The organism is Bradyrhizobium sp. LTSP849, from assembly GCF_000938255.1.
Taxonomy (GTDB): Bacteria; Pseudomonadota; Alphaproteobacteria; order Rhizobiales; family Xanthobacteraceae; genus Bradyrhizobium.
Map to the genome: position 1 here is coordinate 1 of NZ_JYMR01000049.1, position 57,671 is coordinate 57,671.

General features: G+C 60.7%; 47 protein-coding genes (1 of these 47 running past the window's edge). 34 read left to right on the forward strand and 13 right to left on the reverse strand.

What is annotated here, in order from left to right; all coding sequences use genetic code 11:
* On the reverse strand, window positions 1–742 hold a 742-nt coding region (locus UB31_RS26780), incomplete at its 3' end, for an SDR family NAD(P)-dependent oxidoreductase (RefSeq protein ID WP_045012425.1).
* Between the two features lie 96 nt (window positions 743–838).
* Between UB31_RS26780 and UB31_RS26785 the strand changes: the two genes are divergently transcribed.
* Both UB31_RS26785 and UB31_RS26790 read left to right on the forward strand, forming a co-directional pair.
* A complete protein-coding gene (locus tag UB31_RS26785; RefSeq protein ID WP_045010573.1) occupies window positions 839–1,330 on the forward strand; it encodes a MarR family winged helix-turn-helix transcriptional regulator in 492 nt (163 codons plus the stop codon).
* A 35-nt stretch (window positions 1,331–1,365) separates the two neighbouring features.
* Window positions 1,366–1,965 carry a class I SAM-dependent methyltransferase gene (locus UB31_RS26790; protein WP_045013036.1) on the forward strand — a complete coding sequence of 200 codons (600 nt, stop codon included), beginning with the start codon at window positions 1,366–1,368 and terminating at the stop codon, window positions 1,963–1,965.
* 345 nt (window positions 1,966–2,310) lie between these two features.
* Here UB31_RS26790 and UB31_RS26795 read toward each other — a convergent pair whose 3' ends face one another.
* The 3 genes from UB31_RS26795 to UB31_RS26805 all read right to left on the reverse strand — a co-directional run bounded on the left by UB31_RS26795 (window position 2,311) and on the right by UB31_RS26805 (window position 5,906).
* Window positions 2,311–3,804 (reverse strand): CoA transferase, encoded by a 1,494-nt coding sequence (locus UB31_RS26795; RefSeq protein WP_045013037.1) that lies wholly within the window; start codon window positions 3,802–3,804, stop codon window positions 2,311–2,313.
* Window positions 3,805–3,943: 139 nt separating this feature from the next.
* The gene (locus UB31_RS26800; RefSeq protein WP_197090860.1) at window positions 3,944–5,137 is read right to left on the reverse strand and encodes a CaiB/BaiF CoA transferase family protein; all 1,194 of its coding nucleotides are present in this window, start codon (window positions 5,135–5,137) and stop codon (window positions 3,944–3,946) included.
* On the reverse strand, window positions 5,130–5,906 hold the full coding sequence (locus UB31_RS26805; protein ID WP_045013038.1) for an enoyl-CoA hydratase/isomerase family protein: 777 nt from the start codon (window positions 5,904–5,906) through the stop codon (window positions 5,130–5,132). Before UB31_RS26805 ends, UB31_RS26800 begins: the two co-directional genes overlap by 8 nt.
* 62 nt (window positions 5,907–5,968) lie before the next feature.
* Here UB31_RS26805 and UB31_RS26810 point away from each other — a divergent pair, with 62 nt between their 5' ends.
* The 12 genes from UB31_RS26810 to UB31_RS26870 all read left to right on the forward strand — a co-directional run bounded on the left by UB31_RS26810 (window position 5,969) and on the right by UB31_RS26870 (window position 19,065).
* The gene (locus UB31_RS26810) at window positions 5,969–6,649 is read left to right on the forward strand and encodes a GntR family transcriptional regulator (protein ID WP_045013039.1); all 681 of its coding nucleotides are present in this window, start codon (window positions 5,969–5,971) and stop codon (window positions 6,647–6,649) included.
* A 29-nt stretch (window positions 6,650–6,678) separates the two neighbouring features.
* Window positions 6,679–7,935, forward strand: coding sequence for an OpgC domain-containing protein (locus UB31_RS26815; RefSeq protein ID WP_045013138.1), 1,257 nt, complete (start codon window positions 6,679–6,681; stop codon window positions 7,933–7,935).
* Window positions 7,936–8,102: 167 nt separating this feature from the next.
* Window positions 8,103–9,278, forward strand: a complete 1,176-nt coding sequence (locus UB31_RS26820) for an OpgC domain-containing protein (RefSeq protein WP_045013040.1) — start codon at window positions 8,103–8,105, stop codon at window positions 9,276–9,278.
* A 479-nt stretch (window positions 9,279–9,757) separates the two neighbouring features.
* Window positions 9,758–10,417 (forward strand): TetR/AcrR family transcriptional regulator, encoded by a 660-nt coding sequence (locus UB31_RS26825; protein ID WP_050044838.1) that lies wholly within the window; start codon window positions 9,758–9,760, stop codon window positions 10,415–10,417.
* Between the two features lie 288 nt (window positions 10,418–10,705).
* A complete protein-coding gene (locus tag UB31_RS26830; RefSeq protein WP_045013140.1) occupies window positions 10,706–10,993 on the forward strand; it encodes a DUF1330 domain-containing protein in 288 nt (95 codons plus the stop codon).
* 75 nt (window positions 10,994–11,068) lie between these two features.
* Window positions 11,069–12,052 (forward strand): aldo/keto reductase, encoded by a 984-nt coding sequence (locus UB31_RS40725; RefSeq protein WP_082078634.1) that lies wholly within the window; start codon window positions 11,069–11,071, stop codon window positions 12,050–12,052.
* 254 nt (window positions 12,053–12,306) lie between these two features.
* The gene (locus UB31_RS26845; RefSeq protein WP_045008294.1) at window positions 12,307–12,753 is read left to right on the forward strand and encodes an Rrf2 family transcriptional regulator; all 447 of its coding nucleotides are present in this window, start codon (window positions 12,307–12,309) and stop codon (window positions 12,751–12,753) included.
* 142 nt (window positions 12,754–12,895) lie between these two features.
* Entirely contained in the window at window positions 12,896–13,540 is a 645-nt protein-coding gene (locus tag UB31_RS26850) for an NADPH-dependent F420 reductase (RefSeq protein WP_045013043.1), read from the forward strand.
* A 431-nt stretch (window positions 13,541–13,971) separates the two neighbouring features.
* Entirely contained in the window at window positions 13,972–15,717 is a 1,746-nt protein-coding gene (locus UB31_RS26855; RefSeq protein WP_045013044.1) for a CocE/NonD family hydrolase, read from the forward strand.
* A 28-nt stretch (window positions 15,718–15,745) separates the two neighbouring features.
* The gene (locus UB31_RS26860) at window positions 15,746–16,534 is read left to right on the forward strand and encodes an enoyl-CoA hydratase/isomerase family protein (RefSeq protein ID WP_045013045.1); all 789 of its coding nucleotides are present in this window, start codon (window positions 15,746–15,748) and stop codon (window positions 16,532–16,534) included.
* A gap of 60 nt (window positions 16,535–16,594) precedes the next feature.
* The gene (locus UB31_RS26865) at window positions 16,595–18,274 is read left to right on the forward strand and encodes an AMP-binding protein (RefSeq protein WP_197090862.1); all 1,680 of its coding nucleotides are present in this window, start codon (window positions 16,595–16,597) and stop codon (window positions 18,272–18,274) included.
* Window positions 18,275–18,372: 98 nt separating this feature from the next.
* Window positions 18,373–19,065, forward strand: coding sequence for a TetR/AcrR family transcriptional regulator (locus UB31_RS26870; protein WP_045013046.1), 693 nt, complete (start codon window positions 18,373–18,375; stop codon window positions 19,063–19,065).
* 78 nt (window positions 19,066–19,143) lie between these two features.
* Here the strand turns inward: UB31_RS26870 and UB31_RS26875 are convergent, their stop codons facing one another.
* From UB31_RS26875 to UB31_RS26885, 3 genes are read right to left on the reverse strand one after another with little or no spacing between them, the layout of a single operon-like run.
* On the reverse strand, window positions 19,144–20,115 hold the full coding sequence (locus UB31_RS26875; protein WP_045013047.1) for an HlyD family secretion protein: 972 nt from the start codon (window positions 20,113–20,115) through the stop codon (window positions 19,144–19,146).
* Complete coding sequence (locus UB31_RS26880; protein ID WP_045013048.1) at window positions 20,102–22,429, reverse strand: ABC transporter permease; 2,328 nt, start codon at window positions 22,427–22,429, stop codon at window positions 20,102–20,104. The genes UB31_RS26875 and UB31_RS26880 overlap by 14 nt, the downstream gene beginning before the upstream one ends.
* Window positions 22,426–23,487: an HlyD family secretion protein gene (locus tag UB31_RS26885; protein ID WP_050044840.1), complete on the reverse strand. Its 1,062-nt coding sequence runs from the start codon at window positions 23,485–23,487 to the stop codon at window positions 22,426–22,428. The genes UB31_RS26880 and UB31_RS26885 overlap by 4 nt, the downstream gene beginning before the upstream one ends.
* Window positions 23,488–23,812: 325 nt before the next feature.
* On the opposite strand from UB31_RS26885, the gene UB31_RS26890 reads away from it, so the two are divergent.
* The 7 genes from UB31_RS26890 to UB31_RS26920 all read left to right on the forward strand — a co-directional run bounded on the left by UB31_RS26890 (window position 23,813) and on the right by UB31_RS26920 (window position 30,613).
* A complete protein-coding gene (locus UB31_RS26890; protein WP_045013049.1) occupies window positions 23,813–24,712 on the forward strand; it encodes a DUF5050 domain-containing protein in 900 nt (299 codons plus the stop codon).
* Window positions 24,713–24,733: 21 nt separating this feature from the next.
* Entirely contained in the window at window positions 24,734–25,684 is a 951-nt protein-coding gene (locus tag UB31_RS26895) for a 3-hydroxyacyl-CoA dehydrogenase NAD-binding domain-containing protein (RefSeq protein WP_045013050.1), read from the forward strand.
* An 89-nt stretch (window positions 25,685–25,773) separates the two neighbouring features.
* Window positions 25,774–26,994 carry an acyl-CoA dehydrogenase family protein gene (locus UB31_RS26900; protein WP_045013051.1) on the forward strand — a complete coding sequence of 407 codons (1,221 nt, stop codon included), beginning with the start codon at window positions 25,774–25,776 and terminating at the stop codon, window positions 26,992–26,994.
* 159 nt (window positions 26,995–27,153) lie between these two features.
* Window positions 27,154–27,900, forward strand: a complete 747-nt coding sequence (locus tag UB31_RS26905) for an enoyl-CoA hydratase-related protein (RefSeq protein WP_045013052.1) — start codon at window positions 27,154–27,156, stop codon at window positions 27,898–27,900.
* A gap of 39 nt (window positions 27,901–27,939) precedes the next feature.
* Window positions 27,940–29,166, forward strand: coding sequence for a CaiB/BaiF CoA transferase family protein (locus UB31_RS26910; protein WP_045013053.1), 1,227 nt, complete (start codon window positions 27,940–27,942; stop codon window positions 29,164–29,166).
* Window positions 29,167–29,249: 83 nt separating this feature from the next.
* Entirely contained in the window at window positions 29,250–30,035 is a 786-nt protein-coding gene (locus tag UB31_RS26915; RefSeq protein ID WP_045013054.1) for an enoyl-CoA hydratase-related protein, read from the forward strand.
* 2 nt (window positions 30,036–30,037) lie between these two features.
* Complete coding sequence (locus UB31_RS26920) at window positions 30,038–30,613, forward strand: NADPH-dependent FMN reductase (RefSeq protein ID WP_045013055.1); 576 nt, start codon at window positions 30,038–30,040, stop codon at window positions 30,611–30,613.
* Window positions 30,614–30,653: 40 nt separating this feature from the next.
* Here the strand turns inward: UB31_RS26920 and UB31_RS26925 are convergent, their stop codons facing one another.
* From UB31_RS26925 to UB31_RS40735, 3 genes are all read right to left on the reverse strand, one after another.
* Window positions 30,654–31,103 carry a hypothetical protein gene (locus UB31_RS26925; RefSeq protein WP_045013056.1) on the reverse strand — a complete coding sequence of 150 codons (450 nt, stop codon included), beginning with the start codon at window positions 31,101–31,103 and terminating at the stop codon, window positions 30,654–30,656.
* A 60-nt stretch (window positions 31,104–31,163) separates the two neighbouring features.
* Window positions 31,164–32,498, reverse strand: a complete 1,335-nt coding sequence (locus UB31_RS26930; protein ID WP_082078636.1) for an NAD(P)/FAD-dependent oxidoreductase — start codon at window positions 32,496–32,498, stop codon at window positions 31,164–31,166.
* 120 nt (window positions 32,499–32,618) lie between these two features.
* On the reverse strand, window positions 32,619–32,978 hold the full coding sequence (locus UB31_RS40735) for a hypothetical protein (protein ID WP_082078637.1): 360 nt from the start codon (window positions 32,976–32,978) through the stop codon (window positions 32,619–32,621).
* Window positions 32,979–33,263: 285 nt separating this feature from the next.
* On the opposite strand from UB31_RS40735, the gene UB31_RS26935 reads away from it, so the two are divergent.
* The 5 genes from UB31_RS26935 to cyoD are packed head-to-tail and all read left to right on the forward strand — an operon-like array spanning window position 33,264 to window position 38,154.
* A complete protein-coding gene (locus UB31_RS26935; RefSeq protein ID WP_082078638.1) occupies window positions 33,264–34,268 on the forward strand; it encodes a heme o synthase in 1,005 nt (334 codons plus the stop codon).
* Between the two features lies 1 nt (window position 34,269).
* Window positions 34,270–35,148, forward strand: a complete 879-nt coding sequence (gene cyoA / locus UB31_RS26940) for a ubiquinol oxidase subunit II (protein WP_050044841.1) — start codon at window positions 34,270–34,272, stop codon at window positions 35,146–35,148.
* Window positions 35,145–37,133 (forward strand): cytochrome o ubiquinol oxidase subunit I, encoded by a 1,989-nt coding sequence (gene cyoB, locus UB31_RS26945; protein WP_045013057.1) that lies wholly within the window; start codon window positions 35,145–35,147, stop codon window positions 37,131–37,133. Before cyoA ends, cyoB begins: the two co-directional genes overlap by 4 nt.
* Window positions 37,130–37,762 (forward strand): cytochrome o ubiquinol oxidase subunit III, encoded by a 633-nt coding sequence (gene cyoC / locus UB31_RS26950; protein ID WP_045013058.1) that lies wholly within the window; start codon window positions 37,130–37,132, stop codon window positions 37,760–37,762. The genes cyoB and cyoC overlap by 4 nt, the downstream gene beginning before the upstream one ends.
* A complete protein-coding gene (gene cyoD / locus UB31_RS26955; protein ID WP_045013059.1) occupies window positions 37,759–38,154 on the forward strand; it encodes a cytochrome o ubiquinol oxidase subunit IV in 396 nt (131 codons plus the stop codon). Before cyoC ends, cyoD begins: the two co-directional genes overlap by 4 nt.
* Window positions 38,155–38,307: 153 nt before the next feature.
* Here cyoD and UB31_RS26960 read toward each other — a convergent pair whose 3' ends face one another.
* Window positions 38,308–38,595, reverse strand: coding sequence for a hypothetical protein (locus UB31_RS26960; protein WP_156175575.1), 288 nt, complete (start codon window positions 38,593–38,595; stop codon window positions 38,308–38,310).
* A 663-nt stretch (window positions 38,596–39,258) separates the two neighbouring features.
* On the opposite strand from UB31_RS26960, the gene UB31_RS26965 reads away from it, so the two are divergent.
* From UB31_RS26965 to UB31_RS26985, 5 genes are all read left to right on the forward strand, one after another.
* The gene (locus UB31_RS26965) at window positions 39,259–40,059 is read left to right on the forward strand and encodes an acetoacetate decarboxylase family protein (RefSeq protein ID WP_045013146.1); all 801 of its coding nucleotides are present in this window, start codon (window positions 39,259–39,261) and stop codon (window positions 40,057–40,059) included.
* Window positions 40,060–40,165: 106 nt separating this feature from the next.
* Window positions 40,166–40,966, forward strand: a complete 801-nt coding sequence (locus UB31_RS26970) for an acetoacetate decarboxylase family protein (protein WP_045013147.1) — start codon at window positions 40,166–40,168, stop codon at window positions 40,964–40,966.
* Between the two features lie 165 nt (window positions 40,967–41,131).
* A complete protein-coding gene (locus UB31_RS26975) occupies window positions 41,132–41,719 on the forward strand; it encodes a helix-turn-helix domain-containing protein (RefSeq protein ID WP_050044842.1) in 588 nt (195 codons plus the stop codon).
* The gene (locus UB31_RS26980; RefSeq protein WP_045013061.1) at window positions 41,716–44,568 is read left to right on the forward strand and encodes an ATP-binding protein; all 2,853 of its coding nucleotides are present in this window, start codon (window positions 41,716–41,718) and stop codon (window positions 44,566–44,568) included. Before UB31_RS26975 ends, UB31_RS26980 begins: the two co-directional genes overlap by 4 nt.
* Before the next feature lie 118 nt (window positions 44,569–44,686).
* Window positions 44,687–47,566 carry an ATP-binding protein gene (locus UB31_RS26985; protein WP_045013062.1) on the forward strand — a complete coding sequence of 960 codons (2,880 nt, stop codon included), beginning with the start codon at window positions 44,687–44,689 and terminating at the stop codon, window positions 47,564–47,566.
* Window positions 47,567–47,579: 13 nt separating this feature from the next.
* Here the strand turns inward: UB31_RS26985 and UB31_RS26990 are convergent, their stop codons facing one another.
* Window positions 47,580–50,330: a winged helix-turn-helix domain-containing protein gene (locus UB31_RS26990; protein ID WP_197090861.1), complete on the reverse strand. Its 2,751-nt coding sequence runs from the start codon at window positions 50,328–50,330 to the stop codon at window positions 47,580–47,582.
* 256 nt (window positions 50,331–50,586) lie between these two features.
* Here UB31_RS26990 and UB31_RS26995 point away from each other — a divergent pair, with 256 nt between their 5' ends.
* The 3 genes from UB31_RS26995 (at window position 50,587) to UB31_RS27005 (ending at window position 56,843) form a co-directional block, all read left to right on the forward strand.
* Window positions 50,587–53,454 carry an ATP-binding protein gene (locus UB31_RS26995; RefSeq protein WP_050044843.1) on the forward strand — a complete coding sequence of 956 codons (2,868 nt, stop codon included), beginning with the start codon at window positions 50,587–50,589 and terminating at the stop codon, window positions 53,452–53,454.
* Between the two features lie 131 nt (window positions 53,455–53,585).
* The gene (locus UB31_RS27000; protein WP_045013064.1) at window positions 53,586–55,298 is read left to right on the forward strand and encodes a thiamine pyrophosphate-dependent enzyme; all 1,713 of its coding nucleotides are present in this window, start codon (window positions 53,586–53,588) and stop codon (window positions 55,296–55,298) included.
* Between the two features lie 393 nt (window positions 55,299–55,691).
* Window positions 55,692–56,843 carry an OpgC domain-containing protein gene (locus UB31_RS27005; RefSeq protein WP_045013065.1) on the forward strand — a complete coding sequence of 384 codons (1,152 nt, stop codon included), beginning with the start codon at window positions 55,692–55,694 and terminating at the stop codon, window positions 56,841–56,843.
* Between the two features lie 51 nt (window positions 56,844–56,894).
* On the opposite strand, the gene UB31_RS27010 is transcribed toward UB31_RS27005, so the two are convergent.
* Window positions 56,895–57,671, reverse strand: partial view of an AraC family transcriptional regulator gene (locus UB31_RS27010; protein ID WP_045013066.1) — the 3' portion only. 183 nt of this gene lie beyond the right edge of the window; 777 of the gene's 960 nt are visible here — the last part of the coding sequence; its start codon lies off the right edge, out of view; the stop codon is at window positions 56,895–56,897.

Below are 57,671 nucleotides of genomic sequence, written 5' to 3' on the forward strand. Positions count from 1 at the left end.
CGGCGAAGGCGGGATCGCTGGCGAGGCTGACGATGATGCCCGCGCCGCGTTCGGGATTGCCGACCTTCAGCCAGGTCAATAAACGCTCGAGGGGTGCTGCGAACCAAAGTTCGCGCCCGAGACCCGTCACGTTGAATCCGGGACAGAGGCAGTTTACCGCCACTCCGGTCCCCGTCAGCCTGTGCGCCAGTTCCATCGAGAACATGATATTCAACAACTTGGTCTGACCGTAGATCACCGAGGAGCCTTGAGCGGAGAACTGGCGTTTGTCGACGAGGGCGGCGAGTGGGTCAAAGCCGGCGCCTTGCCGGGAGGCTTCCGATGCGACTGTCACGATGCGTGAGGGCGCTGACCTGACAACTGTCTCAAGCAGGATATTCGTGAAAAGCCAGGGCCCCAGATAATTGACCGCGACCATCTCCGGATAGCCGTCCTTGGTGACGCGGGATTTGAACGCATGAATCCCGGCATTGTTGATCAGGGCGTCGATCCGGGGATGGCGTGAGGCGATCTCGCGTCCGAGTGCGGCAACCGAGGCCAGATCGCGGAAATCACCGTAGTGTATATCGACCTTTGTTCCGGGGGCGGCGCGTTCGATGATCTCTATTGTGGAGTCGGCCCTGGTTTTGCTGCGGGCAGTGAGAACCAGATCTGCACCTTTCTGCGCAAGCGCAACCGCGGTGCGTTGGCCGATGCCGCTGGTTCCGCCGGTCAGCACGGCGGTGAGACGAGGCGGCGACATGGGCGTTCCTTATTTTAGTGGATATATATCTACTATATAAGATAGTGGCTATTTGTCAACTAATCTGGCAGAGAACCCATAGGCAGGCGTGGAATCATGATTTCGCATTCGAGCAAAGCTCCGCGAGATGGAGGCAGGCGAGAAGCGCGCATTCGGGGGCTGGGTGCCGTACTGAACGCGCTGGTAAGCCAGTCCCGTGCTCTGACGGCACAGGCGTCGGAAACATTTTCCGCCGGGCTGCAACCGGCCGCGTTCCATATCGCGCTCTGGCTCAAGTCGTACGGCCCCGCCAAGCCGAGTGCCGTAGCGGAGGCAATGGGCATGGACCGCAGCGCGGCAAGCCGCCTCACTCGCGAGTTGGTGCGCTTGGGGTTGGTTGCGACGTTGACCGCCCCCTCCGATCGTAGAAGCATCGTCCTGTCGTTGACCGCCGATGGCCGTCGGCGGATGGAACTCGCGACGCAGGCCAAGGGCGCTGCGTTCCGGACGAGGGTAGAATCCTGGAGCGAGGAGGACCTGCTGCTGTGTACTGATCTACTGCGAAGGTTGCTTGATGTGCCGGCAAACGCCGGTGGCGAGTCGAGGTGAGGTTCGACGGCCGGCGACGAAGGAGACCGCCAAAAATGGACGACACGACACTGAGCGCCTATAATCGGGATGCCAAGGCTTTCGCCGACGATTGGGCCGCCCAGCCGGCACCGATCGATATGCACAACGTGGTGGATCGGTTTTTCATCCCCGGTCCTACTGCGGATGTCGGTTGCGGCAGCGGTCGTGACGCCGCCTGGCTCGGAGCTCGAGGCTATCCGACCGTGGGCTTCGATGCGTCTGAAGGACTTCTGGCCGAAGCGCGAAGCCGCCATCCGCAGATCGAGTTCAAACGGGCAGTCCTTCCGGCTCTTGATGGGATTCCGGAGGCAAGCTTCACCAACGTTCTCTGCGAGACCGTCATCATGCATCTCGAGCCCGAAGCCATTGCGCCAGCGGTCGCGAGGCTTCTGGCCATCCTTGTCCCAGGTGGCGTGCTCTATCTAAGCTGGCGAGTGACCGCGGGGGCCGACAGGCGGGACGAGCGCGGGCGCCTTTACGCCGCTTTTGATCCGGAGCGCGTGCTTCGTGCGTTGGAGACGACGCGGATATTGCTGGACGAAGAAGTGGGCAGCGTCTCGTCGGGGAAGTTGATCAGGCGCATCGTGGCAGCAAAGAGCAGCGCGCATTCTTGAGCGGCTTCAACGGTTCGAGATCCGTTTCCGCCGCCATTCTGACAAAGAGAAAATCTGTAACGATCTCAATGGGCTAAAAACGTCAAAAATGTCGGACCGACCTTTGAAAACGCTGCAAGATTTCCCGACTTCCAAGCTGAATACGAGGGTTCGATTCCCTTCACCCGCTCCAAACAGTTTCAATAGCTTAGCCCGCAATTGTGGTTTAATCGCAAGTGGTTTCGGTTCTGGACATCATGCGCAAAGCGCTTGCCAAAGAACTGTCCTGCGCGTTCATGGAGGGGGCCTCGGCATACGTCCAATGATACCGCGGACGGAAACAGCTCAATACTTACGCTCGGGAGCTTACTGCCACTCGGGACTACATGAGCCTCTCGACACCAAAAGCGGTTCGCGCCACGATGAGCGGGTGGTCGCATAAGCGACTGCCGGGGCGAGGCGCCTCACCCTGCCCACGGGAGTGTCGCGTATGAGTACATCCGGCTGAAGGAGATGCTGTTTCAGCATACCCAGCTCGCGCATTAACTCCGGTAACTCATGAGGGCTGAGATCGCCACACAATCTCATTAAGGGGTTTTTGCCTCGATCAGCTTCAGGGATAAGCCCCAACGTCGGATACCACATTGCGTTGCGCGTCAGACTCACCGTGACTTGATAGCTTCCTCCCTCCCGAGCGCGCCTCAATAGCGCTGCTGCCGCGCCGGCAGCTCCGATATAGCCCGTAATGTAATCGTTCAACATTGCGGTCGGAGGCAAAGCTGGCGTGCCGCTCTTCCCTTCGAGTATTGCGAGTCCCGACACCGCGGAGCCCAGCATGTCAAAGCCACCCCGGTCGGACCACGGGCCATCCCAGCCATAGCAGCGAACGTTTACAACGATGATTCCAGGACGGATCGACGCAAGCTCTTCCGGAGAGAATCCGAACTCCGACATCTTTCGCGCACGGAAGCTGTCGACAAAGACGTCCGCTGTTCGTGCCAGATCACGACAGATCTCATTTTGCTTCGGGTCATGCAGATTAAGAAATGTCGATCTCTGCCCGACATTTGCATCATAGTAGACCCAATCATGCTCGAAATCGTCATAGTGATTGACGCATAGGACATCTGCTCCTTGCTCCGCCAAGGTTCGCCCGACCACTGGACCTGCGATGGCGTGAGTCAGGCTCAGCACCTTTATTCCCTCGAGCGGGCGATTTGCAGGTGAGAACGGTTCGGGAGCGCTTTCTGCGATCTTTCGTATGGCTATGACAGGCTCGTTCGACAGATACATTCCCTGAGGGTGCTGAAGCCACTCCTCTGTTGTCCTGACCATGCAGAGCGTGAGGCCTTTTTCGTTGGCTGCATCCTCCAGCTCCTCAGCATCCCACTTTGCGATTGCAGCGCGAATGTGCTCGAAATCAGTGCCGCAATTGAAGAAGTTCCCCCATTTTGTCTGTTGATGAGGATAGACGCCGGACGGATAAACCCACCGGCCATCTTTGGTTTTGTACGGATATGCACCGAACGGGTGCCGGTTGCCAACCCAATCGGGGTACGGATGCCCATTGATGGTCGGATGGAACGTCATGTCCGGGTTGATACCGTGGGCGGCCTTGCGCACATCAATGCTCAGATGTTGGCCCTGGCCGGTTCTTTCCTTCCATATGGCAGCAGGGCCGATCGCGGCGGCCATCGCCGCAATTGAAAATGCCTCTCCCATTCGAACAGCACTTGGAAACAGCGGATCAGCCCCATAGATGCTGACGCTGCCGCCGACATCCTCGAGGTTCAGCCCTGCGGGTCTGATGAGTTCGTCAAGAGCCTTGATTGCATCGAGATTGAGCTGATCCTCCTTCATCGTACTCTCCTATCTTGGGCGGGATTTCCTATCGAGCACGCATTGTGCGTCGATCGATGGCGGCAGATGCATGGTCTCTCCTTCACGTATCGTCTATGCCCAGCTCAGGGTCCCGCGAGTCCACCGAACGTCAGGGCATTCAGGCTTGATTCAGGCCTAGTTCTCTGAGCAGAGCATCCCGGTGCTGATCGAGCCGGGGCGCTGGTTCCACAATGGCAAGAGCATCGCCGTGGAATTTGATGGGGGAGCCCGCGATGATAAGCGACCGCGTTGACGACACGGGCAGGTCCACCAGCATCTGGCGATGATGAAGCTGGGGATCCTTCGCGACGGCAGCTACGTCGTTCACTGGACCGCAAGGTACTCCGGCCTGGGTGAGGATCGTTAGCCACTCGTCGGCGGGCAGGGTGTCCAAAGCTTCCTCGAGAGCCGCCTTGAGTTCGGCGTGATGCGAGCATCGGGCGTCGTTATCGGCAAAGCGAGTATCGCCAAGCAAGTGACTCAGTCCAAGGACCTCGAGCGTCCGCGCGAACAACCGGTCATTGCCTGCTGCCAGCGCGATATGGCCTTCGCCCGCTCGAAATACGCCGAAGGGCGTGATTGACGGATGTCGTGAGCCGATGGGGCCTGGAACGGTACCGTCCACTTGGTAGCGTACAAGAGCATTTTCCAGCAGGGCGACCTGAGAATCGAGCATTGCGACGTCCACGTGCTTCCCCTCACGCGTCCGGGCTCTCTCAAGCAGCGCTGCTTGAATTCCGATCGCGCCAAACATCCCGGCGGCGATGTCACCTATGGAAATTCCTACGCGCGTGGGGCGCTCCGCGCTTTCTCCCGTGAGACTGAGTACCCCGCCCATGGCTTGCACCACGATGTCGTAGGCAGGCAGAGTCCGATAGGGTCCGGTCTGGCCGAACCCCGAGATCGACGCAAGAATCAGCGACGGCCTGCGCGCGTGAAGCTGCTCCCAGCCATAGCCGAGGCGCTCCATGGTTCCGGGAGAGAAATTCTCCACCAAGACGTCCGCGCTATCCAACAACTTTTCGAAGATTGCTCGATCGCCTTCGATCTTGAGATCGAGCGCAATCGACTCCTTGTTGCGGTTGATCGAGAAGAAGTATCCAGACACTTTCTTCCCGTCGTCTCCATCGACAAACGGTCCAATTTGGCGAGCGTCGTCACCCACAGTTGGCATCTCGACCTTCACAACGCGAGCGCCGAGATCGCCGAGAGTCATCGTGCAATAAGGGCCGGCCAATATACGGGTGAGGTCGATCACTACCAGACCGGCAAGGGGGCCCTGCGTTTTAGGATGCAACATCATGTCAACCATTGTGTCGAGCCGCCTGGCTGGCGGCGATGTTCTGAAGAATGAGTTGGGGTTGGAATGCTGCCGTCAGAATGTCTCGCTGACGCTGCGTCGTGCCATTTCCAAGGGCAGATGCGTTCAGCACGGCCTTCAGCGCTCCCATGTTCTTTGTGGGCATGGCCCTCAAATGGGACGCTTTTGTCATCGCTGTCATGAGAACGTCTCCCGCCGCGGCCAGCTCCGTCAGAAAGCCTGCCTGGAGCATCTCTTCGGCGCTCATGCGTTCAGCCATCAGCACGAGCGCTTTTGCGGCGTTCAGTCCCATACGGCTGACGTAGCGCTGTAGGGCACCTGCATAGAGCGGCAAGCCGAAGCGGGCGGCCGGCATCTGCATGAACCCGTCCAGCGAGCCGATCCGGAAATCACAGGCGAGAGCCAAATCCGTTGCCCCGCCCAGAACGGGCCCGTTGATCGCCGCGATCGCAATCAGGCGGGTGTTCTCGAACCTGTTCGCCACCGCCTCGAAGGCGTTGTCGCCTGCGTTAGACCGTGCACCGGATTTCAGATCATCGGTCAATGCGCGAAGGTCAAAACCCGCGCTGAAGTACTTCCCGCGGCCTGTCAGTATGAGGACGCGGATGTCCTGCGACGACTCGCATTCGTCAAGATGCCGTTGCAACGCGTCCAAATCCTGAGGCTCCAGGCGATTTGCGTTGGCGGGTCTATTTAGTTCGATCAGGGCCACATGTTCTGCCGGCTGGCTCAGCACCGGTACGGAAGCCGACTCGCTCATTTTTCCTCTCGTATCCCAATTATGCCTTGTGGTATACCAATTCTCTATTGTAAAGTACCACCATGAGCAAGCCTTTAGTCTCAGAGAGTCTGTCGGATACGGTTCGCTCCAAGATGGAGAGTGAACTTGTTGCGGGGCACCTGGCGCCCGGTACCGTTCTGGATGAGCGTTCACTGGCCGAGCGATTTGGCGTATCGCGCACGCCTGTTCGTGAAGCTGTGCTTCATTTGGCGGCGCAGGGATTGCTGAATGTCATTCCTCGTGTGGGCGTCGTCGTTCCCAAGTTGGGGATTCGGGAGCTGCTGGAACTCCTGGAGATGCTGGCGGAAATGGAAGGCGTGTGTGCCAGCTTTGCCGCGAAGCGGATGACCATCGTTCAGCGTGCGGAGTTCAGGGCGGCACTTAAGGCCTGCCGCCAGGCCGCCAGGAACGGCGACTCAAAACGGTATGCGGGCGCGAACAAGAAATTCCACGAGATTATCTACGCGGCCGCCCATAACGAGTGGGCCGTGCGTCAGGTAAGGGCACTGCGGATGCGCTGTGCTGCCTATCAACGATCGCGCTTCGACTTGGCGGGCCGATTGGACAAGTCGCTGGGTGAGCACGAAAGGATCGTGGCGGCGATCGAGGCGGGCGAGGTGGCGCGGTCGCGTCTCGCAATGCAGGAGCATATCTCGATTGGCGGACAGGATTTTGCCGATCTGGTGAGGGGCCTCGATCCAAACCTGCTTGCGTCCGGATAGGCGTGCCCGTGCTACGAGTCGAGAAGAAAATGAGTGGATGTTACCTTCGTGGCATCCGATTTCCTCTGGGCGCGGATTGGATTTCCCAGGGCGCTCCCGAAAGCGAGAGCATCGCGGTTGCGGCATCTACGCCGATGCCGACTTTTGCTCTCGGTCGTCGGGAGTTGCGGCTCGATCTTTTTCGTGGCCTGGCGCTTTGGCTCATCTATATCGATCACGTCTCGCCGGACCGCCTGACCTGGTTCACGATTCGCAACTACGGCTTTAGCGACGCTGCTGAAATCTTCGTTTTCATCTCGGGCTTCACGGCAGCGCTGGTCTACGGCAGAGCTACCTTCGAGTTCGGCATCTTAATTGGCGCAGCACGCGTGTTGCGACGGGTATGGCAAATCTATGCCGCGCACTTGCTGCTATTTGTCTTCCTGATAGCCGAGATTGCCTTCGTCACCACGATCTCTGATAAGCCGTCATTCTACATTCAGGAAATGGAGGTCGGGGAGTTCTTTAGGCAGCCGGACGTCGAGATGATCCAAGTTCTGCTGATGCGCTTCCGTCCCCTGAATATGGATGTCTTGCCGCTTTACGTCGTGTTGATGGCCTTTCTGCCGCTGATCCTGCAGTGCTCCAGATGGCACCGAGATCTTCCGCTCGTTCTTGCAGCCGGACTCTACATCCTCACACTTCACTACGATTTGCATCTGTCGACCTTTCCGGACGGCTTCTGGTCTTTCAATCCCTACGCATGGCAGCTCCTTTTTGTCTTCGGTGTCTGGTGTGCGCTGGGAGGCGCGCAGCGATTGTCGCCCGTTCTCAAGTTTTCGCCGACCTTTTGGGTCGCAATCGCCTATCTGGGCGCGGCCTTCTCTCTGACGTTGACGTGGCATTTCCCGTTTCTGGAAAGGCTGTTGCCCGGCTGGCTGGTGCGATTGATCTATCCGATCGACAAGACCGACCTCGACATCTTGAGATTTGCGCACTTCCTGGCGTTGGCCGTCGTGGCCTTACGCTTCGTGCCGGGCGGCTGGGCAGGGTTGAAGTCACCTTGGGTTCAGCCTCTCATCCTTTGCGGACAACATTCGCTTCAGATTTTCGCACTTGGCGTCGCCTTGTCGTTCTCGGGCTACGCGCTGCTGACTGAGACCAATGCCGGCGTTGGGCTGCATGTCATCGTCGGTGTCATCGGCATTCTGATTCTGTATGGCGTTGCCGGGACGTGCGCCTGGTACAGGTCGAAGATGTCGAGCTTAGCGCGTGCAGAAGCAATCTCCCCAACACTGACCGCGTGATGTGCAGAGTGGGGAATCACCGATGAATTGTAGGAAGCCATGTCCGCTTCAGATCTATCCGATGCCCGAGGCGCGCTCCGGCCGCGGTGGCATGGATTGCGATCGATCCACTGGGCAACCTCGTAACCAAAGCTTGATCACTAGCCTCATCGATTGGATTGATTGACATGGCACAGCAAGGCACGGCCCCTTTTGTTGTTGAACGAGATTTGCGGCTCGACCTCTTGCGTGGTGTGGGCCTCTGGATGATTTTTCTTGATCATATCCCGGACGATGTCATCTCTTGGCTGACGCTGCGCAACTACGGGTTTTGCGACGCTGCGGAGTTTTTTGTCTTCATCTCCGGCTACCTGCTCGGCTTCATCTACGCTCCGATTGTCGCCGCAGGCCAATTCGTGCCTGCCTCGAAACGGCTGTTGCTGCGGGCCTGGCAGATGTATGTCGCTCATCTTCTCCTTTTCCTCGCCTTCACGGCCCAGATTGCTCGTACGGCGAGGAGGTGGGACAATCCTATGTATAAGGACGAGTTCAACGTCGCCAACTTTCTTGCGCATCCCGACGAGTTGATCAGCAAGGCGCTAACCCTGCAATACAAGCCGGTCGACCTTGACGTATTGCCGCTCTACATCGTCCTTGTTTTGGTTTCGCCGTTCGTGTTGTGGTGTCTCGTGCGTCGTCCCAATCTGACTATGGTCGGTTCGGCCGTGCTCTACGCATTCGCACGCTACTTTGACTGGAACTTGCCATCATACCCGAGTGGTGCGACCTGGTATTTCAATCCCTTTGCCTGGCAACTGCTGTTCTTCTTCGGTGCTTGGTGCGGGTGCGGAGGGCGTGAACGGCTCAAATGGTTGCACGATTCGCGCATCGTTCTCAGTGTTGCGATTGCCTGGATACTCTTCGCGTTCGTCATCGTGATGACCTGGCACAGCGCCTTCCTTGAATCGCTGATTCCGAGCTGGCTGATCAAGGTGATCTATCCGATCGACAAGACCGATCTGGATATGTTCCGATTCTTCCATTTTCTGGCGCTTGTCGTGATCATCACGCGATATCTCCATCGTGACTGGTCCGGGCTGAATTCGCGCTGGTTGCGCCCGCTGATATTATGCGGCCAGCATTCGCTTCCATTGTTCTGCCTCGGGGTATTCCTGTCCTTCGGTGCACACTGGATCCTGGTGCAGTGGAAAAGCGCCTTCATCGAGCAATTCGCGGTCAGCTTTGCCGGGTTTGCGATCATGACAGCCGCCGCCTGGCTCCTGGACCGTGCACAGAGGATTCCAAACCTTTTCGTCGACACTGGATTCGATGCGAAAGCAGGAACACAGCCGAGCGGGGCATGATGTCGTCTCTCTTCCGCAATTGCGTTGGGATGTCGTCGCTATCGATGGAAGGCGCGGCGTTCCGCTCGCGTATTTAAAGGATCGTCCAAGCTGAATACGAGGGTTCGATTCCCTTTCACCCGCTCCAGCCTTTTCACGGACTTGGCGAGACGGTCGGATTTCATTCCGACAGATGGGTGGCGCTCGCGGCGCGAGAGCACCGCTCTCATATTTCCCCCTTGAGTGCCGGTTGCAGGCGGATGCCTGCGCGCTTGCGGTTAGTCAATTGGATGAACTTTGACAATCTCTGCCTATTGCGACAATCGATTTTTCGGCCGGTCCGCTGTTAAGCTGGCATCGTCGACGTTAGCGGTCTTTCGAGAGCGCCCCCAAAAGGACCGGCCCGATCCCATGAAATTCTTGTTTTCTTCGGGTCAGATTATAGACTGTTCGATCAGTCAGCTCTTGCGAGGCCCCAAGCGGCAAGTGTATGTGGTTGCATGGGAACAGCTAAAAAGAGCCTCAAAATTCCCGCGGTCGCTTCGGGGCGAGATGCGATTTTGGACGCTGCCGAACAAACGTTCGGCTCTCATGGCTTCCACGGCGGGAGCATGAGTCAGATCGCCCAGCTTGCGGGAGTAGCGCAGTCACTGCTCCACTATCATTACAAGACCAAGGATCTTCTTTACGAGGCGGTTTTCGAGCGGCGCGCAACTCAAATTCGGGACAAGCGTCAGGCTCGCCTGGACGCGCTTTTCAGCCGCGCTGGCAAGGTGCACCTTGAAGAGGTGCTCGAAATACTTTTCATCTCGCTTGAAGAACTCCTGGAGCTCAAAGAGTTCGAGTTGCGCAATTACGTTCATATGGTCGGCGACGTAACGCTGTCGAGCAATAAGCGATCGATCGAAATAGTAAAACGCCACTACGACCCCTCGGCCGAACTTTTCATCGAGGCAATCCGCAAAGTCTATCCTGAACTTTCAATGGATGAAGCCATTTGGAGCTATCTGTTCGCAATCGGAGGCCGCATGCAGGCCCATGCTTCCGTCGATCGCGCTGTCCGCCTTGGTTCACATAAGGCGAGTAGTCGCAAGCAATATGAGATCCTCGTGACGTACGCTGCTGCCGGAATCAAAGCGATAGCCAAGGCTCGGCGCTAGACAAGGCTCGGCGGTAGCAGCGCGAACTATCTCTGACGATCCTCATTCGACTTTCAAATCCGCCGCAGGAACAGCGACGTCAATTTTTGTATTGACTGATCGATCAGTCAGTAGTTAGAAGGTGGGACGCTGGAAGTTCTTCTCATCGCGTCTCGGGCTGTTGGCGCCGTTATCGGCTCAGCAGCATCCTTGACTCAACAGCGCTCGCGAGGCCGCGGGGCGGGGCCTCGATGCGGCAGATCGACGTCCCGATTCGCTGGCGATGACGCCGTGACACAGGAGGCCAATATGCCTGCGTATTTGATTTCCCAGGGTACCGTGAAGGATCCCGAACGTATGCAGGCATACAGAGCGGCTGTCGTTCCGCTGATAGCTAAGTTCGAAGGGCGATACATCGTACGTCGCGGCAAAGTCGAAGTGTTGGAGGGGCAACATGACGGTCGCAGCGTGACCATCCATGAGTTTCCCTCCATCGAGGCGATACACGCATTCTGGGAGTCTCCGGAATACGCTTCAATCAAGGACCTTCGGCTCGGTGCTGCAGACCTCGATCTGTGGGCAGTCGAGGGCGTTTAAGCCATCAGCATCAAGAATGCCTGCAGAGCGGTCGATCGATCCGATCCAGCCTCGCGTTTCAATCGGAGGAAGTACATGAAAACCCGCAATCTCGGTCCGAGTGGACCCGCCGTTTCAGCCATCGGCCTGGGCTGTATGAGCATGAGTCCGGTCTATGGACAAAAGGAGGATAGAGGCGAAGCGATCGCAACGCTCCATCGCGCGATCGAATTGGGCATAAATTTGGTCGATACGGCTGACAGCTACGGTCCACATCACAACGAGGAGCTGCTGGGTGAAGCGCTGACGGGGCGACGCGACAGAGTTTTCCTTGCCACCAAGTTCGGAGTGGTTCGAGGCAGCGGAGAGCCAACGATCAACGGCAGCCCGGCATATGCCCGCTCGGCAGTCGAAGCCAGTCTGCGACGGCTCCGGACCGATTACATCGATCTCTATTATCTGCACCGTGTGGATCCAACGGTGCCCATCGAAGATTCCGTTGGTGTCTTGGCCGATCTGATCAAACAGGGAAAAGTCCGGTACATCGGACTATCCGAGGTCGCCCCTGCTACTCTTGAACGAGGGCATCGCGTTCATCCCATTACGGCAGTAGAAAGCGAGTACTCCCTCTGGACGCGTGATCCCGAAAAGGAGCTCATGGCGGTCTGCGAGCGCATAGGCGCAGCCTTTGTGCCATTCAGCCCGCTCGGGAGAGGGTTCCTCACTGGCGAGATCCGCAGTCCTGATGACTTTGATCCAGGAGATCGCCGACGCCACTATCCGCGTTTTCAGGGTGCGAACTTCGAAGCGAATCTGAGATTGGCCGACAAAGTCAAAGAGCTCGCAACGAAGAAAGGTGTTACGCCATCCCAACTGGCACTGGCTTGGGTTCTCGCGAAAGGGCCGCACGTCGTGCCCATACCTGGAACGCGCCGTCGCAAGTATCTAGAGGACAATGCGGGAGCAGTGGAAGTGGCTCTCAGCCGAGCTGAGATGGACGAAATCGACGACACGTTCCCGCCCGACGTGGTCTCCGGCGAGCGTTATCCCGCATCGATGCTGAAGGCAACCAACGGCTGATTGTCTCGCCTCGCCATACTTGTCGAGATTCCGCAGGTCGGCGGCGTACGTATGGTGGGCAATCTGCTAGGCGATCCACTACAGAACGTCGCGATTGGAGCCGATGTCGAAGGTGTGTTCGAACATCACGCGGATTCCGATCCGGCGTATTCCCTTCTGGGATTTCCGCAGGGGAGCGCGGCGAACTTCACGAGGGGTGCATTGACAGGTTCGAACATATGTAATAATGACGGTGACACACTTTTGGATACCCCATGCCAACGAGCACGCGTTTCGCCGTCGCAGTTCACACGCTTACCGCCCTCGCGGTGAGCGACGGCAAGCCGATGCGGTCGGAGGATCTGGCCTATTCCGTCAACACCAGCCCGGTCGTGATCCGGGGGCTGCTGTCGCGCCTGAGCGATGCGGGCCTGACCCGGTCCCAGCTCGGCACGGGCGGCGGGTCGCTCCTGGCGCGACCTGCGGCCAAAATCCGACTGCTGGACGTTTACGAGGCCGTCGAGGATGTCGAGCTGTTTTCGCTACACCGGACTCCGCCTTGCGAGAGCTGTGCAGTCGGGGGCAACATCCTGGAAGCGATGCAACCGACATTGACGCGGGCGCGCAAGGCGCTTGAGAACGAACTGGCAAAGGTCACGATCGCCGCTGTTGCAGCCGAGGTCGCGCGTCTCGGAAAGTTCAGCATACCGCTGGTGTGGTGAACCCCTTTTTTGAAGCTAAATGTCATCATGTCAACGACACACAGATATATCGTTCCGCTTCCATGCAGAACGTAACGGGATGGGCAGCATTGGGGCGCTGCCGTTCCATGGCAACTCGGCCCCATCAACAGGAAAAGACACAGTGAGCATTGGCATTATCGGAGCGGGCGCCCTCGGGTCCAACGTGGCCCGACTGCTGGCAAGGAGTCGGATTTCAGCGACGATCGCAAATAGCCGAGGTCCGGAATCGTTAGCGGCGCTCGTCGGGGAGCTTGGCCCTTCGATCAAGGCTGGCACGGCGAGGGAAGCCGCGAGCGCCGATATCGTGCTGGTGGCCCTACGTTGGGTCGATCTCGAAAAAGCGCTGGGCGGTTTGCCCGCCTGGAACGGACGTATCGTCATCGATGGCACCAATCCCGTCGCATTCCTCGAGCCGGACTCCCCCGACGCGCAGGACCCGAACAACCCGCTCGCTGCGTATGGCATCAAGGCGATCGATCTCGGCGGCAGGCATTCCAGCGAGGTATTCCGCGGATTCGTTCCTGACGCGCGCGTGGTCAAGGCATTCAACCATCTCGATGCCAACGTCCTGTCAAAGCCGCCCGAATTAGGCGGGCAGCGCACGCTGTTCTATTCGGGCGATGACACCGACGCGAAGGCTGAGGTTCGCAAGCTCATCGAACAGACAGGCTGTTTTCCGGTCGACCTCGGCGTGCTCGATGTCGGCGGACCTCTGGCCTCGCTGCCATTCGGGTCGCTCGCCGCCATCAATCTTGTCAAGATCTGACCGTCAAGGCTGTCGTGCCAAGCGGCGGGTACGGTCGACTGGCCTGGAGTTAGCGGGCACTCCAGGCCGATGGAGCTCGCTGCGCAAATCTCGCCTGCTGGCTGCCCTGCAAGACACTTAGAATCCGAAAGCGGCTCTAGCCAACGCGTTCGCGCGCGACCGGACGTCGCGTGCGTGAGCTGCCAATGACGCCCGAGCGCGTGGAAGCCGCACGCGCCTAACCACCCCCACGGTTCGAAGACCCCGCCAGCGCCAATTGTCCTACCAGTAGGACAGGCTGTCCTACGAGCGGTTCAGAACGGCAGAAATTTATACTTTACGATCGTAAAGTAAAATGGCATGGTCCGTTCGGTCGGGTGGGTTACGCTCCTCACCTTCCCGATGTCGTCAGACGCCGACCGAAAGCGTCGCAAAAATACCGGGATGAAACGATGATCGAGGAACGGGACATTATTGTCGCCATGCGCGACGGCGTGCGGCTTGCTGTCGATGTCTATCGCCCCGATGCGGCAGGCCGGTACCCGGTGCTGTACGCGTCGGCGCTGCACAACAAGGACATTCAGGGCCCCGACATCGCGGATATATTGCCGCCCCAGCCGGCTCACGCGCCGCTCTGGTTCGGTCCGATCGAGGCGGGCGATACGCGGCGTTTCATCGCCAACGGCTATGTTCATGTGATCGCGCAGCCGAGAGGCTCGGCCAAATCGGAAGGGCACTACGGCCACGAGGACACGGACCACTACGATCTGATCGAATGGATCACGCAGCAGCCCTGGTCAAACGGCAAGGTCGGAATGGTCGGCATCTCCGGCTATGCCGGCGAACAATGGCGCGCCGCCGCGCAGGGACATCCGGCGCTGAAAGCGATCTTTCCCTACGACGCTTGTAGCGCGTATGGCGGCATGTTCGGATTCCGCGACTTCAATCCCGGCGGCGTCCTGCACGCTTTTCCTTATTTGCTCGACGTCTTCAGCACGGTGCATGAGTCGCGCGACCGGCCCGCGGAACTTCCCGCCGCGGAAGAAGACCTCTGGCGCCGGGCCATGCAGAACCCGGACTACAAGCAATATATCAACCTCTTCAACATCCTTACCCAGAAGGGGCAGCGCACGTTCATCATGTATCTCATGATGACGCATCCCTGGGAGATGGACGGAACGGTCGAGCGCTCGGAACAGCTTTTCAAAAAGATCAAGATACCGTTCTACACGGGCTCAGGCGCCTACGCCTACACCTACAAGCTCCATTGGCTCGGTGCGCAGCACTATTTCCAGAACGTCGACGCGCCAAAGAAACTGCTCTTCACCGGCCCCGCCCACCTTGAGCGGCCATTCCATCAATATCACGACGAGATCATCCGCTGGTACGATCACTGGCTGAAGGGGCAGGACACCGGCATCATGGATGAACCGCCGGTGCGCTACTGGCTTATGGGAGCCAACGAGTGGCGAACCGGAACGGATTGGCCGCTGCCGGAGACCCAATGGACGAAGTACTATCTGTCCCACTGGGAGACCCTGTCGACCGAGCCGCCGCGACCTGCCTCGCAACTTGGCGCGGCGGCACGCGAGCCTGACGTCTTTACGCAAATGCCGGTGACGCGGACCACGAAGGTCGAGCGCCTGCGCTACATGACGGATCCCTTGCCGCATGACGTCACCGTCGCAGGCCCGATCACGTTGACGCTGTACGCATCGATCGATCAGGACGACACCAACTGGATCATCGTGCTCAAGGACGTTGGCCCGGACGTCTCGGTTCGGACCGCACGCGAGGGCGAGCGCGATGTTCCCTCAACACTGCCTGAGCGCGAGCTCACGCGCGGCTGGCTGAAGGCGTCCCACCGGGCCCTCGATGAGAAGCGTTCAAAGCCATGGGAGCCGTTCCACAAGCTCACGCAGGATGCGATCGCGCCGGTGACGCCGGGAGAGGTGGTCGAGTACAAGATACAGATCCTCGCGACCGCAAACCAGTTCAAGGCAGGTCACCGCATCTGCCTCGACATCACGTCCATGGATGTCCCGACCGGCACCGGAGCCATGACCAACGTCGAGTACATTCCGTACCACATTTGCAGCAGCAAGACCGTCACCCACAAAGTCTACCGGGACGCGGAGCGGCCTTCTCATCTGCTGCTGCCGATCGTTCCTGAACCCGCCGATGGGCATTCGGCCTGACGCCTGGCACATAGGAGGAATCGCGACCATGAAGACGATCCGATTTGAACGAAACGGCGCCATCGGACATATTGTCCTGGCCAATCCGCCCTTCAATCGCCTCGACTTACGCTTCGCGGAAAACCTGCGAGCGGCGGTGCTTGAAGCGAGTCAAAGCGACATTCGCGTGCTCGCGATCCGTTCGGAGGGGCCGCACTTCAGCTTCGGCGGCGAGGTGCGCGAATGGCCGGGGAAGGACGTCAACTGGTTCAGAACGTTCGTCGCGGACGTAAACGTTTCTTATCGCGCGATTGAAATGCTGAAGGTTCCGACCGTCGCAATCGTGCAGGGAGTAGCCTTCGGAGGCGGCTTTGAGCTTGCCTTGGCGTGCGATTTTCTCGTTGCGGCCGATAATGCGATCTTCCGCTGCGTGGAAGTCACGACGGCGATGCTCCCGATCGCCGGCGCCCTTCAACGAATCGCGGAGCGCGCCGGCCGGGCCCGTGCATCGCGATTTGCGATGCTCGGCGAGCCGATATCGGGTCATGAAGCAGGAACGCTCGGAATCGCGACGCACGTGGTGCCTGAAGACCAACTTTCAGCGACCGCGACTGAGTTGACGCGGCAGCTTGCGACCGGGCCAACCCGATCGTATGCCGCGACGCGAACCTTGCTCAAGGCGTGGTCGAGCGGAGGGGTAGCTGCCGCCGACCTCATGATGCTCGACGTGGCCATGGAGCTCTACGGCGGTGCGGATGCGCAGCGCGGATTTGCAAATACGGCCGCAGCGTTTGACAAGGACATCGAGCCTCCGGCGCTGGTATTCGAAGGGAAGTAAATCGACGGCCCGTAGCGCAGTACATGCAGGCCTGATAATCTGGACAGAGGTTGGTTGGAGGTGGTCGTGCAGCGGGAAAGTTATGTGCATGGCAACAGCGGCGCGCCGTTGATCGGGAAGACGATCGGCGCGCTTCTGGACGAGGTGGCTGCGATTGACGGGTCGCGGGAGGCGCTGGTCGTCGCGCACCAGAAAATCCGCTGGACCTATTCGGAGCTCAAGGCGCGCTCTGACGCATTCGCGTCCGGGCTCCTGGCGCTTGGCCTCGAGCCGGGGGACCGGGTCGGCATTTGGGCCCCGAACTGCGCCGAATGGACCGTCGCGCAGTTTGCGACGGCGAAAGCCGGCCTGATCCTGGTCAACGTCAATCCTGCCTATCGCTTGGGCGAGCTGGAACACGCCCTGCGCGCGGTGGGATGTCGCGCACTGATAACCGCGGCTCGATTCAAGACAAGCGACTATATCGCGATGATTCGCGAGCTCGTCCCGGAACTGAAGGACGGAAGCAGTGAGCTGACGAGTTCGCGGCTGCCGGAGCTGCGCTACGTTATTTCCATCGCGGGCAAACACGATGGTTGCCTCGCGTTCGACTGGATATTGGAGAGAGGCAAGCAGATCGGTAACGGTCGGCTCGACGCGGTATCGTCGAACGTTCAGATGGACGATGCCGTCAATATCCAGTTTACGAGCGGCACCACGGGCTTGCCGAAAGGCGCCACGCTTTCGCACCACAATTTGATCAACAATGCCTTCTTCGTGGGAGAAGCGACCGGGATTGAACCCGGTTCTCGCGTGTGCATCCCGGTGCCGCTGTATCATTGTTTTGGCATGGTGATGGGCAACCTCGGTTGCGTGACCCATTCAGCGACGATGGTTTATCCATCCGAGTCCTTCGATCCGTTGAAGACGCTGGAGGCCGTCGAGGCAGAACGTTGCGACGTGCTCTACGGCGTACCCACGATGTTCATCGCCCAACTCAATCACCCTGAATTCGCACGGTTCGATTTGAGCTCGCTTCGGCGGGGCATCATGGCGGGAGCTCCGTGTCCTATCGAGGTCATGAAGGAAGTTGCTTCGACCATGCATATGAGCGAAATCACGATCGCCTATGGCATGACCGAAACCAGTCCCGTCAGCTTCCAGAGCAGCCGCGAGGATCCGCTCGAGCTGCGCGTCTCCACGGTCGGCAGGATACAGCCGCATCTCGAAGTCAAGATCGTGGATCGACAGGGCCAGGTCGTTCCGCGCGGTGAAGTCGGGGAGCTTTGCACGAGAGGCTACTCAGTCATGCTGGGCTACTGGAACGATGAGGCGCGGACGAAAGATGCCATCGATTCGGCCGGCTGGATGCATACGGGCGACCTGGCGACGATCGATGAAGACGGGTATTGCCGCATCGTCGGAAGGATCAAGGACATGGTCATCCGCGGCGGCGAGAACATCTATCCGCGTGAAGTTGAGGAATATCTATATCAGCACCCGGATATCCAGGACGTCCAGGTGTTCGGCGTGCCGGACACGAAATACGGCGAAGAGATCTGTGCGTGGATCATTGCAAAGGCCGGCGTCGCCCTCGATGAGGAGGCGGTCCGCAAGTTTTGCCAGGATCGCATCTCCCACTACAAGATCCCCCGCCATATCCGGTTCGTCGAGAGCTTTCCGTCCACTGTGACCGGCAAGGTCCAGAAGTTCGCGATGCGTGAAGCGATGGTGCAGGAATTGGCCCGCGACCAAAGCTGACAGGGAATCGATTGCGCGGCCGGCTCGGCCGGGTTGACAAAGAGCGGATCAATGCTTTGCGTGGCGTTCGGTTGGGAACTATGTGAATCGAAGGCAAAATGGCAAAGCAGGCTGTCCGGCGAGAACGCCCGCGCAAGAGGGCCGAACAACAACGCTCGCTCGAGACGCGAACCTCGATTCTGGACGCCGCCATTGCCGAATTTGCGGCACGCGGATTTGAAGGAGCGAGCATTCGCGCGATTGCAGATCGTCTCGGCCTGCAACATCCGCTCATCACCTACCACTATCGCAGCAAGGATATCCTCTGGCGGGCCGCGGCCGAGCATGCCTTCGCGCAAATCAGGGCAGGGTGGGATAGTTCGGCGCCGGAAAACTCCGATCTGCCGCCGCTTGCCCGAGTGCGCGAGGAATACGCCACCCTCTTTCGCTACACGGTCGCATTTCCCGAGTTTCATCGGTTCATGCGCCAGGAATCGCTTTCGAACAACCCACGGCTGAAATGGGTTGCGGAAACGGTGCTCGCTCCGCTTCTCGGGCGATTGATTCCGCAGATCGTTGCAGCCCAGAAGCAGGGGCTCCTTCCCGCGGTCGATCCCGTTCTTTTCCACTATATGATGGTCAGTCTCACGACCACGCTATCGGGCTTTGGCCCTGAAATGCGAGCGACCAGCGGACGATCTGCCGAGGACGCGAAGGTCGTGGAAGCGTATTGGCGCCTGGTGGACGAAACGGTCTTCGGAACGAATCCGGGCGGGCGAAATGTTCGCGGGGGCGAAGCGCGTAAGCGCTGAACACAGGCAGGTCGGGTCTGTAGTAGCCGAAGACACAATTCTGGTCGCGAACACCGCGTTGCAAATGCCGCGCCTTCGCTAGTTCTCGATCCAAACGGTCATGCCAGGTTCAACGCCTGCCAGGTCTCCCTTTGGGTCGAGGCGCAGACGAAGTGTGTTGCGGTCATGATCGCCGATGACCCGCTCGGCCTGCCAGGTGGCAAAGACTCCCAGCGGCCGCAACTCGGTGATGACGGCCTTGTTCGTGCTGTCGCTGCCGTTCCGCATCACGTTCGCCGTTTCTCCGATCGCGAGACCCCTGAGATGGTCCTCGCGCACATTGAAGGAGAGCCATTGCCCGCCCGCCGCCTCGACCATCAGGATCGGCTGACCCGCGCGAACGTTTTCGCCGATCTCGGCGGCGATGACGCTGACCACGCCGTCGGCCGGCGCGCGCAATACCATCTTATCGAGGCGGCGCTCGAGCACGGCGACCGCGGCGGCCGCGGCCTGCACCTGCGCGTCGGCGATCGCGCGCTCCTCCCGGGTCGGTCCCGCCACGGCCGCATCGTAGTTCGCCTGGGCCTCCGCGACGTCGGCACGTGCGCTTGCGACGTCGTTTTCGGCCTGGTCGAGCGACTGCTGCGATTCAAAGCTCTGGCGCGCCAGCGTGCTGGTTCTGGTGAGCTGGGCCTGCACATAGTCGAGGCGGGAGGTGGCCTTGGCGATGGCGGCTTTCAGCGAGTCGACCTGCTCGCGGCGAACGCCGGCATAGACGTTGTTGCGATTGGCGGTCACGGATGCGAGCGCCGCCCGCGCCTGGTCGGCCTGTGCTGTCAACTCCACCGCGGAGAGCCGCGCCAGAATATCGCCCGCGCGCACGTGGGCGCCTTTCTCGACCGCGATCGACTGGAGCTGGCCGGCCACCTCCGGCTCCACCCTGACCTCGGTCGTGCGTACGACACCGACGATTGCGGGCGGCGAAGCAGAACGACGCGCAGAATAGGTCAGGGCGCCGGCAATGAGCACGAGCGGGACCGCCACCACGGCGGCAAGCCTAGCCTTGTGCATGTCGCTGTCCTCTCTTGACGACAAATGCCGAGATCACCGCGAGCGCGAAATAGACCAGCGCCAGACACCAGAGGCCGAGCCAGTCATGCGCAACCTCCCAGATGCCGGCGCCGAGCTGATTGACGCGGACGAGGCCGTCGATTGCGGAATCGGCGGGGAATATCCGACCGAACGCAAGGGCCACGTCGGGGATCGCTTCACGCGGCCATGCAAAGCCGGCCATGAAAAACTGTGGCAGGCTGGTCGCCAGCAGAAGGATGGTCGCGTTCTCCGGCCGCGTGAACCAGGCCCCGACGGCCTGTCCCATAAAACTCGTCGCCAGCAGGAAAATGGTCGCGAGCGCGAAGATCTGTGGCAGATGGCCGAGCGTCGAGAAGCCGTAGATCCGCGGCAGCACGATGAGATACAGCGCGACCGCCGGCAGATAGATGGTCAGATGCGCGACGCCGCGGCCGAGCACCCCGGCGAACGCGCCGCTGCCGCCCGCCAGCGCAGAGCCGGTCAGCATCGCCGCGCCGATCAACAGGGTTTGCTGGAGGATCAGCACGAACGCCGCCGGAACGACATAGCTCGCATAGCCGCCGACCGGGTTGAAGATCGGTTGCAGCAGAACGTCGGCCGGGCTCGAGCTTGCGAGCTTCGCCTTGACCAGGCTCCCGTCCGAGCGTCCGCCGCGCGACACGAGCTCCGACGTCAGGGCTCCGACGGCGGTGGCCACGCCGCTTGCGGTCGACCTGAACATGAACAGGTAGGTAGCGTCGGCGTAGACCGGGATGTGTGCGGTAATACCCTTGAGCACGTCGCGCTCGGTGCCGGCCGGGATCTCGACGGCTGCAAAGGCGTGCCCGCGATTGACGGCGTCGCGAGCCGCCGCGAGCGTGCGCGCGCGAACCACAACGCTCAATGCGCCGCTCGCATCCAGAGTCTCGACGACCCGGCGGCTGAGATCGCTGAGATCATTGTCGACGACCGCGATGGGCAGCTTGCGAAGAATTTGGTTCAGGTAGGGTTGCGGATAGTAGATGCCGTAAACCAGCGGCGCCAGGAACAGCACGCTGAAAGCGCTCCGCGTTCCCAGCACGCGCCGCCACTCTGCGGTGAAGGCGCCGCCGATGCCGGGCGGTGCCGGCCCGGCCACTGGCTGATCGTCGGGCCGCACCGACTCGAACCAGCCCTTGCGCGTGAGGCTCGCCATGCGCAGCAAAGCGAGAGCGGCAAACAGCAGGGCCAGTCCCGCGAGCGCGGCGAAGGGAATGGCCGAGTCCGAGACTGGCAGCCCGCGCGCTGCTTGTCCGAGCAAAACGGCCATGTACCAGCGCAGCGGCAGGATCGCGCCCCAGGCTTGCGCAAACGTGTTCATGCCGATCGTGGGAAAGCCGACGCCCGCATAGCCGAAGGCGGGGGATGCAACGAGGCCGGCAAGCCCGAGTCCGGTCGCGAGGTCGCGAACCAGAAGCTGGAACAGGGCGCCCAGCGATAGATAGGCGATGATCAGGAGGGAGCCGGCGGCGACCATCAACGGCAGGTCTCCCTTGAAGGGAACCTCCAGCACACCCTCAAGGACCAGCGGCTCGGCCAGCATGATCAGCAGGAAGATGCAAAACAGCGGCGCGAGCTTGCCCACAAGCGCTGTGACCGGATCGCCTCCGGCGCTTGCGAGCCAGGCCCGCGCGTTGCGACGGCGGAACTCGGAGCCGACCGAATAGCCCGCGGCGAGCGTGATCACCACATGGATGATGGTCGGCAGCAGCGCGCGCAGCAGGAACTGGGCATAGTTTTTCTGCGGATTGACCAGCGCGATGGTCTCCGTGGAGAACGTTCCGATCGATGCGGCTGCAGCCGGGGCGCGCCTCTCAGGGGCGGCCACGGCCGCCGCGGCGGAAAGCCCGTCGCTTAGACCTGAGGACACGATGCCGGCCGCCGTCAAAAACTGCTGATTATAGAAGCCGACGACCTGCGGGCGGCGTTGCGCCTTCAGGTCGCGCTCGAAGTCCGGCGGAATGTGAATGGCCGAGATCGCCTTGCCCGAGCGTATGTCCTGCACCGCCGTGGACAACGTCCCGGAGCGGTCGACGATTCTGAGGCTCGGCGATGCCGCGACGTATTCCACCAGCGCACGCGAGGCGTCCGATTTGTCCTCGTCGACAACAGTCACACCGAGCCCGCGGATGACCGGATGGCTGAAGACCGTGGTGAGCACCACGAACGCAAACAGCGGCACCCCGAAGATCAGCAGCAGCGCCACGCGATCATGAAGCAGCCAGCGGCACTCGCGCCGTACGACCAGCCAAAATCCGGGCTTTGCCGGCTTCATTGCCGTGACCGCCAATCGAGATAGGCGCTCATTCCCGGTCGCAGCTCGGGCACCGGCTGCACCGGATAAGCGCGGATCGAGAACGTCCGCAGATCGAAATCGCCGGAGGCACGCGTGGCCCGCCAGCTCGCATATTCGCCCTTGGTTGCGATGAGCTTGACCTCGACCGTGACGGAGCGGTCGCCGAGTGCCGGAATGCGGACATCGAAGCGATCGCCGACCTTCAGGCCTTTGACGAGATCCTCGCGAAGATCGAAATGAACCCAGAGGTCGGCCAGATTGATCAAGGTGACGAGTGGGACGCCCGGCGATACGTATTCGCCAGGCTCCACGTTGCGCTGGTAGACCTGCGAGGCGACAGGCGCATAGACCACGAGCTGATCGATGATCGATTGGACGCTCTGGATGTCGGCACTGGCCTTTTCGACGTTGGTCCCGGCAATGGCACGCTCTTCCTTGGTGTAGCCGTTGACCGCCTGCTCATAGGCCGATTTGGCCTGATCGACCGCGCGCTCGCTTTCGTGCAGCGCGTCCGTCGCCTGGTCGAGGCGGGCCTGCGGCGCGTTGCCTTGATCAGTCAGGGTATGCGTGCGGTCGAATGTCTTTTGCGCCAGGACCAAAGCCGCCTGCGCCCGCTCCATTTCCGCCTTGCGTGCGGCGATGACCTCCGCGCGCGTTCCGACCAGCACGTTGGCGAGCTGCGCGTCCGCAACGGCCTTGGCCGCCTTCATCTGCTCGTGCTTGGCCAGCGTTTCGGGATTGTCGATCTGGACGAGCACCGCGCCCGCGGCGACGTTCTGACCGCGTTCGACGGGAATCTTGCCGACTCGTCCATCCACGCGCGCCGCGATATCGAGCCGCGTTGCATCGACCTCGCCCTGGACGAGCAGCGGTTCCGGCCGCAACAGATAGAAGACGGAAAGCCCGACGACGACAGCCGCAACGACACCGACGATAATGGAAGGCGTCCGTGTCGAGTTGTGCGCGACTTTCGCCTGTCCGTCACCCGGCGCGTCGGGCGTGCTTTGAATGTCCTTGTCAGAGCTCGGCACGTCCATGCCTGACTCCCTTTCTCTTGGCCGGATAGTCATTGACTATATTTGGTTGCCAGGCCCTGTCCAATCGCGATGTGCTGATTTTTTCGAGCCGCGACACCGACGATGTGGCCTGTCCATCGCCCGCGCTTGAAGGTTTGCTGCCTGACTTGTTGAAAGCTGCTGCTCTCGCATCGGTCGTTGTCCCGATGCCCGCGGAGGGGGCGCAAGGAAGCAAGCAGCAGACCCATTCCAGCGGTGACATTCCTGTCCAAGATGAATGGCGGCGATCTCGTCATAGTCGCGTCACCTGACCCGGTTCGCGGTCGGGCCAGGATGCAGGTGCGACATGCCAGAAGCCGTCACGAAATCAAATCCCAAAGTTCCTCGTCTGTTCGTCCTCGAACTGAATGCGGGCTGCATTCACGCCATGAACACGGATGGCGCCGAACGCGCGACCATTGTGACCGGCTGCCACCTTCCGGACGGCATCGTCGTGGATGTCGAAGCTGGCCACATCTATTGGACCAACATGGGCATCCCGAGCCTGGATGACGGGTCCATCGAGCGCGCCGACATCGACGGCAAGAACCGCAAGACAATCGTGCCACAGGGACACACCCACACACCGAAACAGATCATCCTCGATAAGAAGGGGAGCAAGCTCTATTGGTGCGATCGAGAAGGTATGCGCCTCATGCGCTGTAACCTCGACGGATCGCGGCTGGAGACGCTGATCGAGGCTGGGCACAGCGAGGCCGACAGCAAGGACCAGACGCGATGGTGCGTCGGACTGGCGATCGACCCGAAATTCGGACGCATCTACTGGACGCAAAAGGGCCCCGACAATGCCGGGCTCGGCCGCATCTTCCGCGCCAATGTCGAAATACCTGCCGGCCAGACCGCAGCCACCAGATCCGACATCGAGATCTTCTATGACGGTCTGCCGGAGCCGATCGATCTGGAGATCGACCACAAGAACCGGATTCTCTACTGGACCGACCGCGGCGATCCACCGCGCGGCAACACGGTGAACCGGGCTTCGATCGACAACAAGCCAGCCGAGTCCGAGATCGTGGTGACCCATCTCATGGAGGGGATCGGCATCGCGCTCGACGTTCCGAACGATCGTATGTTCGTGACCGACTTCGCCGGCTCGATCTACTCCGCGCGGCTCGATGGATCCGGCGAGCGCAACTTCCTCTTCGCCCAGGGCAACCTCACCGGCATCGCCTACGCCGAAGTCTGACAACGCATTGGAGAGAATGACATGACCGACACCAAGCCCATTCGCCGCATCGCCATCATCGGCACCGGCGTGATCGGGGCGAGCTGGAGCTCGCTGTTTCTCGCCAAGGGACTTCAGGTCGTCGCCACCGACATCGCACCGAACGCGGAAGCCGCGCTGAGGAAGTTCGTCGCGACGGCGTGGCCGGCGCTCGAGCGATTGGGCCTATCGCCCGGAGCGTCGCAGTCGAACCTCAAATTCACGCCAGACATTGCGCAGGCACTCACCGGCGCCGACCTCGTCCAGGAGAACGGGCCCGAGCGGATCGAATTCAAGCAGAAGCTCTATGGCCAGCTCGACGAGCTGTTGCCGCCCGACGTGATCATCGCATCGAGCTCGTCGGGGCTTACCATGAGCGAAATCCAGAAGGGCGCTGCGTCCCATCCCGAGCGCTGCGTCATCGCCCATCCGTTCAATCCGCCCCACTTGATTCCGCTGACGGAGATCGTCGGCGGGGCAAAGACCTCGGAAGCCACGATCCGGCGCGCGGCGGAATTCTACACGTCGATCGGGCAACGAACGGTGCGCCTCAACAAGGAAATGCCGGGCCATGTCGCCAACCGTCTCCAGGCCGCGCTGAGCCGCGAGGTTTATTACCTTGTCGCCGAGGGCGTGGTGAGCGCCGCGGACGTCGACACCGCCCTGAGCTGGGGCCCGGGTCTGCGCTGGGGCGTCATGGGCAGCTTGATGCTCAACCATCTCGGTGGCGGTCCGGGCGGCATCGAGCACTTCTTCCAGCAGTTCACCGGCCCGATGACGGCCTGGTGGAAGACCCTCGGCTCGCCGGTGCTGACGCCGGAGGTGCAAAAGAAGCTGATCGACAGCGTCCATGCCGAAGCCGGATCGCGCACCATCGCGGAGTTGGAGGCGGAGCGCGACGAAGTCCTGCTCGGCCTGATCGAGCTGCGCAAGAAAGCGGCCAAGCCGAGCTAGCGAAATCGGCGGCGCCGGCGAAATCAGTCACACGTTCAAACCGTCCTTCAATTTTTAGGCTTCCGAGCCGCAGCGAGGAGAGATCGCAAATGCCCACCGCAACCCCAGCAGGCAAGACCGCCGCGCAGAAGCCGGCGCCCGCACCCAATGGCGACTTCTATCAGCTGGTCGACCTTCTCACTCCCGACGAGAGAGCGCTGGTCAAGAAGGTGCGGACCTACATGGAGACCAAGGTCCAGCCGGTCATCAACAAGTACTGGTCCGATGACGCGTTTCCGTTCGAGCTGCTGCCGTCGTTCAAGGAGCTCGGCCTCGGCGGGCTCGGTTTCGAGGGCTATGGCTGCGCGGGCGGTAGCCAGAAGCTGTTCGGCTTCGTCGCCATGGAGCTGGCGCGCACCGATGCCTCGTTCTGCACGTTCTTCGGCGTGCATAGCGGCCTCGCCATGGGTTCGATCTATCTCGATGGCTCCGAGGAGCAGAAGCAGAAATGGCTGCCGGCGATGGCGCGCTGGGAAAAGATCGGCTGCTTCGGCCTCACCGAGCCGCTGGTCGGTTCCGGAACGAGCGGCGGTCTGACCACGACGGCCAAGCGTGAAGGCGATACCTGGATCCTCAACGGACAGAAGCGGTGGATCGGCAACGCGCCGTGGTGCGACATCTCCATCATCTGGGCGCGCGATCTTGCCGACAATCAGGTCAAGGGGTTCATCGTCGAGAACAAGTCGACGCCCGGCTTCAGCGTCGAGAAGATCGAGCACAAGATCGCACTCAAGGTGGTGCAGAACGGCCAGATCACGCTGAAGGACGTGCGGGTGCCTGAAGCTAACCGCCTCCAGAGTGGCAATTCGTTCCGTGACACCGCGCGCGTGCTGCGGATGACGCGGTACATGGTGGGCTGGGCGTCGACCGGCATCCAGATGGGCGCATACGAGGCCTCCCTCAAATACGCTCAGGAGCGATTACAATTCGGCAAGCCGATCGCTTCGTTCCAGCTGATCCAGGATCTGCTCGCCAAGATGCTTGGCAATCTAACCGCGTGCCAGTGCCTGATGCTCCGCTTGGCGCAGCTCGATGACGAAGGCAAGCTTGGCGACCATCACGCGGCGCTGGCGAAGGCGTTCTGCACCTCGAAATCACGCGAGACGGTGTCATGGGGCCGCGAGGTGCTGGGTGGCAACGGCATCGTCGCCGACTACAACGTCGCGCGTTTCTTCGCCGATGCTGAGGCGCTGTACTCCTACGAAGGCACCTATCAGATGCAGAATCTGATCGTGGGCAAGGCCATCACCGGCCACGGCGCTTTCCTCTGACCTCTTAGCGGCGCCGGCGCTCCAGCGCCGGCTGCCTATCCAGGAGACATGACTATGGTTTCAGGAACTGCACCGTTCACTCCTTCGCCTGCAACGGCACCAAGCTCCGCCCCCAGAGCGGCGCTGGCCCTTGCAAACGTCCAGTACGAGAAAAAGGGCATGATCGCCTACGTCACGGTGAATCGGCCGAAAGTTCTGAACGCGCTCAATACGCCGACATGGACCGACCTGCACGCCGCGTTCGAGGACGCAAAGGCGGACGCGTCCGTGCGCGGCGTGATTCTCACCGGCGCAGGCGACAAGGCGTTCATCGCCGGCGCCGACATCAGTGAACTTGCGCATGTCGACGCCTACGATGCCGAGGAGTCCAGCCGGTTCGGGCAGGGTGTGCTGGACCTCATCGAAAATCTCGGCAAGCCGGTGATCGGGGCGATCAACGGCTTCGCGCTCGGCGGCGGCTGCGAGACCGCGATGGCCTGCACCATCAGGATCGCAGCGGAGCATGCCAAATTCGGTCAACCGGAGGTCAAGCTGGGCCTGTTGCCTGGTGGTGGCGGCACTCAACGCCTGCCGCGCCTGGTGGGAAAGGGTCGTGCGTTGCAGCTGATCCTCACGGGCGAGACGATTTCCGCGCAAGAAGCCTATCGCATCGGCCTCGTCAACGAAGTCGTTGCCGCAGCCAGCCTGATCGATCGTGCCGAGACGATTCTGAAGCAGATCATGGCCAACGCGCCGATCGCCGTGAAGTTCTCACTGGAAGCCGCCAACAAGGGGATGGAGACGAGCCAAAGCGAAGGCCTTGTGCTGGAAGCCTCCTTCTTCGGCATTTGCGCCGCCACCGAAGACAAGAAGGAAGGCACCGCCGCCTTTCTCGAGAAACGTGCGCCGCAGTTTCGCGGACATTGAAACAAGGCCGCTCTCTACGAGGAGTTGGAAAGGACGCCCATGGCAAACGACAATATTTTCTCCGGACTGAAGGTGGTAGACCTCGCGAGCTTCATCGCGGGCCCCAGCGCGGCCGTGATCTTGTCCGATTTCGGCGCCGACGTGATCAAGGTCGAGCCGCCGAGCGGCGAGCTGTGGCGACATGCGAACCATATGCCGCCGCAGCCGGTCGCTGACGATGCCTATCCCTGGCATCTGGCCAATCGCAACAAGCGCGGCATGGCGCTTGATCTGAAAACTCCGGGCGCCCATCAGGTTCTCGAGAAGCTGGTCAAATGGGCCGACGTCCTCATCGTCAACACGCCGCATCCCGCGCGCAAGAAATTGAAGCTCGAATATGAAGATGTGGCGGCCTGGAATCCGCGGCTGATCTACGCGGACCTCACGGGTTTCGGCGACAAGGGTCCGGATGCGAATCTTCCCGGCTTTGACATCACGTCATACTGGGCACGCAGTGGGTTGTTGTCGATGACGCGCGATGCCGGCGCGCCGCCGACCTGGCCGGTGGCCGGCAGCGGCGACAATGCCACCGCCGTCGGGCTCTATTCGGCGATCGTTACCGCCTTGTATCGTCGCGAGCGCACGGGGGAGGGAGCGCATGTCACGACCTCGCTGCTTGCTGAGGGCGTGTGGTCCGCAAGCGTCTCGATCCAGGCCGCGCTGTGCGATGCAAAGTTCTTCGGGCCGCATGATCGTATGCACCCCGCAAATGCGGCCATGAACGTGTATCGTGCCAAGGATGAGACCTGGTTCGTTCTCCTCATCACGCCCGACAAGGTGGAGGCTGTGGCGAAGGCGATCGGCCGGCCCGATCTTCTGACCGATCCGCGGTTCTCCGACCCGGCGAAGCTGATGGCGAACATGACGGAGCTCACGGCGATCCTCGACCAGACCTTCTGTGCGGAGCCGATGGCACATTGGTACGAGGTGTTCAACGGCGTTCACGTGACGTTCGGAGCGGTGCGCGGGCCGCAGGAGGTGATCAACGATCCCCAGCTCCGGGCGAACGACATCATCGTTCCGCTCGAGGGTGCGGGCGGCAAGCTGACATCCACGATCTCCAGCCCGCTCCAGGTGCATGGTGTCGCCAAGGTGTCGGCAAAGCGTGCCCCGAAGATCGGCGAACACAACGACGAAGTTCTCCGGCAACTGGGATATAGCGCGGCCGAAATCGATGGTCTGCGTGCGAGCGGTGCCATTCCGAAGGCAAAGGAACACGCGGCTTAGCGCGACGGCACGGTTGGGGCGGCGCAAGCCGCCTCGAACCTGCGCTTGCAGTGAAATTCACCAGAGGGACCAGGATTTCGACCATGGATGAGATCGTTACCGAACATGCCGCAGGCATCCTGCGCATCCAGCTGAACCGCCCGACAAAGCGGAACGCCATGACGTCAGCCATGTACGTGGCTCTCGCAGGCATCTTCAACGCGGCGGCGAATGACGAGAGCACACGCGTAGTGCTCTGGCACGGCGCGGGAGATTCGTTCTGCGCCGGCAACGATATCGACGACTTTCTCAAGAACCCTCCCGGCCCCGGCGAATCGCCACAGGCCGCCCTCATGAAGGCGTTGGTCGACTTCGACAAGCCATTGGTCGCGGCAGTCCACGGCGCCGCCATCGGCGGCGGCACCACCATGCTGACGCACTGCGACTTCATCTACGCCGGCGAGAGCACGAAATTCCAGATGCCCTTCATCAATCTGGCCGTCGTGCCTGAATTCGGATCGAGCTGCTCCGTGCCGGCGCGGATCGGTCACCTCCGCGCGGCCGAGCTGATCTTGCTGGGAGCTGCCTTTGATGCCAGGCGCGCAGTGGAGCTGGGTCTGGCGACTGAATTCGTCCCCGACAACGATCTCCGGGCGAAAGCAACCGACACGGCCCGGAAGTTGGCAGCGAAGCCCGCGGCTGCGCTACAGGCCAGCAAGCGACTCATGAAGCAGCCATTTCGCGAGCAGATCAAGGCCGCGATGAAGGCCGAGAACGAAGAGTTCAGTACGCAAGTCCGCTCCGAAGACGCAAGAGAGGCGTTCACCGCTTTCGTGGAAAAGCGCAAGCCTGACTTCACGCGAAACATCAAGTCTCAAGCGACTGCATGACTATGGAGAAGCCGATGAATGTGTGCGTGTTGGTTGGAAGCCTGCGGAAGGCTTCGTTCAACGGGATGCTGGCGAACGCACTGATCTCGCTGGCGCCGTCCTCGATGAAGCTCGACATCGTCGAGATCGGACAATTGCCATTCTACAATGAAGATCTCGACACCGCAGCGCCGCCCGCGCCATGGACCGCGTTCCGCCAGCGCATCAAGGCCGCCGATGCAGTTTTGTTCGTCACGCCGGAGTATAACCGGTCGGTGCCTGCCGTGCTCAAGAATGCACTGGACGTCGGCTCCAGGCCGTATGGACGCAGCGTCTGGGACCGCAAGCCCGGTGCGATCGTCAGCGGCTCGCCTGGGGCGATCGGAGGCTTCGGCGCCAATCATCATCTCAGGCAATCGCTCGTGTTCCTGAACGTGCCGACCCTGCAGCAGCCTGAGGCCTACCTCGGCCATGTCGACAAGCTCTTCGATGAACAAGGCAAAATTGCCGGCGACAGCACCCGCAAATTCCTGGAAGGGTTCATGCAGACGTTCGCCAATTGGGTCGAGACGATCCGATCCCAGGGGCAGCGCGTCTGACGTCTTGCGGCAAGAGCGAGCCGATATCGCAGCGTAACGCTCAAAAATTGATTGGCCGCATTTGGTCGAATTCGTCGCGGCACGCATGGCTGAAGTCATGCAACAGATCGATCGTGCCATCGATGGCCATTTCGCGTAGTTCGACGAAGCTCTTGTCCGGCTCCAGATAGGTGTCCAGGATTTTTCGGGTGACGTCTTCGGCATGATGGACCACCGGCTTTGAAGATATCGCCCGCATCGCGCTCATTTTGGCGTAAAGGCTGACGAGGCTCGGAATGTCGGCCTTATCGTGCTGGAGCGCATCGATGTAACTTTTCGCGGCGTCTTCGATGAAGTCCCTGTACAGGGTCTGTCGGCGAGTCTCCTCATGAAGGACCCACTGGGCGCGGACCTGGCTTCGTTGGCTTCGCCAATTCGCTATTCCGCTCGTCAAGCCACCGACGGCTGCTCCCGTGAGCGCGGCGAGCGCGGAGATGATGGAGGCGTCCACAGGTGCTATCTCCGACCGGCTGGAGGAGCCGGCAGTAACGGTTATCGGGCCTGGCCTCGACTACGACGCGGACGATCGTGGCCCTTCGGAAATCAGCCGTGAGCTCCGTTGCCCCGACAGATACGACCAGAGCCACTGCGTCTGGACTCGAAACCGGTTCTGAAGCTGCGGCAGCGCGAGCACGTGCAGCGCGGCCCATATCAGCCAGGTCACAAAGCCGCTGCTGCGTAAATGGCGGGTCTCGAGGATGGCGAAGTTCTTGCCGACCACCGCCATATTGCCCTTGTTGCGGTACCGAAACGGACGACCATCCTTGTGTCCCCTGACACGGTTGGCGATGACATGCCCGACGAATCGTCCCTGCTGAATAGCTGCCTGCGCCACGCCGGGGACGGGGTGGCCATCCTGAGCCATCGTGGCAGCATCTCCAGCTACAAAGACGTTGGGCTCCTCGGGGATGTCCATGAAGGCGCCGACGAATGCGCGCCCGGCGCGGTCCGTCTGCGTTCCGAGCATTTTCACGACCGGCGAGGCGCTGACGCCTGCCGTCCACAGCACGGTGGCGCTGGGAATGCGGACGCCGGCCGCGATCACGCCCTGATCGTCGACCTTCTCGACCTTGACCCCCGTCGACACCTCGACGCCGAGTTTCGCAAGTCGCTTGGCGGCCTTTCGCGACAGCGATTCGGCGAAGGTCGGCAGAATACGCGTGCCGCCATCCACCAAAACAATTCGGCTCTTGGCAGGGTCGATCTTGCGGAAATTGTTGCGCAGGGTCACCGAGACAAGTTGAGCGATCGACGCAGCGAGCTCGACGCCGGTCGGGCCGGCGCCCACCAAAACGAAGGTCATTTGGCGAGTGCGTTCCTTCTCGTCATCGGTTGATTCCGCCAATTCGAACGCGCTGAGGATCCTGGTCCGGATCGTTTCGGCGTCGCTCAGGCTCTTGAGACCCGGTGCGAACCGCGCGAACTCGTCATGACCGAAATAGCTCGGACGCATTCCGGTCGCGATCAAGAGGAAATCGTATTCAAGTTTTCGACTGCCAATTTCCGAGCAATTGGCCTCAATGGTACGCGCTCCCAGGTTGATGCCCTTGACCTCGGCGAGCAGCACGCTGAGATTTTTCTGTTTCGCCTCGAGCTGCCGGATCGGCGCGGCGATCTCGGATGGCGCCAGAACAGCGGTGGCGACCTGGTACAGCAGCGGCTGAAAGATGTGGTGATTGCGTCGGTCGATCAGCGTGATGTTGACGTCGGCGCGCTTTAGGGCCCGCGCCGCCGCGATACCGGCAAAGCCACCGCCGACGATCACGACGCGCTTCTTGCCCGGTGCCGCCGCCTGTATCGATGGCTGCTTTTCCTGCGGGAACGATTTGGTCAGAACTGTCGTCATGGGTGCACCGACTCTGTTGGGCCAGCGCCCTGTCCGGATAGATACCGGGGAGCTGCGGACTATTCTTGGATGGCGCTGCGGTGCATTGAACGACCGTGCGTCATCACGTTTTCAGATTGGTCAATTGCGTTGCGCGGTCCAGTAACCGGAACATTGCTCACTTCCCGTGTGACCGCTCCATCTGCCGCCGCCCGAGGTCGCCGTAAGCCTGCCGGTGCCGGATGCGAATTTCTCGTGAACCGTCACTGAAGCTCGAACCGAACCGGATCTCGCAACGTAACCTCTGAACTTCACGAGATTCGGGTGGGTCACGATGCCGTCGGAAATGTTGACGGTGAAGTTGTAGCTGGGATCGCATGCGCCCCTTTGCGTCACGAAGACGAGGTCCCAGGAACCGTCATAAGTCGAACGCGCGTGTGCCACAGGTGATGACGCGATAAAGCAGGCGGCCGCAATCATCGAGAGCGAGGTCGTCTTCATTGGTGTTCTCCATCAGGTAAAGCGTCTGCTCGAACGATGACCTGCGTTAGGAAAAGCCTGTGCAGAGTGCTTGTCGAATTGTGCTCGAATTATCCCAAATCATGCGATCGCAGCGCGTGTCTCCGGGGTCGAGCTTGTCGACTGACAAGTTTGAGCATGATTGGCCCCAATCGAGCAGCCACGTTCAATCACGGTCGAAAGCGACGATACATATTGAATGCGCATACTGACGGCTGTTCGCGCGGAAAACGTCGGCGACCGCCTTGAATGAACCGGAGCTGCGAGATGAACGTCAAATCCATTGCCGGCTCGTTTCGGGAAAGGCGAGCCCGCTCCGCATTATCATCTCATTCGGATCGATCGCGGGCCAGTCAATGGAGCGTGTCTGACTTCGTCGCGCTCACAAAACCGCGCGTCATGAGTCTTGCCGTCTTCACCGCGCTCGTCGGAATGAGCATCGCTCCGGTTCGACCTGATGTGGCGGCCACGCTTGTCGCGGTCCTTGCCATCGCCGCGGGGGCCGGAGCCGCCGGCGTCCTCAACATGTGGTACGACGCCGATATCGATGCGGTCATGACCCGCACCGCGATGCGGCCAATTCCCCGGGGCAGGGTCTCCCGGTTCGCGGCGCTTGTATTTGGTCTCGTTCTGTGTGCGCTCGCGGTGGCGGGTCTCGCATTGGCGACGAACTTGACGGCAGCCGCACTGTTGGCCGGCGCTATCCTCTTTTACGTTGTCGTGTACACGCTGTGGCTGAAGCGAACGACGCGACAGAACATCGTCATCGGCGGCGCCGCAGGCGCGCTTCCGCCCGTGATCGGGTGGACCGCGGCGACCGGAGCAATCGGGTTCGAGCCGCTTGCGCTGTTTCTCATCATCTTCCTGTGGACGCCGCCGCATTTCTGGGCGCTGGCGCTCAACCGCACCGACGACTACGCACGTGCAGGCGTGCCGATGCTGCCGGTCGTCGCGGGACGCGCTGCGACAACGCGTCAGATCCTGATCTACAGCGGCCTTCTGGCTCTCGCCTCGGAGCTGCCCTGGGCGATCGGGTTTGCGGGCCCGGTATATGGCGCGATCGCCGCCATCTGCGGGGCTCTTTTCCTTCTGCTCGCTGGTCAACTGAACAGGAGCATTGGGGCCGATCGCCCCGCCGCTCAAAGACTGTTTCTATTCTCCATCGCCTATTTGTTCGTGCTGTTCGCGGCCCTCCTGATCGACCATCGCGGTGAATCATCGTCATTCATACGCTCGTCGCAGGATGGCATCGTCAACTTCAGCGAGGTTTAACATGCGATACGGCTTACTGGCTGTCCTCCTGATCGGGGCCATGACGCTCGGTGGCTGCAATGAGGGTGTGCTCGATCCGAAAGGGCCGATTGCGCTGGCCGAACGGCAAATTCTGTTCAACGCACTTGGCATCATGCTGGCGATCGTGATCCCGGTAATCCTTGCGACACTTGGCTTCGCTTTCTGGTTTCGTGCATCGAACGAGCGTGCGCGCTATCGGCCAGATTTCACATATTCCGGACGCCTTGAGTTGCTGGTCTGGTCCATCCCCGGGATGACGGTACTCCTGGTCGGCGGCGTCGCATGGATCGGCGCACACGACCTTGATCCGGGCAAGCCGATTAGCTCAACGGTGAAGCCTGTCAACGTTCAGGTCGTCTCACTCGATTGGAAATGGCTGTTCATCTATCCAGAGCAGGGCATCGCGAGCGTCAACAAGTTGGTCGTACCGGTTGGCACGCCGATCAGCTTCGAGCTGACTTCATCGAGCGTCATGAACAGCTTCTTCGTGCCTCAGCTCGGGAGCCAGATCTACACCATGTCAGGAATGGCGACGCGCCTGCACCTGCAGGCGGACCATCTCGGAACCTATCCAGGGGTATCCGCCATGTTCAGCGGTGACGGCTTTCCAGACATGCACTTCACGGTCGATGCAGTGACAGACGACAGATTTGCGCAATGGTCTCGGCAGGCCGGCGAAACCGGTTCGGTACTCGATAAGCAGGCTTACGCCGACCTGTTCAAGCCGAGCAAGGCGGTCGCGCCGTTCACCTATCGTGGCGTCGTCCCTGGTCTGTTCAGCAGCATCGTAAACGCTGACATGGGTCCGCAAAACTCCTCGCTGTCAATTTGTTCAACGTCGCAGAGGGCAGAGCGATGAATCTCCTTGGCAAGCTCGACTGGAACGCGATTCCCCTCCATGAGCCGATCATCATGGGCGCAACGGGCTTCATGGTCCTGGTCGTACTGGTTGTTCTCGGATTCGTCACGGCGAAGGGAGCCTGGCCCTATCTGTGGCGCGAATGGCTCACCTCGGTCGACCACAAGCGGATAGGCGCCATGTATTGCATACTGGCGCTCATCATGATGTTGCGCGGCTTCAGCGATGCGATCATGATTCGCACGCAGCAGGCGATCGCAGCCGGAGGTGCCCAAGGTTATCTGCCGCCCGAGCATTTCAATCAGATTTTCTCGGCGCACGGCACGATCATGATTTTGTTCATGGCAATGCCGTTCGTGGTAGGGCTCATGAACTTCGCGGTGCCGTTGCAACTTGGTGTGCGCGATGTCGCATTCCCTACGCTCAACTCCGTCAGCTTCTGGCTGACGGCCTCGGGCGCGTTGCTGGTCAACATTTCGCTGGCCGTCGGCGAGTTCTCGAAAGCGACCTGGTGGGGTTATCCCCCCCTGAGCGAGATGCAATATTCGCCCGGCGTCGGCGTCGACTACTATCTTTGGTCGCTGCAAATCTCCGGTATCGGCACCTTGCTGGCGGGCATCAACTTCGTCACGACAATCCTCAAACTGCGGGCGCCAGGGATGAGCTATATGCGCATGCCGGTCTTCTGCTGGACCGCGCTTGCCGCCAACCTGCTCATTGTTGCGGCCTTTCCGGTCCTGACCGCGACTCTCGCGATGCTGGCGCTCGATCGCTATCTCGGCTTTCACTTCTTCACGCTCGAAGGCCAGGGCAATCAGATGCTGTACTCCAATCTGTTCTGGGTATGGGGGCACCCGGAAGTCTACATCCTGATCCTTCCGGCGTTCGGCGTATTCTCGGAAGTGATGGCGACCTTCTCGGGCAAGCCGTTGTTCGGCTATCGCTCGATGGTAGCCGCGACGATGGCCATCTGCGTCCTCTCCTTCCTGGTCTGGCTGCACCACTTTTTCACAATGGGTGCCAGCGCAAACGTCAACGGCTTCTTCGGCGTCATGAGCATGATCATCGCGTTGCCGACGGGCGCGAAAGTCTTCAACTGGCTGTTCACGATGTACGGCGGCCGGGTTCGGTTCTCGGTGCCGGTGCTGTGGTCGATTGGCTTCATCGTGACTTTCGTCATCGGCGGCATGACCGGCGTGCTCATGGCGGTGCCCCCGGCCGACTTCCAGCTGCACAACAGCGTGTTCCTGGTCGCGCACTTCCACAACGTCGCCATCGGTGGCGTCGTGTTCGGTGTGATGGCGGGGTACAATTATTGGTTCCCCAAGGCCTTCGGGTTCAGGCTCGACGAACGTTGGGGGAAAGCCTCGTTCTGGTGCTGGTTCATTGGCTTCTATGTCGCCTTCATGCCGCTCTACGTGCTGGGCCTGATGGGCATGACCCGGCGCATGCAACATTACGACAATTTGTCCTGGCAGCCGTGGTTGATAGCAGCAGCATTCGGCACCGCTATCATCCTGGTCGGCGTCGTTTGCCAAATCGTGCAACTCGTTGTGTCGATCCGCAATCGCGAGGAGCTGCGTGACGTGACCGGTGACCCGTGGAACGGCCGCACGCTCGAATGGGCGACAGCGTCGCCGCCGCCGGCATGGAACTTTGCGTTCCAACCCAAGGTCGCCGGACTGGACGCGTTCTGGAGCAGCAAAAGCCGCGCGCAAGCGACAAAGGACGGGTCGACGCCGACTCGCAACTACGAGCCCGTCGAAATGCCGAAGAATAGCGCCACCGGCTTTGTTACTGCCTTCTTCGCAGTTGTCATCGGCTTTGCGATGATCTGGCACATTTGGTGGCTGGCCAGCGTCGGAGTGTTCGGCGCATTCATGACGTTGCTTGCCTTCACATTCCGCCGGCACAACGAAATCGAGGTGCCAGCCGAGGAGATCGCCCGGTTCGTGCGGGCCCACCAGGCAGGAGTTGCAGCATGAATATCGCCGTCGCAATTGATCAGATTCCGCAAGACGCACTGCCAAGTGCGAGCGAAGCGGGACCTGCTCCAAAGAGGATCGTGGTCGCCTATGGCTTCTGGATCTTTCTGCTGAGTGACATCATCATGTTTGCCGCGCTGTTCGCGAGCTACGCGGTTCTCGTGCGCTCCACGGCCGGCGGCCCGACCGGCGCCCAGCTGTTCAATCAGACTACGGTCGCGATCGAAACTGTTTGCCTTCTCGTTTCGAGCTACAGCTGTGGAATGATGTCCTTGGCCGTCAATTCGCGCCGCTACCTCAGGACCTATTTGGGCGCCCTGATCACCTTCGCGCTCGGAGCCACGTTTCTTAGTCTCGAGATCCGCGAGTTCCTGAGCATGATCGCCATCGGTGCGGCGCCGCAGCGGAGCGCGTTTCTGTCCGCATTCTTCACGCTTGTCGGATGCCACGGGCTACACGTCGCGCTCGGACTGATCTGGCTGGTCGTGATGATGGTGCAGGTGGCGGTATTCGGATTCGCTGCGAGGGTGCAGCATCGACTGCTCTGCTTCTCCTTGTTCTGGCACGCACTCGACATCGTTTGGGTCGGGGTATTCACGGTGGTCTATCTGATGGGAGTGAGTTCATGACCGAAGCTCGACACGAACGTGCACCCGGAGACAGGCCGAGCCGCGAGATGGACGCATCGGCTCCGTCCGAGTTTCTCGTCTACACGATCGGCCTATTTGTGGCGCTTCTTCTCACGGCCACATCGTTCTGGACTGCAAACACGACGCTGCTCTGGTCGGGCGGCGTATTCCTCGGGCTCGCTGTCCTCGCCATCGCCCAGATGGGCATTCACCTGGTGTTTTTCCTGCACATCAGCAGCGGGCCGGAAAGCACAAACAACGTGCTGGCGCTCGCCTTTGGCGTTCTCATCGTAGTCGTCGTGATCGCCGGAACGATGTGGATCGTGGCAGATATGAACGCGAACATGATGATGCCTTCGGGCGCGCCGATGAGCATGAGGATGCAGCATTGAAGGGCGTCGCGGGGATAGCCGCTGCCAATCGAGCATGCCGTCCTTGCGCAGTGCGTGTTGGATAGTTTTGGCGGCCCCGTCGATCGGAAGGGGTTGCGCTTGCCGGCGCGACCGCCGTTTCAGGGCGGAGGCAGATGGAATGCGTCTCAAACGTCAGACGCGATTGTTGCCCCACGCACTGTCGAACAGCGCTGAGGCGACGTCGACGGTCAGCGCCGGCCAGGCGATCGCGAGCTCGAACGGGTTCATTGGAACGATGGATCCGACGAAGCCGCTCACCATCAACCGTCTGGGGTAGCACTCGGTGCCGCAATAGCGCTTTAAGCTGGAAAGATCGTGCAGATAGCCCCGCTCCAGCGGCCGCGAACACGCCGCGCAGGCAGCGGGACTGCGCGGCGCCATGCTGTTCACCACCACAAACTTCATTATGGGAATAGGCATCTGCTCGATCCGTCTATCTTATGGTGCGTTTGCGACTGCTATTGGTATCTCTAGCGCTGGGTATTTGCGTGAGGTCCACCTGGATCGCCTGCCTGCAAGCATCGCTGAGTTGGGGGTTACGCTCTCTGAGACAAATCGTTATGTCATCCGCATTGGGGATGAACGCGCTGCAAAGTCTGAACACGTCCGGCGTGCATGCCTGGCGCTGTTCTGGTGTCCCTTGCGAGAACGAGGGGGCGGGCCAGGCGGCTGCGAACAGCAGGCAGAGGGACGTACATGACCGCGCCAAAAATCTCGACTGCCGCGGTGTCCATCTATTTTGGCTTTTCGTTTTCATCAAAAAGTCTCGCGTAGTTAATCGAAGCCGATACTGGACCTCATCCCGCAGACATCGATACGCTCTTGTTGGAGCGGGGGCTTGTCGCGAAACGTCAACGTTTGTAGCTTCCGACCCTGTCGCTGCCGTCTGCTGCCTGGAATGGACTTGCGGAGGATTGGGCGATGCGGAGGTTGTTCGGTTCAACCGGTTTGTGCCAACGTCGGATACGCACAAACCACCAAGTCATCACGCGTTTGTCCAAGCCTTGAGGTTGATACCGACGCTAACGTTCCGTGTTGGAATAGTGCGCGCGCATGATGCGCCACGGGCGGTGGGAACGCGAGATGCTGAAAGGATTCACCGCTCCTCGGTCTCCCCTCGGCATCGCCGCATTGGTCCCGTCGCCACCCTGGCACTTCGCGGGAGACGTGCTCGCGGTGGAATTCTGGAATGATCCCGATATATCGGCCCATATCCTTCCGACCGGTGTGGAGCTCGATGAGCAATGTCGAGGCCGCTCCGTTGCACTCTTCACAGACTATCAGTTCACGGCGCAGAACGATGAGCATCTGGACCCGGCCAGATATCAGTGTCGCGGATTCAGCATCCTCCTCGATGCGATCTGGAAGGGCATACCAATAGCGTGGTGCCCATACTGCTACGTCGACAACGACGCCGCACTAATGAGAGGCTGGATTCAGGGATATCCGAGAAAGCTCGGCACTGTGCACCAGACGCGGACTTTTGCCGCTGCGAGCCTGGCTTCGGCGCCGCTGGTGCATGATGGGAGATTCTCTGCCTGCATGTCCGCGCACGGCCGTTTGCTGGTGCAGGCTGGTGTTACCTTGCGCGAAAGGGCCGAGCATCTTGGCGGCATGCTCGATCGGCGGATTGTCGGACGGCGGTATTTTCCGCGGCTCTCCGCGGGCCTGCACGACAAGCCCGCGGTGGATGAGCTCGTTCGGTGCGTTTCGGGCCACCCCCTTATCACGAACGTCTGGATCGGAGAGGGCGAGCTCAATTTTCCAGAAGCCTATGGCGAAGAGCTGGAAATGCTGGGGCCGCTCAAGGTGGGACGCGGATACCGGTTCTCGTTTTCCTATTCCGTCACCGATATCGAGGTTCTGGCGGATCTGACCGCTTAGCAATCCGGATTGCGGCAGGAACAGACAAATCGACGCATTTCAATCAAATCCAGCGAGGCTGGTTCCGGTAGCCTCTGTGCCGAAAGCGATGCATCAGGACACGGGAATGCTCAAGGGCTTTACAGTTCCGAAGTCGCCATTCGGCCAGGCCGCTCTAACTCCGACGCCACCCTGGCACTATGCCGGCGATGCTGTCGGCATTGAGTTCTGGACCGACCCCGAGGCGACAGCTGCCACATTGCCGAGCGGTCTTTCCCCAGATCCGGAGTCGAACGGTCACGCCGTCATGATGTTCTTGGATTGGCAATTCACCGCCCAGGACGACGAATATCTTGAGCCGGCTCGTTATCAATATCGCGAGGCGTTTGTCCTGGTCGACGCGATGTATCGCGACGTGCCGGTCATGTGGTGTCCGTACATCTATGTCGACAACGACGCTGCGCTGGCGCGCGGTTGGACGCAGGGATTTCCGAAGAAGATGGGCAACATCTTTCAGACGCGCTCCTTTGTGGCCTCAGGACCCGCCGCGGCGCCCGTCGAGCCCGGCAGCCGGTTTGGCGCCAGCCTTTCGGCGCATGGCCAGCGTCTTGCGGAGGCGTGCGTCACCTTGCGCAAGCCGGTCGAAGACGGCTTGTCTCTGCTCACCCGCCCCACGGTCTTGCTGCGATACTTCCCGAGACTGGTGGTCGGATGCCAAGACAAGCCTGCGGTCGACGAGCTTGCGATGTCGGTCACCGACAATCTCATCGTTGCCGGCGCATGGATCGGGACGGGCGAGCTCAATTTTCCGGAAACGAATGGCGAAGAACTCCATGCGCTCGCGCCGAGGCGGATCGAGTCGGGATTCCGCTACTCACTTTCCTACTCGATCAGCGATCTGAAGGTCCTGGAAGACCGTGGCTCGTAAGCGATCCATTTGAAAATAAAAGACTTTTTCTCATTTTTGAATGTTTGCCCAGCAACGGAGCATTTGCCCGTATTTAACTGTTCAGAACACTACTTAACAAGCCAAGACGCTCCCCTTGCTGCACTCTCTCGCCGGGCTGTCGGACTGATCGTCGAGGGAATGATAATGGCAGGACTTCCGGCTACCGCAGCAGAATCTTCCTTGGGATCCGACCAACAGTTCAACCTGGTTGCGAACAGCCTGGCCACGCTGCTTGAAACGGCAAGGCGGGAGCTGGAACGTGATCGAGATGCGGCCAGAGTGTCGCTGGCTACGGCATCCCACATCCTGCAAGCGGAGATCGAGCGCAGCTCGGGCGCCATCGGCGCCATAAGGGGTGGTCTGGCGGCCTGGCAGATCCTGCGCGTGCGAGCTTATATCGACAGCAATCTGCACCGCACCATTCACATTCGGGATCTCAGTGCGGTCGCACGTCGAAGCCCGGCGCACTTTTCCCGGAAGTTCAAACTGGCCATTGGGGAGTCGCCGCATGCCTACGTGGTGAAAAGGCGACTGGAGCGAGCCTGCCACCTGATGATGACCAGCGCGGCGTCGCTGAGCGAGATAGCCTTGAGTGTGGGCTTTTCCGATCAAGCACATCTATGCCGGCTCTTCAGGCATGCCTTTGGTCAAAGCCCGGCCAACTGGCGACGCGAGCTCGGTATCCCCTGCGAGCTTACCTCGAGATCCGACATGGACGAGCATATCCCATGAGCGGTCAGCAGGGGGCAGTCCTCAGCTTCGGCCCCTTCGAACTGTCGATCGCAAACCGACTTCTGACGAACGACGCGAAAGTCGTGCCGCTCGGCGCGCGCGCCATGGATCTCCTCATCGTCCTGGTGGAGCAGGCAAACAAGGTCGTCGGCAGGAGAACCCTGATCGAACGCGTTTGGCCCGAGAGAGGAGCGGAACAGGTCAGCCTGCGCGTTCATATTTCAGCGCTGCGGAAGGCTCTCGATCGGAGCGACCCCGGTAGGCGATATATCGCGAACATACCCGGCCGGGGGTACAGCTTCGTCGTACCAGTCACCTCGCTTGCGTCACAAACGTCGGAGAATCCCAAGGCGCCTCCGAGGCCCCGAGTGCCTGCGCGCCTGATGCGGATGCGTGGACGAGAACACGCGGTGGCCGAGATCCAGGCGAAGCTGGCCGCGCAGAAGTTTGTCACGATCGTCGGGCCCGGCGGCGTCGGTAAGACCACGGTGGCGGTCGCGGTTGCCCATGACATGGGCGCGGCTTTCGACGGCCAGGTTCTTTTCATCGACCTGAGCGCGCTCGGCGACGCTTCACTCGTCGCGCCAGCCATCGCCACGTCACTCGGCATGTCGGTGCAAACAAACAATGTCGTACCTGCCCTGATCAATCGTTTGCAGGAAAGGCCAACGCTCATCATTCTCGACTGTTGCGAGCATCTGATCGATGGAGCGTCGATCGTCGCAGAAGAACTGATTCGCCGTGTCCCGACATTGTATTTGCTCGCGACCAGCCGGGAGGCCATGCGCGTTGAGGGGGAGCACATCTATGAACTCGGTGGGCTCGAATGCCCTCCGGAAGATTGCAACCTGTCAGCGCACGATGCGCTGCAGTACCCGTCTGTTCAGTTGCTGGTCGACCGTGTGCGGGCCGTGCGAAGTGAGTTCGCGCTGACGGATGCAGATGCGCCGATTGCCGCGGAAATCTGCCGGCGGCTTGATGGTATTCCCTTGGCAGTCGAACTCGCAGCCTGCAGGGTCGACATATTTGGCCTTGGCAAGACCGCAAGCCTGCTCGACGAGCGACTGAACCTGTCATGGGTGGGGCGCAGAACCGCCCCGTCGAGGCACCAGACGTTGAACGCTACGCTGGAGTGGAGCTACGATCTGCTCGGTGAGGCAGAGAAGCGCATACTGAATCGGCTCAGCGTATTTGCCGGCGGATTTACGTTCGAAGCGGCAGTCGCCATTGTCGCCGATGAGACGGTGGATGAAGCAAATGTATCGGATTGCGTCTGGGAGCTTCGTTCGAAATCGATGATTGCGGCTCAGGGACAGGACGGGCGGCTGCGCTTGCTCGACCCCACGCGCGCGTTTGCCTTGCAGCGACTGGCCAGGAGCGATGAGCGGGACCTTTTTCGTCGCCGTCACGCGCTTTACTTCACCGACCTGTTCAAGCAGGGCGCGGCGATGGACATATCGGGCTGGTCCAGGGCGCTCGGGATCGAGGTCGATAATCTCAGAGCCGCCCTGAATTGGGCGTTTTCTGCCACGGGCGATGCCAAAATCGGCGTCGAACTCGCTGCGGCATCGGCGAGCGCCTGGATGGGCATGGCCCTGCTCACCGAATGCGTGGAATGGATGAGAAAGGCCATAAGCCATCTCGACGACATGAATTCGGGCACACGGCAGGAGATGGTCCTTCAGTCGGCTCTCGCGAGTTGCGTGATGTTCACGGGCGGCATGACGGAAAAATCATACGCGACGTGGGCCAAGGCGCTGCTTCTCGCCGAGGGCCTCAACGATATCGACTATCAGATGGATGCCGTGCTTGTGCTGTGGGCTCACGAGTTGCGCGTTCCGAACTATGCGGAAGCAATCAGGCTGGCGGACCGCGGCGGCGAGGTCTCGGAAGGAACGGGTCGTATCGGCGCCATCGCAACGGCCAATTATATGCGGGGCATAACCTACTACCATGCCGGCCGGATTGCGGAAGCGCAGAGCCTGCTGGAATTGTCGCTGCATCGTGACGACGAGGCTTCGCGACAATTGCTGATCAAGCGGTTCGGCTATGATCGCAAGGTCGACAATTTGTCCGGTCTTGCGACCCTGGCGTGGTTGCGTGGCTCTCCGGATCAAGCCCGCAGGTTCAATCAGATGGCGGTCGCCGAGGCGCGCCAATCCAACCGGACCGTGAACCTTTGCGGTGCGCTGACCTTTGCGGGCCTCATCGCATATTTCACGAATCCGGATGACGGCGAAGCCGAGGCACTCGTGGACGATCTCGTCACTCATGCCGGGAAATACGCTCTGCACAACTACCAGGGCCTTGGTCTCGGCATGCAGGCGATCTATGAAATCAGGCGAGGAGCGCAAATCAGTGGAGCCTCCGCAATGCTCTATGCGGGTCTCGAGAAGCTGTCCGCGGCACGCTACGGAATTTTCGATTGGTTCTTGCAGGCGGAGTTTGCGATGTGCATGGCCCTCGCGGGCCGGCCGAGGGAAGGGCTTGACGTCTTCGAGCGTGCGAAGATCGATCTCGACGAAAGCCGATGGTATGGCCCGGAGCTGCACCGCATCAGGGGCGAACTGGCTCTGAGCAGCGGCGAAGGATTGGCGGTTGGCAGGCAATACTTTCAGCGGGCGTTCGAGCTTGCAAATAGGCAAGCAAGCCTGTCGTGGGCGCTCAGGGCCGCGACCAGCCTCGCCATTGCCGAAAAGTCGGCCGGGCGAAAGGAGGCCGCGTGGCGGACCTTGCAAGCCACTTACGCGAAGTTTCGCGAGGATTTTGAGACCCGCGATCTACGGCTGGCTAAGCGGGTATTAGCCGTTTCACATTCGCACGATGGCGCCGCCAACTCGATGCCGTGACAGGCTTGTTGCTGAAGGAGGTTTCGGCTAACACTTGACGGGCTGGGGGTGCGTTTGCACGAGACTGACGGCGAATGGTGCAGCCACCAGATCGTCGACGGTCTTGGCGGAATGATTCATGTCGGTCCAACCAATTGGCTCATCGAGTGCAATCCGGCTTCGGTTTGGCCCATTCGAGCTGAATGTCGCCGAACGCTCTCTCAGCAAAACGAACCAGATCATTCCACTTGGTGGTAGAGCCTACGACATCCTGATCGGCCTGCTCGAAAACGCCGGCGAGGTTGTCCCCAAATCCGAACTGATCGCCAAGGCATGGCCCGACGTAACGGTCGAGGAAGGGAGTCTTCGCGTCCATCTATCGGCGCTGCGCAAGGCGCTGGGCGACGGCCAGTTCGGCAACAAGTACATCGCGAACGTCCAGGGCCGCGGCTACAGCTTCATTGCGCCGGTCACGCGACTTCCGGCGGAGCGCGATCGGGGCAGTGCATCTTCGGGATTATCCAACCTGCCGCCCGCGCTGGGCCGCATGGTTGGTCGCAGCAGCGTGGTCCTTGAGATCCAGCGCTGGCTTAGGACGGAACAGCGCCTGATTACAATTCTGGGTGCCGGGGGCATAGGCAAGACCACGGTTGCCCTGTCAGTCGGGCACGGTGCGCTGGCCGACTTCTTCGGGGCGGTATTCTTTGTCGATCTTGCAACCGCAAGCGACAATGAGCAGGTCATCGGCACTGTCGCTTCCGCGGTCGGGCTCGCCCCGCAATTGGTCGATCCACGGGAGGCGTTGCTCAATTTTCTGCGCACGCGCAGAGCGCTTGTCATTCTCGATAGTTGCGAGCATCTCATCGAGAGAACCGCGGAGATCGCCGACTATATCGTCCGGAATGCCCCCGAAATCCACATCCTCGCGACCAGCAGGGAAATCTTGCGCGTTCCCGGCGAGCGCGTATTGCGTCTTTGTCCGCTGGACTGCCCGCCAGAGCAGCCGCGACCGACCGCGTCAGAGGTGCTTGCCTATCCGGCAGTACGGTTGTTCGCCGAGCGCGTCAGTGCTCGCCGCGGCAGCTTTTCGCTCAGTGACGACGAAGCTCCCCTCGTTGCCGAGATTTGCCGCAAGCTCGACGGCATTGCGCTCGCCATCGAGCTCGCCGCCGGACGGGCCGCTGTCTTCGGTGTCAGGAATACCGTGGCGAGGTTGGGTTCGCGCCTCGATCTTCTGAAGTTCGGTCGCCGGACGGCGAGTCCGCGGCATCAGACGCTCAAGGCAACGCTGGACTGGAGCCACGATCACCTGTCCAAGGTCGAACGCGTCGTGCTGCGACGTGTCGCGATCTTCATCGGGCACTTCTCATTGGAAGCGGCGTGCGCGGTTGCGGAGCAGGGCGGAATTGACCGCTCCGAGATAGAGGGCGCGATCGAAAGCCTTGTCAACAAATCGCTCGTTGTGGCGTGGCCCAGCTACCGGCGGATGCTTTACCGATTGCTCGACACTACACGCTCCTATGCCTGGGAGAAATTGGCCGAGAGCGGTGAGCATCATTCCATGGCGGCGCGCCACGCGAGCCATCTGGGCCGATCGTTGCAAGACAACCGCGGGAATCTCTTCGACCTGGAGCCCGGACAATCCCTGGCAGACGCGACACAGCACAATCTTGGAGATATCCGTGCTGCGCTCGAATGGAGCTTTGGTCCCGATGGAAACGATCGCGCGGCCACGCGAATGGCGGCGGCCGCCTCGCAATTGCTTCTGGCCAAGTCGCTTTTCATGGAATGTCGGGATTGGATGGAGAAGGCGATTGATCGGATTGCTGCGGACGACGACCCGCAGGACCAGATGGAGATTCACGCGTCGCTCGCCTTGTCGCTGATGTTCACCGCCGGCAACAGCGAAAGGGTTCGCGATGCCTTCAATACCGCGCTGACGCTCGCGGAGCAGCGCGAGGATGCCTACCAACAGCTGCGTCTTCTCAGCGGGCTGTCAATGTATCTTCATCGCACGATCGACGCGGTGGGCAGCCTTGAAGTTGCGCGACGTGCAGAGGCCGTCGCGAGCAAGACCGGAAATCCTGAGGATGCGGCGCTTGTGGATTCGATGCTGGGAGCTGCGTACTATATGCTTGCGGACCACGTTCGCGCGCCGAAATACCTCGAACGGGCCCTGCGCGGGGCGCCGGCTTCTCGTCGGTTCAACGCAACTCAATATCTGTTTGATCTGCGCACGACCTCGCTGTTCAATTTGACCCGGTCGCACTGGTTCGCCGGCAATCTCGACAGGGCCGCCAGTCATGCCAAAAGAACCATCGAGGAAGCAGAGCGATCGGACCATCCGATCGCGCTGTGTCGAGCCCTGATTTTGACGATGCCTCTTTATTTCTGGATCGACGATTTGGGACGGGCCGAGCGGAGCCTCTCTGCACTCGAGCTCACCGCCGAGAAATATTCGTTGGAGCCATTTCGCGCTGTCGCCATGGGACTGAGGGGGCGCTATCTCGTCCGCGTCGGCCAGGCGGAGGATGGCATATGCCATCTGCGGGACAGCCTGGAAAAACTGCGGGTCCTGCGATACGACATGCTTGTCACGGATTTTGTCTCCGAATTGGCCGTCGGTCTGGCAAGACAAAACGATCGCGCGGAAGCGCTGGCTCTCATCGATGGTTCGATCGCCACGCAGATTGGATCGAGGAGGCCTCTTCACCTGCCGGCGCTCTTTTTGGCGAAAGGCTCGGCCCTTGTGTGCGGAGAATTCCAACAGCGTGATCTGGCTGCGGAGTGTTTCGAGGAGGCAATGACGCTGGCACGGCAACAATCGGCGCTTTCATTCGAACTGCGGGCAGGATTGGAGCTTGCGCGGCTCTTGATTGATCGGGGTCAAGTCCAAAGAGCCCATGATCTCATCGGGCCCATTTACGGCCGTTTCACGGAGGGTTTTGGAACGCCAGATCTTCTGTCGGCGAGGCAGATCCTCAAGCAGACGATCGTTCGTGCGCGACAAACCGGATGACGCGGCGGAGCTTTCACTGCGTGGTGACGATGCCCAGGGTCTGTGCGCGTGAGACGGCCTGCGCACGCTTCTCCACACCGAGTTTGGTGAAAACGCTCTTGAGGTGCGACTTCACGGTCTCAGGACCGATATCGAGGCTTCGGGCGATTTCCTTGTTGGACAATCCATCCGCGATCAGCGTGAGAATGTCAGTTTCGCGAGGACTTAATGCGCTGAGAGTCCGTGCGCTTGAGCTCGGCGCCGCATGATCTTGTCGTGCTCGTTGCAGGCCCGAAGCGAGCCGGTCGATGTAGGGGATCATGTCCGCTTTGACGTGTCCGCCCTCGCGGGCCACCCGGAGAAGCTCGGAAACGACCGGCCCCTCGTCTAGGACGGTCTGATAGAGGCCGGCCGCCGAACACGCGGCAAGCACGCGGCGGAAGCGGCTCACAGCCTCCGCGGCCTTGCCCGCACCGAGCTGAACTGCCGACTGGCGGATCGCAATGCTGATCAGGAACTGACGGTGCTCCATGGCTTCGGCCTCGTGCTGCAATTGTTGCAGGATTGAATTGGCCTCATCGGGACGCGCTTGCTGGCCCAGCAGATGAGCGCGGGTCAATCTGTGGTACCATCCAATCTCCGACCAGGCGCTAGGCCTCGGTGCGGGGTATTTCCGTGCCAGGCGGTCGAGGCGATCGACGCAGGCGGCGGCTTCATCCAGCCGGCCATCGTTCAAATAGAGCCGCGCCTGCTCCGCGATCACGCCGGCCGAGAGCCTTCCCCAATCCCGCGCGACGCCGAGATTTTCAGCGCGCTCCAACAAGGTGCGGGCCCGCTCGAAGTTCATCCGCGCCGCGGCGACCCGGGAGATCACGAAGTAAGTGCTCCACACGCAGTCGAGCATCGTCCCCGAATTGATCAGCGGGATGCGATCGATGACCAGGGCTTCCGCCTCATCGAGCAGGCCTTGCTCGTATTTGATTCGCGCGATCAGGCTTGCAGGCAAGGCCGCCGCAACTGAATTCGGTCCGACATCCTGCTCGGCGATCCGGAAGCCCTCGCGGTAGTGCTCATCTGCCGCCGCCGGACGTATCTGCCGCTCTTCTGCGAGCCCGTTCAGGCAGTGTCGATACACCGAGGCAAAAACGTTCCTGCGATCCTCCTCTACTGAATAGGGAATCCAAGGCGTCGCATGGAATTGCTTGAGGTTGCCCGCCTTCATATGACTGAAGCGAACGACGTTGGAGGCGACGTTCGCGGTCCAGGGGTCGGATGAACGGTTCACGCAATCTTGCGCCAGGGGCAGCGGGCTCTCGCTGTCATCCTTCAGTGCGATCGCAACCGAGCGGATCGCCTGGCATTCGCACAGCAGATTGGCATCCGGCAGAGGCGTTGCAGCGATATCGCCTTCGATGTCGGTTGCGAGCTTCAGGGCTTCGTCAAAACGAAGCGCGAGCGCCAATCCCCAGGCGATCGCCAGTCGGACCTCGCACTGGCCTCGCATGAGCTCGTCAGGAAACTGCCGCTGCCATTCCAGCAAGGTGAAGAGATCGCCTCTCTTGATCAAAGCCATCGCGCAATTGTTGATCCAGCCGATCGCACGGTCAGAAGCGCCGGCCGCAATTGCGTGCTGGACCGCCTCGGTCCACAATTCGTGGGAGGCATACCAAAGAGCCGCGCGTCCGTGCAGTTGAGGAACTTCAATGCCGCGGTCCGCCTCCAGCCGCTGTCGCAGATATTCGGCAAGCAGCGTGTGATAGCGAAACCAGACACCGTCATTGTCGAGCGGCGTAAGCAGCATCTGGCGCTGGGCAAGCGACGCCAGGATTGCGCGGCTGGCGCTCAAGCCAGTCACGGCTTCGCAGAGAGGACCGGAGAGCCGGTCAAGAACAGCCGTGCGCAGCATGAAGTCGACCAGTTCGACCGGAAGCCCATCCAGCATCTCGGTCAGGTAGGCGGCAATCGGGCGCTGCGAACCCGAGAGATTGTGGACATACTCCCTCAGCCCGGTTCCGGCCTGCGAAGGCATGGACGAGATGATCCGCAGCGCGGCGGGCCACCCTTCGGTCTTGCGCTGCAGGAGTTGGACGTCGGGGATTTCTAGAACCCCGGGCTTGGTGCCGTCCAGAAATGCCTTTGTCTCCTGCGTGTCGAACCGCAGCGCTTCAGCATCGATCTCGATCAGCTGGTTCTGGGCGCGCAAGGTCGCGAGCGGCAGCGGAGGTTCGGTGCGCGTCGTCAGCACCACATGGCAGTGAGACGGTGCGTGCTTCAGAAAATACGCGACGGTCTGATGGATGCGGGGAGCGTTGACCCAGTGATAGTCCTCGAGAAACAGGTAAACATCATTCTCGATCTCCGCCAGGTCGTTGATCAGGCTCGACAGGATCGCCGTTGGGTCGATCAGATTGTTCTCGAGGATCAGCCCGATCGCGCCGGCGCCGACGTCCGGACAGGCCTGGTGCAGGGCCTGCGACACGTAAAATAGAAACCGCGTGGCCTCATCGTCGTCTGTATCGATCGTCAGCCACGCGACGGCATCGCCGTTTTGCTCGAGCGTTTCGACCCAGGTGGCCGCCAGCGAGCTCTTGCCGAAGCCTGCCGGCGCCTTGATGACGCCGAGTCGCTTCGCCGGGAGCCCGGACAAGATCGCGAGAAGCCGGGGACGTGCGACCAGCCCGCCGAATCGAGCCGGCAGGATCTTGGTCGCTAGGAATGGCAGCTGTCCTCCGCCGGGCAAGGTGCCTGTTCCACGTGTCGGATGGCTGGAGCGCGGTTGGATCAAGGGCTCCCCCTACCCACATCGGTCCTTCCCCCATTCGGGGGATGCAAACAATGGTGAAAGTGTACGATCTCTGTTAGCGAGAGGGAAGCGCCGGGCGTCGGTCGTATGCAGTCTGCATGCCGGTTGCCGCGTGCTGATCCCTTCAGATCCGCGCGCGGAGCCGAAAGAAGGCTGATGTCTATCAAGAACGCACGCTTGGGTTTCTCGCGGATCATCGAACATCCAGGAAACGCACCCAAAGCCCGTGCCAATCGCAATGACTGACGATCAGCTTCGTGGAAATCTGCTGTTTGGCCCCTTTGAGCTTTCGAGGAGGGAAAGGGTGCTTCGGCGCGATGGCATGGCGCTGCCCCTCGGCAGCAGGGCCCTCGACATCCTCATCCACCTTGTCGAGCGTCCGGGTGAGGTGATCGCAAAGCAGGAGTTGATCGATCGCGTCTGGCCGGATGTAACCGTCGAGGAGGGGAGCATCCGCGTTCACGTGGCCGCGATCCGCAAGGCGCTTGGCGACGGCCAATTCGGCAACCGCTACATCGCAAACATCAAGGGACGGGGCTACTCGTTCGTCGGCACAGTGGTCCCCCTCGGAGGCACCACGGAAGGCAGGAACGCTAGGTCTCCGCACCAGGGCAGGCTTCCGGTGCGCCCGATCACGATGATCGGGCGCGAGACGTTCGTCAGGGAGGTAAGCGACAAACTTCGAAATGACCGGTTCGTAACACTGCTCGGTCCCGGCGGCATCGGCAAGACGACCATTGCCTTGGCCATCGGCCGCGTCGCCGCCGAAGGGTTTGGCAGCGAGATCTATTTTGTCGATCTGGAAAGCCTCGCCGATCCGCACCATGTTGCTGCGGCGGTCGCGATCTCCCTGGGGCTCGCGCTCAAATCAAGAGATCCTGGCCCGGAGCTGGTCGAGCTCATTCGGTCGCGGAAACTTCTGATCATCCTCGACAGCTGCGAGCATGTGATCGAGGCGGTCGCCTCGCTTGCCGAGCAGCTCTACCAGCAAACGGAAGAGATCCACGTTCTGACCACGAGTCGGGAATTATTGAAAGTCGAGGGTGAGCATTGCTGTCGGGTTCTCCCTCTTGATTTTCCGCCAGAAGGCTCGGAACAAACGGCAAATGCGGTGCTGCGATATCCGGCAGTGCAGCTGTTCGTACGGCGTGTGGCGGCGAGGGCAGGTAGCGTCGCTCTCACCGACAAGGAAGCGCCATTTGTTGCGGAGCTGTGCCGAAAGCTGGATGGGATTCCGTTGGCAATCCAGTTGGTAGCAGGGCAGGTCGCCGCCCTTGGCCTCAAGAGCACGGTCGACCTCCTGGTGTCCCGGCTGGAATTGCTGAAACTAAGCCATCGGACGGCAGTTGCCAGACATCGAACGCTCAAGGCGACGTTGGATTGGAGCTACGATCTGCTGTCGGACGCAGAGAGGATTGTCTTTCGACGCATCGCTCCTTTCGTCGGCCATTTCACCCTGGACGGCGCGCGATCTGTCGCAGGCGAACCCGGCGTGGGAGCCGAGGAAATTTTCGACGCGGTCGCAGGCCTGGTCGAGAAGTCATTGATAGCAACCCGGATCGATGCCGCGCAGGCGCAGTATCGGTTGCTGGACACGACCCGGGCATACGCGCTCGAAAAACTGGAGGAGCACGCCGAAGTCGACATGGTCTTAGGCCGGCATGCGGAATACCTCGCCGGGCATCTCGAAACGCTGAGAGAGGCGCTGTCAGGCCTGCCAGGCGCTGAAAGAGTTGCGGCCTATTCCGACCAATTGAGCAACGTCCGTGCTGCGCTCGAATGGAGCTTCGGGCCTCAGGGCGATGCCGAGATCGCAACGCGACTGGCCGCCGTCTCCACACAGGTGTTTCTGGAGCTGTCACTGCTGATCGAATGCCAGGCATGGGCGCAACGCGCGATGGCAAGCCTGGGAAATCCGCATCGAGACTCCCGCCGCGCAATGGAAATCTCTGCATCGATACCGCTGGCCATTATGCACACGGAAGGTAACGATCAACGCGTCCGGACCGCCTTTGTGAAGGCGCTGGAGATTGCAATCGAGCGGGGAGATCTCCGCTACGAGCTGAGGATTTTGAGCGGACTTTTCACGTACTCGCACTGGACCATGGATATTCAGGGTGCGACCGACATCGCCGTCCGGAGCAAGAAACTGGCGTTGAGGACGGGGGATCACGACGACATGGCGCTGGCGGAAGCCATGCTGGCCGCCTCCGAACATCTGTTGGGAAATCACCTCGCCGCGCAGCTGCATTGCGAATCGGGCCTCCGTCACCTGGCGTCCGGACCGCGCTCCCGAACGGAACTGTATCTTTTCCACTATACGAGCTTCCTGCTCGTCGGCATGGCACGTTCTCTCCTGTACAGGGGCTTGCTCGACCAATCGCTGGACTATGCAAGGCGAGCCAGAGAGGAAGGCCAAAGGTCGGGCAACCCCGCCACGTTTTGCCGATCGGTGGCTTTGGTCCTGCCTGTGTTTCTGGCCATGGCTGACCTGAAGCAATCGGACCAGTATATCGGAGAACTGAGTGAGCTCTCCGCCGCGCATTCCCTGATGCCGTATCGCGCCATTGCGGCCGGCCTGAAGGGGCAATGGCTGCTCCTTCAGGACAACCGCATCGAGGCGATCCAATTGCTGAAACGAGCCCTGGAAGAGCTTCACGTCCAGCGTCACGAGATGCTGAATATGGATTTCACCTGCGATCTGGCCGCCGCTCTCGTGGACCTCGGTGAGAATGACGAAGCGCTGACTCTCACGGTGGATGCAATCGCGCAACAGCAGCGCGCCGGCAAATTCTTGCACATGCCCGCCCTGTTCAGGATGAAAGGCCTCATCCTGGCGTCTCGATCCGCGGAGGATCATTCCGGCGCCGAAGAAAGCCTGCTGTCGGCGATCGACTGGGCCAAACGCCAGTCCGCCACCCTGTTCGAATTGACAGCTGCGACGGACCTGGCCGGGCTGTTGCTGAAACAGGATCGCGCGCCGGAAGCTTACGAATATCTCAGCGCTAGCCTTGATCGAATGCCGGCGGGAATTTCATTTCCTGCTCGCGGCCGTGCCCTGCACATGCTCGGCCAACTCCAATCCGGAACCGACGGCGTCGGCTGAAAGGTGCGCCATCCCGCAGCCGTGCGCTGTCTGCGCAGGCGGGTTCAAGTCCTCGCATTCCGATCCAAGCCCCGACAGTGCAGTTGGGTGCACGCTGTGGGCAGAAAAGGTCACAGCCAGGGTTGAATGTCATGGGCAAGCTGGTCGCGGATATCATTGTCGAAACCCTGCAAAGTGCGGGCGTCAAACATTGTTATGGCATCGTCGGCGACACTCTCAATCTGATCGCCCGCTCGCTCGAGAAAAGCGAGATCGAGTGGATATCGATGAGGCACGAGGAGGCGGGGGCGTTCGCCGCGCAGGCGGAGGCGCAGGTCGCGGATCGCCTGACGGCGGTCGCCGGCAGCTGCGGCCCCGGAAGCCTGCATTTCATCAACGGAATTTTCGAAGCCAATCGCAACCGCGCGCCCGTCATCCTGATCGCAAGTCAGATCATTCGCGATGAATTGGGCTTCGATTTCATCCAGGAGGTCGACTTCAAGCAGGTCTACCGGGATTGCAGCGTCTTCTGCGACATGATCCATACGCCGGCGCAGGCGCGTCGCAAGACCGTGATCGCGTGCCAAACGGCTCTGGCGAAACGTGGTGTTGCCGTTCTGATCGTGCCGGCGGATATCTCTGCCTCGGTTGTGGATGACAACATCCCTTATGCCGTGCACGTCGCCAGGCCCGTCACCCGGCCGAACGATGCGGATCTTGATGAGATCGCAGACATCTTCAACAGCAGCGAAAGCGTCGTCCTGTACGGTGGTTCGGGTTGCCAGGGGGCGCATCAGGAGATTCTCGCGGTCGCCAACAGGCTGAAGGCGCCGATCGCGCATACATCGCGCGCAAAAGACTTCCTCGAGTTTGACAATCCCTACAACATCGGAATGACCGGGATGCTCGGCAACGAGGCCGGCTACCACGCCCTGCTGGACTGCGACGCGCTGTTGATGCTGGGCGCAGACTTTGCCTGGCGGCAATTTTATCCGGACAAAGCAAAGATCGTGCAGGTCGATATCGACCCGACCCATCTGGGTCGACGTCATCCGATCACGAAGGGCGTTGTCGGCGATGTGAAGGCGACGCTGGAGGCGTTGCTGCCGAAGCTCAATGAGCGCACCGACGCCTCGTTCCGAAGCGCGTATGTGAAGCGCTACGCGAAGTATCGGGAAGCGGAGCAGGCCAAGGTGGCTGCGGGCCACGATGGCACTATTCCTGGAAGCTATCTGACGCAGGTGATCAACCGCCATGCGGCAAAGGATGCGTTGTTCACGGCCGACGACGGCACCCCGGCCGCCTGGGCCTATCGCCATATCGAGGCGAACGGGCAGCGTCGCATTTTCGCCAGTCTACTTCATGGAACGATGGCCAACGGCATGCCGTCGTCGATTGGGCTCCAGACGGCGGAACCCGGCCGGCAAGTCGTGTGCATGGCAGGCGACGGCGGGATTTCGATGCTGTTCGGCGACCTGATGACGGTCGTCCAACAGGAGTTGCCCATCAAGATTGCCGTCTATGACAACGGCAAGCTTGGCTTTGTGGAGATCGAGCAGAAGGCGGAGGGCATGCTCGATACTTTTACGAAGCTGAAGAACCCGAATTTCGCCGGCGTTGCGCGTGCGCTGGGTCTGTGGGGCCAGACCGTTTCGCACGCGGACCAGCTCGAGACCGCGGTCAAGGACTGGCTGGCGCAACCGGGGCCCGCACTTCTGCACGTGCACGTCAACCCGATGCAGCTCGTCATGCCGCCATTCATGCAGGTCGAGCCTGCAATCGGGATGGCGCTTTATTCTGCTCGTGCGATCCTGCACGGCCGAGGTGGAGACGTCTGGGAGATGGTGAAGGAGAATTTCCTCTAGTCGAGGTCGCCGTCCCTCAACAGCAGTGTGGCACGCCACACTGCATGAGATTGGCCAAGCATTGCCGTCATGGGTCGATCGAGATTGCCGAAATTCCCGGAGCCATTGGCCTTGCCCATGGTAAGGTATTTTGCTGTCGTCGGGGACTCACGGACAGGATGGCATTTTTCGGAAGAAGATTGAAAGTCGGGGCTGTTCTTCCAGCCTCGTCTCTCGTCTTTCTGCTGAACTCACATCCAGCATGCGCACGTTTGTACAATACCAGCAGGCATGGGCAGTTATGCTCGGGGGATCACGTCGAAATGCCGGGGCGGGCTCCAGACGCCGTAAACCGAGACGTTGCGCAGGCAAATCGTAGGCGGAAGAGATGGGCAAAGCTTCGGTGCATTGACGATGAAGATTCTCGCGACGCTCCCGACGAAGGGCCGGGATCTCCGGCTGGACCTGTTCCGAGGTGTGGCAAATTGGGGAATCTTCCTCGACCATATCCCCAACAACATCGTGAACTGGCTGACAACGCGGAACTACGGCTTCAGCGATGCGGCGGATCTCTTCATCTTTATCTCCGGCTACACGGTCTCCTTTGTCTTTGCACGGATGATGCTCGAACGCGGGTTTATCATCGGCGCGACGAGGCTTCTGAAGCGGGTCTGGCAGATCTACGTCGCCCACGTTTTCCTTTTCGTGCTCTACCTCGCTGAAATCGGATATGTCGCACAGAGGTCCGGTAACTCCGGCTTTACCGATGACTTCAACATCCGGGGCTTTCTGGCAAATCCGGCGCAGTTCCTGTTCGAGGGGCTGATACTGCGCTTCAAGCCGGTGAACATGGATGTGCTGCCGCTTTACATCGTGCTGATGGGCGTCTTCCCGCCGATACTCTGGCTGATGCTGCGCAGGCCCAACATGACCCTGGCCGCTTCGGGGGTGCTCTATTTGGCAGCCAGGCACTTCGGCTGGAATCTTTCGGCCTATCCAACTGGCCTCTGGTACTTCAATCCATTCGCATGGCAATTTCTGTTCACGTTCGGGGCCTGGTTTGCGCTAGGTGGATCGGCGCAGGCAATGCCGTTCATCCGGTCGCGTACCGCGTTGGTGCTCGGCACCGCCTACCTTCTGTTCGCTCTGGTGATGACAATGGCTGCCCGGTTCGACGAACTGCGGTCACTGATCCCGCCGGGGATCTACAGCGCCTTCAATCCGAACGACAAGACCAACCTCGCGCCTTATCGCCTGCTGCACTTCGTCGTATTCGCGTTCTTTGTCGTTCGTCTGCTGCCACGCGATTGGCCTGGGCTGGAATGGGCGATCTTTCGGCCGGCAATCAAATGCGGTCAGCAGTCGCTCGAAGTCTTTTGCTCCGGGATATTCCTGTCCTTTGCCGCACATGTCGTGTTGGTCGAGATCTCCGGCGCCATCTGGATGCAGATTGTGGTCAGCATTGCCGGCATCCTGATGATGACCGCGCTGGCATACTACCGATCCTGGTCGAAGAACGCTGACAAAGCACCGAAGGCCAAGCCGGTCGTCGCAGTGGCAGGCTAACGGGCTCCTTGGGGCTACGTCGCGCAACGATACCGGCGGACATCACGCGGCCTATTCTGCCCTGATGTCGCTTGGCGCCTTGTTCGTCCAGCGATGGAACGCGCGACGGAAATTGGCGGCATCGCTGAACCCGAGCGCCAAGGCGATGTCGTCGTTCGAAAGCCTGGTCGTGCGGAGATACTTCACCGCAATCTGGGTGCGGAGCTCGTCCAGCAGGCCGCGATAGGACAGACCCTGCTGCCGAAGCTTGCGACGCAGGGAGCGGTCGTTCATGCCGAGAAGCCTCGCCGCCGCCGAGGAAGTTGGCGGGTTGGCAATATCCGCCAGCAGGAGTTCGCGAATCTTTCCGGCGATGCCGATTCGCAACGTCAAATCGTCGAGCAGGTCGTCGCATAGCGCGACGATCGACGGATAGGTGGTCTTGTTGCCGAGACTTGCCTCCTGCTCCAGCCATGTGGAGCGGAAAACGATCTTGTTCGCGGGTCTCGCAAAGCCAATGCGACATCGCAGTTCGTCTTTCGGAAAGCCGCCGCCTCCAACATCCGGGTAGGCGAGGCAGATCTCGTCCGGAGCGAACGCGGGACCCATGACATCGCGCATCAGCGAGATGTGTATTCCGATCTGCATCTCGGTGATGAACCGGTATAGCGCGAGGTCCGTCGTGGCGTGCAGATGAGGTTCGATGGACCAGATGGCGGATCCGTTCTCCTCGCTGAAGCTGATCGCAGCCAAGGGCGCGGCAAGCATGTGGTACCGCATCGCGAACTGCATCGTCCGGCGAAAGTCGGGACAGCACAGGATGGCAAAACCGTACATCCCGTAGGTCGA

What these genes read in the sequence shown, in the direction of transcription:
- UB31_RS26815 (WP_045013138.1), top strand. Translation starts at nt 6,679, where the DNA reads ATGAGTGGATGTTACCTTCGTGGCATCCGATTTCCTCTGGGCGCGGAT.
- UB31_RS26820 (WP_045013040.1), top strand. Translation starts at nt 8,103, where the DNA reads ATGGCACAGCAAGGCACGGCCCCTTTTGTTGTTGAACGAGATTTGCGG.
- cyoA (WP_050044841.1), top strand. Translation starts at nt 34,270, where the DNA reads ATGCGATACGGCTTACTGGCTGTCCTCCTGATCGGGGCCATGACGCTC.
- UB31_RS26905 (WP_045013052.1), top strand. Translation starts at nt 27,154, where the DNA reads ATGATCGCCTACGTCACGGTGAATCGGCCGAAAGTTCTGAACGCGCTC.
- UB31_RS26985 (WP_045013062.1), top strand. Translation starts at nt 44,687, where the DNA reads ATGTCGGTCCAACCAATTGGCTCATCGAGTGCAATCCGGCTTCGGTTT.
- cyoB (WP_045013057.1), top strand. Translation starts at nt 35,145, where the DNA reads ATGAATCTCCTTGGCAAGCTCGACTGGAACGCGATTCCCCTCCATGAG.
- UB31_RS26890 (WP_045013049.1), top strand. Translation starts at nt 23,813, where the DNA reads ATGCCAGAAGCCGTCACGAAATCAAATCCCAAAGTTCCTCGTCTGTTC.
- UB31_RS26960 (WP_156175575.1), bottom strand. Translation starts at nt 38,595, where the DNA reads ATGCCTATTCCCATAATGAAGTTTGTGGTGGTGAACAGCATGGCGCCG.
- cyoD (WP_045013059.1), top strand. Translation starts at nt 37,759, where the DNA reads ATGACCGAAGCTCGACACGAACGTGCACCCGGAGACAGGCCGAGCCGC.
- UB31_RS26965 (WP_045013146.1), top strand. Translation starts at nt 39,259, where the DNA reads ATGCTGAAAGGATTCACCGCTCCTCGGTCTCCCCTCGGCATCGCCGCA.
- UB31_RS26825 (WP_050044838.1), top strand. Translation starts at nt 9,758, where the DNA reads ATGGGAACAGCTAAAAAGAGCCTCAAAATTCCCGCGGTCGCTTCGGGG.
- UB31_RS26830 (WP_045013140.1), top strand. Translation starts at nt 10,706, where the DNA reads ATGCCTGCGTATTTGATTTCCCAGGGTACCGTGAAGGATCCCGAACGT.
- cyoC (WP_045013058.1), top strand. Translation starts at nt 37,130, where the DNA reads ATGAATATCGCCGTCGCAATTGATCAGATTCCGCAAGACGCACTGCCA.
- UB31_RS26935 (WP_082078638.1), top strand. Translation starts at nt 33,264, where the DNA reads ATGAACGTCAAATCCATTGCCGGCTCGTTTCGGGAAAGGCGAGCCCGC.
- UB31_RS40725 (WP_082078634.1), top strand. Translation starts at nt 11,069, where the DNA reads ATGAAAACCCGCAATCTCGGTCCGAGTGGACCCGCCGTTTCAGCCATC.
- UB31_RS26870 (WP_045013046.1), top strand. Translation starts at nt 18,373, where the DNA reads ATGGCAAAGCAGGCTGTCCGGCGAGAACGCCCGCGCAAGAGGGCCGAA.
- UB31_RS26800 (WP_197090860.1), bottom strand. Translation starts at nt 5,137, where the DNA reads ATGGTTGACATGATGTTGCATCCTAAAACGCAGGGCCCCCTTGCCGGT.
- UB31_RS26795 (WP_045013037.1), bottom strand. Translation starts at nt 3,804, where the DNA reads ATGAAGGAGGATCAGCTCAATCTCGATGCAATCAAGGCTCTTGACGAA.
- UB31_RS26880 (WP_045013048.1), bottom strand. Translation starts at nt 22,429, where the DNA reads ATGAAGCCGGCAAAGCCCGGATTTTGGCTGGTCGTACGGCGCGAGTGC.
- UB31_RS26975 (WP_050044842.1), top strand. Translation starts at nt 41,132, where the DNA reads ATGGCAGGACTTCCGGCTACCGCAGCAGAATCTTCCTTGGGATCCGAC.
- UB31_RS26810 (WP_045013039.1), top strand. Translation starts at nt 5,969, where the DNA reads ATGAGCAAGCCTTTAGTCTCAGAGAGTCTGTCGGATACGGTTCGCTCC.
- UB31_RS26970 (WP_045013147.1), top strand. Translation starts at nt 40,166, where the DNA reads ATGCTCAAGGGCTTTACAGTTCCGAAGTCGCCATTCGGCCAGGCCGCT.
- UB31_RS26915 (WP_045013054.1), top strand. Translation starts at nt 29,250, where the DNA reads ATGGATGAGATCGTTACCGAACATGCCGCAGGCATCCTGCGCATCCAG.
- UB31_RS26860 (WP_045013045.1), top strand. Translation starts at nt 15,746, where the DNA reads ATGAAGACGATCCGATTTGAACGAAACGGCGCCATCGGACATATTGTC.
- UB31_RS26855 (WP_045013044.1), top strand. Translation starts at nt 13,972, where the DNA reads ATGATCGAGGAACGGGACATTATTGTCGCCATGCGCGACGGCGTGCGG.
- UB31_RS40735 (WP_082078637.1), bottom strand. Translation starts at nt 32,978, where the DNA reads ATGAAGACGACCTCGCTCTCGATGATTGCGGCCGCCTGCTTTATCGCG.
- UB31_RS27005 (WP_045013065.1), top strand. Translation starts at nt 55,692, where the DNA reads ATGAAGATTCTCGCGACGCTCCCGACGAAGGGCCGGGATCTCCGGCTG.
- UB31_RS26805 (WP_045013038.1), bottom strand. Translation starts at nt 5,906, where the DNA reads ATGAGCGAGTCGGCTTCCGTACCGGTGCTGAGCCAGCCGGCAGAACAT.
- UB31_RS26785 (WP_045010573.1), top strand. Translation starts at nt 839, where the DNA reads ATGATTTCGCATTCGAGCAAAGCTCCGCGAGATGGAGGCAGGCGAGAA.
- UB31_RS26845 (WP_045008294.1), top strand. Translation starts at nt 12,307, where the DNA reads ATGCCAACGAGCACGCGTTTCGCCGTCGCAGTTCACACGCTTACCGCC.
- UB31_RS26875 (WP_045013047.1), bottom strand. Translation starts at nt 20,115, where the DNA reads ATGCACAAGGCTAGGCTTGCCGCCGTGGTGGCGGTCCCGCTCGTGCTC.
- UB31_RS26910 (WP_045013053.1), top strand. Translation starts at nt 27,940, where the DNA reads ATGGCAAACGACAATATTTTCTCCGGACTGAAGGTGGTAGACCTCGCG.
- UB31_RS26900 (WP_045013051.1), top strand. Translation starts at nt 25,774, where the DNA reads ATGCCCACCGCAACCCCAGCAGGCAAGACCGCCGCGCAGAAGCCGGCG.
- UB31_RS26980 (WP_045013061.1), top strand. Translation starts at nt 41,716, where the DNA reads ATGAGCGGTCAGCAGGGGGCAGTCCTCAGCTTCGGCCCCTTCGAACTG.
- UB31_RS26885 (WP_050044840.1), bottom strand. Translation starts at nt 23,487, where the DNA reads ATGGACGTGCCGAGCTCTGACAAGGACATTCAAAGCACGCCCGACGCG.
- UB31_RS26895 (WP_045013050.1), top strand. Translation starts at nt 24,734, where the DNA reads ATGACCGACACCAAGCCCATTCGCCGCATCGCCATCATCGGCACCGGC.
- UB31_RS26920 (WP_045013055.1), top strand. Translation starts at nt 30,038, where the DNA reads ATGGAGAAGCCGATGAATGTGTGCGTGTTGGTTGGAAGCCTGCGGAAG.
- UB31_RS26995 (WP_050044843.1), top strand. Translation starts at nt 50,587, where the DNA reads ATGACTGACGATCAGCTTCGTGGAAATCTGCTGTTTGGCCCCTTTGAG.
- UB31_RS26790 (WP_045013036.1), top strand. Translation starts at nt 1,366, where the DNA reads ATGGACGACACGACACTGAGCGCCTATAATCGGGATGCCAAGGCTTTC.
- UB31_RS27000 (WP_045013064.1), top strand. Translation starts at nt 53,586, where the DNA reads ATGGGCAAGCTGGTCGCGGATATCATTGTCGAAACCCTGCAAAGTGCG.
- UB31_RS26930 (WP_082078636.1), bottom strand. Translation starts at nt 32,498, where the DNA reads ATGACGACAGTTCTGACCAAATCGTTCCCGCAGGAAAAGCAGCCATCG.